Source organism: Bradyrhizobium sp. SZCCHNRI20481, from assembly GCF_032485055.1.
GTDB lineage: Bacteria > Pseudomonadota > Alphaproteobacteria > Rhizobiales > Xanthobacteraceae > Bradyrhizobium.
The window spans coordinates 230,687-286,986 of sequence record NZ_JAUEUE010000003.1; the positions used below are offsets into that span (position 1 = coordinate 230,687).

The 56,300-nt window shown below is 66.4% G+C and carries 54 protein-coding genes (2 of these 54 running past the window's edge); 34 read left to right on the top strand and 20 right to left on the bottom strand.

Annotated elements, in window-relative coordinates:
* On the bottom strand, positions 1–1,258 hold the 5' end (the start) of the coding sequence (locus QX132_RS05740) for a flavin-containing monooxygenase (RefSeq protein ID WP_316160354.1). The gene continues 1,397 nt to the left of window position 1, outside the view; 1,258 of the gene's 2,655 nt are visible here — the first part of the coding sequence; it begins with the start codon at positions 1,256–1,258; the stop codon falls past the left edge of the window.
* A gap of 289 nt (positions 1,259–1,547) precedes the next feature.
* Between QX132_RS05740 and serA the strand changes: the two genes are divergently transcribed.
* Both serA and QX132_RS05750 read left to right on the top strand, forming a co-directional pair.
* Positions 1,548–2,795 (top strand): phosphoglycerate dehydrogenase, encoded by a 1,248-nt coding sequence (serA, locus tag QX132_RS05745; RefSeq protein WP_315738525.1) that lies wholly within the window; start codon positions 1,548–1,550, stop codon positions 2,793–2,795.
* 21 nt (positions 2,796–2,816) lie between these two features.
* Positions 2,817–3,296, top strand: a complete 480-nt coding sequence (locus QX132_RS05750) for a TOBE domain-containing protein (protein WP_315738524.1) — start codon at positions 2,817–2,819, stop codon at positions 3,294–3,296.
* Here the strand turns inward: QX132_RS05750 and QX132_RS05755 are convergent.
* The 8 genes from QX132_RS05755 to QX132_RS05790 form a co-directional block, all read right to left on the bottom strand.
* Entirely contained in the window at positions 3,205–3,627 is a 423-nt protein-coding gene (locus tag QX132_RS05755; protein ID WP_315738523.1) for a LysR family transcriptional regulator, read from the bottom strand. The genes QX132_RS05750 and QX132_RS05755 overlap by 92 nt on opposite strands.
* Positions 3,624–4,214, bottom strand: a complete 591-nt coding sequence (locus tag QX132_RS05760; RefSeq protein WP_315772023.1) for a DUF2478 domain-containing protein — start codon at positions 4,212–4,214, stop codon at positions 3,624–3,626. Before QX132_RS05760 ends, QX132_RS05755 begins: the two co-directional genes overlap by 4 nt.
* An 11-nt stretch (positions 4,215–4,225) precedes the next feature.
* Positions 4,226–5,086, bottom strand: coding sequence for a xanthine dehydrogenase (locus tag QX132_RS05765; RefSeq protein WP_315772025.1), 861 nt, complete (start codon positions 5,084–5,086; stop codon positions 4,226–4,228).
* A 205-nt stretch (positions 5,087–5,291) separates the two neighbouring features.
* Positions 5,292–6,389 carry a molybdenum ABC transporter ATP-binding protein gene (gene modC / locus QX132_RS05770; RefSeq protein WP_315738520.1) on the bottom strand — a complete coding sequence of 366 codons (1,098 nt, stop codon included), beginning with the start codon at positions 6,387–6,389 and terminating at the stop codon, positions 5,292–5,294.
* Positions 6,386–7,075, bottom strand: a complete 690-nt coding sequence (gene modB, locus QX132_RS05775; protein ID WP_315738519.1) for a molybdate ABC transporter permease subunit — start codon at positions 7,073–7,075, stop codon at positions 6,386–6,388. The genes modC and modB overlap by 4 nt, the downstream gene beginning before the upstream one ends.
* A gap of 12 nt (positions 7,076–7,087) precedes the next feature.
* Complete coding sequence (gene modA, locus QX132_RS05780) at positions 7,088–7,855, bottom strand: molybdate ABC transporter substrate-binding protein (RefSeq protein WP_315772031.1); 768 nt, start codon at positions 7,853–7,855, stop codon at positions 7,088–7,090.
* A gap of 258 nt (positions 7,856–8,113) precedes the next feature.
* Entirely contained in the window at positions 8,114–9,679 is a 1,566-nt protein-coding gene (locus tag QX132_RS05785) for an amidase family protein (RefSeq protein WP_315796738.1), read from the bottom strand.
* Positions 9,680–9,707: 28 nt separating this feature from the next.
* Positions 9,708–11,126, bottom strand: coding sequence for a M20 family metallopeptidase (locus QX132_RS05790; protein ID WP_315776021.1), 1,419 nt, complete (start codon positions 11,124–11,126; stop codon positions 9,708–9,710).
* A gap of 302 nt (positions 11,127–11,428) precedes the next feature.
* Between QX132_RS05790 and QX132_RS05795 the strand changes: the two genes are divergently transcribed.
* Positions 11,429–11,674 (top strand): hypothetical protein, encoded by a 246-nt coding sequence (locus QX132_RS05795; protein ID WP_315755395.1) that lies wholly within the window; start codon positions 11,429–11,431, stop codon positions 11,672–11,674.
* A 6-nt stretch (positions 11,675–11,680) separates the two neighbouring features.
* Here QX132_RS05795 and QX132_RS05800 read toward each other — a convergent pair whose 3' ends face one another.
* On the bottom strand, positions 11,681–11,869 hold the full coding sequence (locus QX132_RS05800; RefSeq protein WP_315776022.1) for a hypothetical protein: 189 nt from the start codon (positions 11,867–11,869) through the stop codon (positions 11,681–11,683).
* 52 nt (positions 11,870–11,921) lie between these two features.
* Complete coding sequence (locus QX132_RS05805) at positions 11,922–12,077, bottom strand: hypothetical protein (protein WP_315738513.1); 156 nt, start codon at positions 12,075–12,077, stop codon at positions 11,922–11,924.
* A gap of 119 nt (positions 12,078–12,196) precedes the next feature.
* Here QX132_RS05805 and QX132_RS05810 point away from each other — a divergent pair, with 119 nt between their 5' ends.
* The 6 genes from QX132_RS05810 (at position 12,197) to QX132_RS05835 (ending at position 17,767) form a co-directional block, all read left to right on the top strand.
* On the top strand, positions 12,197–12,775 hold the full coding sequence (locus QX132_RS05810; protein WP_315776023.1) for a cytochrome c oxidase subunit 3 family protein: 579 nt from the start codon (positions 12,197–12,199) through the stop codon (positions 12,773–12,775).
* A gap of 3 nt (positions 12,776–12,778) precedes the next feature.
* Complete coding sequence (locus tag QX132_RS05815; protein ID WP_315755398.1) at positions 12,779–13,042, top strand: cytochrome C oxidase subunit IV family protein; 264 nt, start codon at positions 12,779–12,781, stop codon at positions 13,040–13,042.
* A gap of 102 nt (positions 13,043–13,144) precedes the next feature.
* Entirely contained in the window at positions 13,145–13,597 is a 453-nt protein-coding gene (locus QX132_RS05820; RefSeq protein WP_315738510.1) for a cytochrome c, read from the top strand.
* A 37-nt stretch (positions 13,598–13,634) separates the two neighbouring features.
* Entirely contained in the window at positions 13,635–14,981 is a 1,347-nt protein-coding gene (locus QX132_RS05825; RefSeq protein ID WP_316160358.1) for a cbb3-type cytochrome c oxidase subunit I, read from the top strand.
* Positions 14,982–15,040: 59 nt separating this feature from the next.
* On the top strand, positions 15,041–15,850 hold the full coding sequence (locus tag QX132_RS05830; RefSeq protein ID WP_316160360.1) for a CbbQ/NirQ/NorQ/GpvN family protein: 810 nt from the start codon (positions 15,041–15,043) through the stop codon (positions 15,848–15,850).
* Between the two features lie 3 nt (positions 15,851–15,853).
* Positions 15,854–17,767 (top strand): nitric oxide reductase activation protein NorD, encoded by a 1,914-nt coding sequence (locus tag QX132_RS05835; protein ID WP_316160362.1) that lies wholly within the window; start codon positions 15,854–15,856, stop codon positions 17,765–17,767.
* Positions 17,768–17,826: 59 nt separating this feature from the next.
* On the opposite strand, the gene QX132_RS05840 is transcribed toward QX132_RS05835, so the two are convergent.
* Positions 17,827–18,261, bottom strand: coding sequence for a DUF2267 domain-containing protein (locus QX132_RS05840; RefSeq protein WP_315738506.1), 435 nt, complete (start codon positions 18,259–18,261; stop codon positions 17,827–17,829).
* 1,224 nt (positions 18,262–19,485) lie between these two features.
* Between QX132_RS05840 and QX132_RS05845 the strand changes: the two genes are divergently transcribed.
* Together QX132_RS05845 and QX132_RS05850 are read left to right on the top strand one after the other, a co-directional pair.
* A complete protein-coding gene (locus QX132_RS05845; RefSeq protein WP_315811728.1) occupies positions 19,486–19,728 on the top strand; it encodes a hypothetical protein in 243 nt (80 codons plus the stop codon).
* 295 nt (positions 19,729–20,023) lie between these two features.
* Positions 20,024–20,812, top strand: coding sequence for a creatininase family protein (locus tag QX132_RS05850; protein ID WP_316160366.1), 789 nt, complete (start codon positions 20,024–20,026; stop codon positions 20,810–20,812).
* 115 nt (positions 20,813–20,927) lie between these two features.
* On the opposite strand, the gene QX132_RS05855 is transcribed toward QX132_RS05850, so the two are convergent.
* Positions 20,928–21,866 carry a LysR family transcriptional regulator gene (locus QX132_RS05855; RefSeq protein ID WP_316160368.1) on the bottom strand — a complete coding sequence of 313 codons (939 nt, stop codon included), beginning with the start codon at positions 21,864–21,866 and terminating at the stop codon, positions 20,928–20,930.
* Between the two features lie 153 nt (positions 21,867–22,019).
* Here QX132_RS05855 and QX132_RS05860 point away from each other — a divergent pair, with 153 nt between their 5' ends.
* Genes QX132_RS05860 through QX132_RS05890 form a run of 7 tightly spaced genes read left to right on the top strand, consistent with a single transcriptional unit; the run spans position 22,020 to position 28,530 of the window.
* Positions 22,020–22,994 (top strand): N-carbamoyl-D-amino-acid hydrolase, encoded by a 975-nt coding sequence (locus QX132_RS05860; RefSeq protein WP_316160370.1) that lies wholly within the window; start codon positions 22,020–22,022, stop codon positions 22,992–22,994.
* Positions 22,995–23,020: 26 nt separating this feature from the next.
* The gene (locus QX132_RS05865; RefSeq protein WP_316160372.1) at positions 23,021–23,842 is read left to right on the top strand and encodes an ABC transporter substrate-binding protein; all 822 of its coding nucleotides are present in this window, start codon (positions 23,021–23,023) and stop codon (positions 23,840–23,842) included.
* Entirely contained in the window at positions 23,839–24,693 is an 855-nt protein-coding gene (locus tag QX132_RS05870) for an amino acid ABC transporter permease (protein ID WP_316160374.1), read from the top strand. Before QX132_RS05865 ends, QX132_RS05870 begins: the two co-directional genes overlap by 4 nt.
* Positions 24,690–25,457 carry an amino acid ABC transporter ATP-binding protein gene (locus tag QX132_RS05875; RefSeq protein ID WP_315755500.1) on the top strand — a complete coding sequence of 256 codons (768 nt, stop codon included), beginning with the start codon at positions 24,690–24,692 and terminating at the stop codon, positions 25,455–25,457. Before QX132_RS05870 ends, QX132_RS05875 begins: the two co-directional genes overlap by 4 nt.
* 4 nt (positions 25,458–25,461) lie before the next feature.
* Positions 25,462–26,280 (top strand): ABC transporter substrate-binding protein, encoded by an 819-nt coding sequence (locus QX132_RS05880; protein WP_316160376.1) that lies wholly within the window; start codon positions 25,462–25,464, stop codon positions 26,278–26,280.
* Positions 26,267–27,160: a polysaccharide deacetylase gene (locus QX132_RS05885; RefSeq protein ID WP_316160378.1), complete on the top strand. Its 894-nt coding sequence runs from the start codon at positions 26,267–26,269 to the stop codon at positions 27,158–27,160. Before QX132_RS05880 ends, QX132_RS05885 begins: the two co-directional genes overlap by 14 nt.
* Positions 27,157–28,530 (top strand): amidohydrolase family protein, encoded by a 1,374-nt coding sequence (locus QX132_RS05890; protein ID WP_316160380.1) that lies wholly within the window; start codon positions 27,157–27,159, stop codon positions 28,528–28,530. The genes QX132_RS05885 and QX132_RS05890 overlap by 4 nt, the downstream gene beginning before the upstream one ends.
* 6 nt (positions 28,531–28,536) lie before the next feature.
* Here QX132_RS05890 and upp read toward each other — a convergent pair whose 3' ends face one another.
* The 3 genes from upp to QX132_RS05905 form a co-directional block, all read right to left on the bottom strand.
* Positions 28,537–29,166 (bottom strand): uracil phosphoribosyltransferase, encoded by a 630-nt coding sequence (gene upp / locus QX132_RS05895; RefSeq protein WP_315738496.1) that lies wholly within the window; start codon positions 29,164–29,166, stop codon positions 28,537–28,539.
* Between the two features lie 294 nt (positions 29,167–29,460).
* Positions 29,461–30,690 carry a URC4/urg3 family protein gene (locus QX132_RS05900; RefSeq protein ID WP_316160382.1) on the bottom strand — a complete coding sequence of 410 codons (1,230 nt, stop codon included), beginning with the start codon at positions 30,688–30,690 and terminating at the stop codon, positions 29,461–29,463.
* Between the two features lie 15 nt (positions 30,691–30,705).
* On the bottom strand, positions 30,706–31,962 hold the full coding sequence (locus QX132_RS05905) for a GTP cyclohydrolase II (RefSeq protein ID WP_315738494.1): 1,257 nt from the start codon (positions 31,960–31,962) through the stop codon (positions 30,706–30,708).
* A 249-nt stretch (positions 31,963–32,211) separates the two neighbouring features.
* Here QX132_RS05905 and QX132_RS05910 point away from each other — a divergent pair, with 249 nt between their 5' ends.
* Together QX132_RS05910 and QX132_RS05915 are read left to right on the top strand one after the other, a co-directional pair.
* Positions 32,212–33,441, top strand: coding sequence for an amidohydrolase family protein (locus QX132_RS05910; protein ID WP_316160385.1), 1,230 nt, complete (start codon positions 32,212–32,214; stop codon positions 33,439–33,441).
* 27 nt (positions 33,442–33,468) lie between these two features.
* Positions 33,469–34,395 (top strand): N-carbamoyl-D-amino-acid hydrolase, encoded by a 927-nt coding sequence (locus QX132_RS05915; RefSeq protein WP_315796751.1) that lies wholly within the window; start codon positions 33,469–33,471, stop codon positions 34,393–34,395.
* 250 nt (positions 34,396–34,645) lie between these two features.
* Here QX132_RS05915 and QX132_RS05920 read toward each other — a convergent pair whose 3' ends face one another.
* Complete coding sequence (locus tag QX132_RS05920; protein ID WP_315772054.1) at positions 34,646–35,305, bottom strand: aspartate/glutamate racemase family protein; 660 nt, start codon at positions 35,303–35,305, stop codon at positions 34,646–34,648.
* Between the two features lie 128 nt (positions 35,306–35,433).
* On the opposite strand from QX132_RS05920, the gene hydA reads away from it, so the two are divergent.
* The 3 genes from hydA to QX132_RS05935 all read left to right on the top strand — a co-directional run bounded on the left by hydA (position 35,434) and on the right by QX132_RS05935 (position 38,836).
* Positions 35,434–36,903: a dihydropyrimidinase gene (hydA, locus tag QX132_RS05925; protein ID WP_316160387.1), complete on the top strand. Its 1,470-nt coding sequence runs from the start codon at positions 35,434–35,436 to the stop codon at positions 36,901–36,903.
* A gap of 198 nt (positions 36,904–37,101) precedes the next feature.
* A complete protein-coding gene (locus QX132_RS05930; RefSeq protein ID WP_316160389.1) occupies positions 37,102–38,073 on the top strand; it encodes an NAD(P)-dependent oxidoreductase in 972 nt (323 codons plus the stop codon).
* 1 nt (position 38,074) lies between these two features.
* Positions 38,075–38,836 carry an SDR family oxidoreductase gene (locus QX132_RS05935; protein ID WP_315781826.1) on the top strand — a complete coding sequence of 254 codons (762 nt, stop codon included), beginning with the start codon at positions 38,075–38,077 and terminating at the stop codon, positions 38,834–38,836.
* Position 38,837: 1 nt separating this feature from the next.
* Here QX132_RS05935 and QX132_RS05940 read toward each other — a convergent pair whose 3' ends face one another.
* The gene (locus tag QX132_RS05940; RefSeq protein WP_315772059.1) at positions 38,838–39,734 is read right to left on the bottom strand and encodes a LysR substrate-binding domain-containing protein; all 897 of its coding nucleotides are present in this window, start codon (positions 39,732–39,734) and stop codon (positions 38,838–38,840) included.
* A gap of 210 nt (positions 39,735–39,944) precedes the next feature.
* On the opposite strand from QX132_RS05940, the gene QX132_RS05945 reads away from it, so the two are divergent.
* The 6 genes from QX132_RS05945 (at position 39,945) to QX132_RS05970 (ending at position 48,250) form a co-directional block, all read left to right on the top strand.
* Positions 39,945–41,360 (top strand): NAD(P)/FAD-dependent oxidoreductase, encoded by a 1,416-nt coding sequence (locus QX132_RS05945; protein ID WP_315772062.1) that lies wholly within the window; start codon positions 39,945–39,947, stop codon positions 41,358–41,360.
* A 113-nt stretch (positions 41,361–41,473) separates the two neighbouring features.
* Positions 41,474–43,093, top strand: a complete 1,620-nt coding sequence (locus QX132_RS05950) for an ABC transporter substrate-binding protein (protein ID WP_315772063.1) — start codon at positions 41,474–41,476, stop codon at positions 43,091–43,093.
* Positions 43,094–43,111: 18 nt separating this feature from the next.
* On the top strand, positions 43,112–44,143 hold the full coding sequence (locus QX132_RS05955) for an ABC transporter permease (RefSeq protein ID WP_315796754.1): 1,032 nt from the start codon (positions 43,112–43,114) through the stop codon (positions 44,141–44,143).
* Between the two features lie 2 nt (positions 44,144–44,145).
* Positions 44,146–45,006, top strand: a complete 861-nt coding sequence (locus QX132_RS05960; protein WP_315796755.1) for an ABC transporter permease — start codon at positions 44,146–44,148, stop codon at positions 45,004–45,006.
* Positions 45,007–45,053: 47 nt separating this feature from the next.
* Positions 45,054–46,715 (top strand): ABC transporter ATP-binding protein, encoded by a 1,662-nt coding sequence (nikE, locus tag QX132_RS05965; RefSeq protein WP_316160391.1) that lies wholly within the window; start codon positions 45,054–45,056, stop codon positions 46,713–46,715.
* A 119-nt stretch (positions 46,716–46,834) separates the two neighbouring features.
* Complete coding sequence (locus QX132_RS05970) at positions 46,835–48,250, top strand: FAD-binding oxidoreductase (RefSeq protein ID WP_316160393.1); 1,416 nt, start codon at positions 46,835–46,837, stop codon at positions 48,248–48,250.
* A 47-nt stretch (positions 48,251–48,297) separates the two neighbouring features.
* Here QX132_RS05970 and QX132_RS05975 read toward each other — a convergent pair whose 3' ends face one another.
* Positions 48,298–49,779: a mannitol dehydrogenase family protein gene (locus tag QX132_RS05975; protein WP_316160394.1), complete on the bottom strand. Its 1,482-nt coding sequence runs from the start codon at positions 49,777–49,779 to the stop codon at positions 48,298–48,300.
* A gap of 22 nt (positions 49,780–49,801) precedes the next feature.
* The gene (locus QX132_RS05980) at positions 49,802–50,812 is read right to left on the bottom strand and encodes a Zn-dependent oxidoreductase (protein WP_316160395.1); all 1,011 of its coding nucleotides are present in this window, start codon (positions 50,810–50,812) and stop codon (positions 49,802–49,804) included.
* A gap of 173 nt (positions 50,813–50,985) precedes the next feature.
* On the opposite strand from QX132_RS05980, the gene QX132_RS05985 reads away from it, so the two are divergent.
* From QX132_RS05985 to QX132_RS06005, 5 genes are all read left to right on the top strand, one after another.
* Positions 50,986–52,002 (top strand): TRAP transporter substrate-binding protein, encoded by a 1,017-nt coding sequence (locus QX132_RS05985; protein WP_316160396.1) that lies wholly within the window; start codon positions 50,986–50,988, stop codon positions 52,000–52,002.
* 200 nt (positions 52,003–52,202) lie between these two features.
* Complete coding sequence (locus tag QX132_RS05990) at positions 52,203–54,065, top strand: TRAP transporter large permease subunit (RefSeq protein ID WP_316160397.1); 1,863 nt, start codon at positions 52,203–52,205, stop codon at positions 54,063–54,065.
* Positions 54,066–54,083: 18 nt separating this feature from the next.
* On the top strand, positions 54,084–54,809 hold the full coding sequence (locus QX132_RS05995; RefSeq protein WP_315738476.1) for a GntR family transcriptional regulator: 726 nt from the start codon (positions 54,084–54,086) through the stop codon (positions 54,807–54,809).
* Positions 54,810–54,836: 27 nt separating this feature from the next.
* Positions 54,837–56,033, top strand: a complete 1,197-nt coding sequence (uxuA, locus tag QX132_RS06000) for a mannonate dehydratase (RefSeq protein ID WP_315755434.1) — start codon at positions 54,837–54,839, stop codon at positions 56,031–56,033.
* Between the two features lie 86 nt (positions 56,034–56,119).
* On the top strand, positions 56,120–56,300 hold the 5' portion of the coding sequence (locus QX132_RS06005) for an SDR family oxidoreductase (protein WP_316160399.1). 587 nt of this gene lie beyond the right edge of the window; 181 of the gene's 768 nt are visible here — the first part of the coding sequence; its start codon is at positions 56,120–56,122; its stop codon lies beyond the right edge, outside the window.

Here is a 56,300-nt window from a genome sequence, read left to right on the forward strand (position 1 = left end):
AGACATCCTCCAGTGATTTGCCGCCGCGCCCGGTGATCGGATGCACGGCGCGGATCGCACCGGTCATGGCGTCGAAGCCGGTCGCGAACACGATGACGTCGATGTCGAAGCTGCGCCTGTCGGTCTTGATGCCATCAGCGGTGATGGATGTGATCGGCTCCTGGCGCAGATTGACCAGCGTGACATTGGGGCGATTGAACGTCTGATAGTAGTTGGTGTCGAGGCAGGGGCGTTTGGCGCCGAACGGATGGTCATGGGGCGTGAGCGCAGCAGCGGTCTCGGGATCCTTGACGATCTCGTGGATCTTCTCGCGGATGAGATCGGCGAGCAGCGCGTTGCCGTCGGGGTCGACGCCCTGGTCGGCCCAGAGCTGCGTCAGCATGCCGACGAGGTCGCCAGAGGCCCACAGCTTCTCGAAGCGCTCGCGGCGCTCGGCCTCGCTCATCTGCCAGCTGAACTCGGTGGCCGGTGGAATCGGCACGCCGGTCATCGACCAGCGCGCCTGCTGGCGCAGCCCGTTGCGATCCTCTGCAAGCTGCGCGGCGCGATCGGCCGGGAGCGGACCATTGTGCGCAGGCAGTGCGAAGTTCGGCGTGCGCTGGAACACCGTGAGCTGCGCTGCCTGCTCGGCGATGATCGGGATCGACTGGATGCCGGAGGAGCCGGTGCCGATCACGGCCACGCGCTTGCCGCGGAGGTCGACGCCGTCATGCGGCCAGCGGCTGGTGAAGTAGATTTCGCCCTTGAAGTCGTGCACACCGTCGATTTCCGGCGGCTTCGGCTGCGACAGGCAGCCGGTCGCCATGATGTAGTGGCGGCAGGAGACGGCGGGGCCCTTGTCGGTCGTCAGCAGCCAGCGCTCCTTGGCATCATCCCAGGAGGCGCCGAGGACGCGGGTGCCGAAGCGGATGTCGCGGCGCAGATCGTAGCGGTCGGCGACGAAGCCGAGATAGCGCAGGATCTCCGGCTGGGTGGCGTATTTCTCCGACCATTGCCAGGCCTTCTCGAGCTCGGGATCGAAGGTGTAGCTGTAGTCGACGGTCTGGATGTCGCAGCGCGCGCCGGGATACCGGTTCCAGTACCAGGTGCCGCCGACGTCGTTTGCGGTGTCCAGCGTCACGGTCGAGAAGCCCGCCTTGCGCAGGCGGTGCAGCAGGTAAAGCCCCGCAAATCCGGCACCCACGACGGCGACATCGACCGTCTGCGTTTCACCGGCCGACACCTCCGACGCGCGTGTCTCGACAACCCCGTCTGACATGCTGACCTCCCGATGATTTTGTGATTGGAAGAAAGGCTAGCTCTGCTCGCATGGTTTGTCAGCAGCCAAAACAGCGATCTCCGGTTGTTGCAGTGCAGGCCGTGCGGTGCGGAAGGTATGCCAGGCGCTGATTTTGCATCGCAGGCCAAAATGCCGGTGCGGAGTGGACAAGACCCTGGGAAAGCGACAGAAAGCGTTCCTGCCGCGTCGCATTCACCAAGTTTCAACGCATCGCGACTGTAACAACCGCTACACTGCGACACACCCACGACTGAATCAGGCCAGGCCCATGCCGCTATCGCTGCCCAAGCAAAAGATCCGCGTTCTGCTCCTCGAGGGCGTGAACGACTCGGCCGTTCGCATGTTCGAGGCCAATGGCTATACGGAAATCGAACGGCTGCCGAAGGCGCTCGGTTCGGCGGAGTTGAAGCGTATGCTGTCGGGCGTGCACATGCTTGGCATTCGCTCGCGCACGCATCTCACCGCCGACGTGCTGCAGGCCGCCGACCGGCTGATGGTGGTCGGCTGCTTCTCCGTCGGCACCAACCAGGTCGATCTCGATGCCGCGAAGCGGCTCGGCATCCCCGTGTTCAATGCGCCCTATTCGAACACCCGCAGCGTCGCCGAGCTGACGATCGCCGAAGTCGTGATGCTGATGCGCCGAATCTTCCCGCGCTCGGTGTCGGCGCATGCCGGCGGCTGGGACAAGTCGGCCAATGGCAGCCGAGAGGTGCGCGGCAAGACGCTCGGCATCATCGGCTATGGCAACATCGGCTCGCAGCTGTCGAACCTCGCCGAGGCCATGGGCATGCGGGTGATCTTCTTCGATCTCACCGACAAGCTCCGCCACGGCAACACCGAGCCGGTCGAGAGCCTTGATGAGCTGCTGGCGATGAGCGACGTCGTGTCGCTGCACGTGCCGGAGACGCCGGCGACCGCCAACATGATCGGCGAGCGCCAGATCCGTCACATGAAGGACGGGGCCTATCTGATCAACAATTCGCGCGGCACCGTGGTCGACATCGAAGCGCTGGCCAGCGCGCTGCGCGAGGGCAAGCTCGCCGGCGCCGCGGTCGACGTGTTCCCGGCGGAGCCGGCATCGAACGCCGATCCGTTCGTCTCGCCGCTGCAGGGCCTGCCCAACGTGATCCTGACCCCGCATGTCGGCGGCTCCACCGAGGAGGCGCAGGACCGAATTGGTGGCGAGGTCGCGCGCAAGCTGATCGACTATTCCGACGTCGGTTCGACTTTTGGCGCCGTCAACTTCCCGCAGGTACAATTGCCGGCGCGCCCGACCGGCACGCGCTTCATCCATGTCCACCGCAACGTGCCGGGCGTACTGCGCCAGGTCAACGAGGCGGTGGCGCGGCACAACATCAACATCCTCGCGCAATATCTTCAGACCGATCCCGAGGTCGGCTATGTCGTGCTCGAAACCGACGTGGTCGGCGGCGAGGGCGAGGCGCTGCTGTCGGAGCTGCGCGCGGTGGAAGGCACGATCCGCGTTCGCGTCCTGTATGATCACGACCGGCCTTGAGGCCGTGGAGGCTGCTGCGCGATGACCGGCCAGTCTGCATCGTCTTCAGCCTCGTCCGTCGTTCTCAGCACGACGGTTCCCGCGCGCGTGCTGCGCCATGATCCGCAATATGGCATGTCGACGCTGTTCTTTGCCGATGGCGAGTTGCGCGTGCCGATGGTGGACGCGGCGATCGACGCCGGCGTCTCGGTGACCATCGAGGCCCGCGACGTCTCGATCGCGCTGTCGCGGCCGATGGACGTGTCGATCACCAACCGGCTGCCGGGCCGGATCGAGCAGATCCTGCCGCTCGAGCCGCCTTACGTGCGCGTCACCTTCGATCTCGGCGCGACCAGGCTGCATGCGCTGGTGACGCTGGAGTCGGTCGAGCGGTTGGCGCTGGAGCCGGATCTGTCCGCCTGGGCGATGATCAAGAGCGTCGCGATCGGACCCGGCGCGGTTCGGCCTTCGGAGCTGCCTCGGCCGCGCCGCTGGCCCGCTTCTGATAGCGGGGATCCGTAGCCTTCTGCAGCTCGCCGAGCGCGGCGGCCGTTGCGGTGCGCGTGCGCCGCTCCATCGAGCGGTACAGCGCGATCAGCCGCTCGCCGAACGGCGTGATCTCCGCGCCGCCGCCCCGGCGCCCCGGATGAGTCTCGAACACCGGCGTCTCGAAGGTGCGGTTGAGCGCATCGACCATCAGCCAGCATTTGCGGTAGGAGATGCCGCTCGCGCGCGCGGCGCCGAGGATCGAGCGCTCCCTCCGGATGATATCGATCAGCAGCAGATCCTCCGGGCACAGGCTGCCGCCATTGCCGAAGTTGATGGTCAATGCGATTTGAGCTTCGCGCTTCATCCCATTCCGATCCGCTCGCGTTGAGAGCCAACCATGTCACGGGTGGCTCGCGATGTCACCCAGCGGCCGTACCGCGCCTCGATCCAGCCCGGTCGGCGCGCGATATCGGCGTCAATGTGCTCGGCGAACGCGCCGGCAAAGCGCGTCCACGCGTCCATCATCGCCGGTGAGACCGCCGTGATGACCGGGAGGCCGGCTGCGATGGCGGAGCCGAAGGCATCGGCAAGGCCACCTCCTGCCGCTTCCTGCTTGCCGAACTTGCTGAGGATCACGATGTCGGTGCCCCGCGAGATCGACTGCTGCACGGCGGCGCAGGCGAGCACGAGGCCCTCCGGGTCGAGATTGCAGGCCTGCGACTCCGGGCCGAGATCCTGAGAGATCGCGAACACGCGGCCATCGTCGAGGCTGCGCAGCATCATGGCCTTGCACGGCCTGGCCTTGTCGGCGCTGCTCTCGATCACGCCGGAGACACGCAGGCCATTCTCCGAGAGCCGCTTGGCGAAATCGCCGAGCATCTCCTGGATCACGCTGGACGCTGCGCCCTGCAGCGCCACGATCTGACAAGTCCCGACGTCAGCGACACCCATGGCAGTCCTCCTCATACGTTGGCGGAGACGCGGCCCGCCTTCCGACCGGTTTGCATGATCTGGTGAAGGGCCGCGACGACGCTCGCCGCGATAGCCTGTCCGCGCTCGTCCATGCCGGTCCAGGCGGCTTGACGGCCGCGCGGATCGATCTCGAGCAGCTTGACGTTGGCCGGCACGCGTACGCCGTCGCGGGCGATGCCGCGCAGCGCGCCGTCGAGCGGTGCGAGCACCGGCGTGCCGCCGAGCGAGCCGAGCTGCAGGCCCTTGTAGACCCGGGTGCCGATGTCGAGCGGGGTGTGCCAGACGGCCTCCTGGTCCGAATAGACGAAACGCTCGCGGCCGGCGCCGCCGAGATCGCGTGCCTTGCCGTCCGCATCGCGCGTCGTGCCATGGGCCAAGATCGTGCCGGTCTCGCGGGGATGAGTCTCGATCGCGACGTCGCAATTGTGCCCGATCGCGAAACGCGGCCCGATGCCGACGGCGATACCGGCGACGCCGCGCAGATCCGGCGTCACCAGATGCTTTTGCATGCGGGCGTCGACGATGACGGCCGGATAGCGGAAGGCGATGATGTCGGTCAGATGCATCCCGGTCACGGCGGCCTGGTCTGGCTCACGGTGAATCCGCACGACATCGGTGATGCTCTCGGCGCGGGAGCCGATCACGCCGTCGAGGTCGCGCATCTCGCCGAACAGGACATCATGGAAGGCCATGCCGCGCCGGATCACCGGCGGAAAGGCGTCATGGCATAGTACGACCGCGAAGCGGGCATGATTGAGCTTGGCCGCGACGGCGGAGGCGATCTCGTTGGTGCCCAGCACCAGCGCAAGCGGCTTGGGCGCGTTCGGATGCCAGGTGACGGCGGCTTTCATGCTGATGACCTCTTGTTGCGAGATCCAGGTAGCAAGCACCGGGCCAGACGATGTCCTGCCGCTCAACTCGTTCATTGCATTGACGAAATCAAAGCGCCTGCCGCTTTGTCTCATCCGAAGTTGTATTGTTTACGATATAACATGAGGGGGGCTATTGTCACGTATGCAACATCGCGCGATGTTGCCGAAGGCCAGGTGTTTGGATTCAGGCGATAGGCTCTTCGCGGCGGACGAGCGCGACACCCTTGACCTGGGCATAGACCGCAAGCCCCGCCCGCAGGCCGAGCTCGTTCCACGAGCGCTGGGTGACACGCGTCAGCAGCCGCGCGCCGTGACCATCCTCGCCGAGTCCGAGCAAGGCCGTGACGCGGTGGTCCGACTGGCTGCGGATCTCGAGTATTCTGGCGCGGAGCACGTTGACGATGGTGCTGCGGCTCGGCGTTTCCAGCGCGAGACTGACGTCGTCAGCGAGCACGCGCAGGCGGCGTCGCGCCCCCGGCGTGAGGGGCTCGGCCGGGAGCAGGAACTGGCCGCCGGGGACTTCGAGTGTCGCCATGCCATCGGCCGTATCCTGGGCGGTGACGGTGGCGTCGAGGCTCACGGCGGCGTCGCGCGACAGCGCGAGCGGCAGCGACAGGTCGGCCTGCAGCACGGACAAGGGGCCCGAAGCCAGGACCGCGCCATTGCGCATCAGCACCAGCTGATCGGCAAGCCGCTCGACCTCAGCGAGGTCGTGGCTGATATAGAGGATCGGCAGGTCGAGGGCGGCGTGCAGCCGCTCCAGATACGGCAGGATCTCATCCTTGGTCATCTGGTCGAGCGCCGACAGCGGCTCGTCCATCAGCAGCAGCTTCGGTTGGCTGAGCAGCGCGCGGCCGATCGCGACGCGCTGCCGCTCGCCGCCGGACAGGTGGCGCGGCGAGCGGTCGAGCAGCCGTCCAAGGCCGAGCAGCGCGACGACCTCGTCGAAGCCGATCGCGGCTGCGCTGCTCGAGCCGGGATGGCCGTACATCAGGTTGCGGCGGACCGAGAGGTGCGGAAACAGATTGGCTTCCTGGAAGACGTAGCCGATCGGACGCTGATGCACGGGACGAAAATGCTTTTCGTCCTGCCAGACCTCGCCGGCGACGGAGCACAGCCCGCCGGCGAGATGGTTGAGGCCGGCAATGCAGCGCATGACCGCGGTCTTGCCGCAACCGGACGGACCGAAGATCGCGGTCACGCCGCGCGCCGGAACCTCGAAGCGCGCGTTCAGCTCGAAGCGACCGAGCGTGCCGTGGAAATTGACCCTGACCGTGCTCATGACGCGCTGCGCGTCATCTTCTTCTCGATCAGCATCATCGTCAGAATGACGCAGAACGAGAACACGACCATGCCAAGCGCCAGCACGGAGGCCTCGGTCCATTGCGAGGTCTCGACATAGTCGTAGATCGCAACCGAGAGCACCTTGGTCTTGCCGGGAATGTTGCCGCCGATCATCAGCACCACGCCGAACTCACCGACGGTATGGGCGAAGCCGAGGATGGCGCCGGTGAGAAATCCGGGGCTCGCCAGCGGCACCGCGATGGTCCAGAACACGCGCCAGGGTGAGGCGCGCAGAGTGGCGGCCGCTTCCAGCGGCTTTTCGCCCATGGCCTCGAAGGCGTTGCGGATCGGCTGGACGACGAACGGCATCGAGAACAGGACCGAGCCGATCACCAGGCCCGGAAAAGTGAAGGCCAGCGTGCGCGCCCCCCAGAGCGAAGCCAGAGCGCCGCCCGGACCGCTGGGGCCGAGCACGACCAGCAGGTAGAATCCGAGAACCGTCGGCGGCAGCACCAGTGGGATCGCCACCAGTGCCGCGACCGCCTCCTTCCACCACGCCCGCGACCGCGCCAGCCACCATGCGATCGGCGTGCCCACGATCATCAGGACGATCGTCGCGAGCGCTGCCAGTTCGAGCGTCAGCCGGATCGGTTGCCAGATATCGGCGGAGACGTGGAGGTTCATGAATCCTAATGCTCAGGTGCCCGACTTCGGATCCAGAGCATAGCCGAACTTTTCGATGACCGCACGGGCTGCCGGGGTCTTGAGGAAGGCCAGGAATGCGGTGGCGGCCTCGTTGCCGGCGGACGCCTTCAGCAGCACGGCATCCTGGCGGATCTCGCCGTAGAGATTCTGCGGCACCAGCCAGCGCGAGCCGCCGGCGTTCGGCATCAGCTGCGACAGCGCGACGAAGCCGAGCTCGGCATTGCCGGTGTCGACGAATTGGTACGCCTGCGAGATCGTGTTGCCCTGGACGATCTTGGGCTGGATCGTCTCATAGAGCTTCAGCGCCTTCAGCGTCTCGACCGCGGCGGCGCCATAGGGCGCCGCGGTGGGATTGGCGATCGACAGCTTGTTGAACGCGTTCGCCTTCAGCGTTTCCTCGCCTTTCACCGCGTTGGGGTCCTTGCTCCACAGCACGAGCTTGCCGATGGCGTAGGTGAAACGGCTCCCGGCGACGCCGAGGCCCTCGTCGACCAGCTTCTTCGGCCGTTCGTCGTCGGCGGAGAGCAGGATCGCGAACGGCGCGTTCTCCTTGATCTGGGTGTAGAACTGTCCGGACGCGCCGAAGCTCATCACCAGTTCGTGCCCGGTCTTGGCCTTGAACAGCGCCGCGATCTCCTTGGCGGGCTCGGTGAAGTTGGCGGCCACGGCGACGTTGGCGCTGCCGGCGAACGCAGTCGCGCAGGTCAGAAGAATGGCCGCCGCGCACAGAGCGGCGGTGAGGGAGCGTGTCGATCTCATCGCATTGTCCTTGTTCATATCCACCGAGGCGGGTTCGTTTCGGTGAATTGCAAGTCCCGTTCCGACGCATGGGCCGGTGCCGACGCCAAGCTATATCCATTCGTATACATCAAAATAGACAGGTCGGCCAGTTCCCGTCAACCCGAGGCGATCTCGAGCGAACGCGATGCGCGTCAGTGTTCGACTTTCGACAATCGATGCCGGGCAGTGTCGGAAACATGACGGCCCGAGGACCTCGATCCTCGGGCCGCAGCGGGACTAAACCATCCGTTCCCAGAGCTGCCGCACCAGCATTCCTGCACGCTTCTCGATTGCTGCGGCGGCATCGAGCGCGAGGTCCTCGCGATAGCGGCCGGCGATCAGCTGCACGCCGATGGGCTGGCCGTTGTGGACCGTGACCGGCACGACGGCGCCGGGCAGGCCGAGCACGTTGATCGCCGAGATGAAGCGGATCTCGTCGAAGAAGATCTCGCGCACACGCTCGGGGCTGATGGTGTCGTCGCGCGGACCGGGCGTCGGCTTGACCGTGGTCGGCGCCAGCACGATCGGGTAGTCCTCGAAGAACAGCTGCCAGGCACGGATATGCGTCGAGCGCTGCGCCGTCGCGTTCATCCAGCCGGCGAGGTCGAGCATCTCGGCCTTGGCGCGCATCCCGCCCCAGGCCTTGTGGAAATCCTCCGACGTCACGGCCAGCATCTTGGCTTCCTGCATCACCACCACCTCGTTGGTGATGATGTCGCACCAGGTTTGCCAGACGCCGGAGATGTCGGGGACCTCGACCTCGCTGACCCGGTAGCCCGACCGCTCCAGATGATCCGCTGCCTGCCGCAGCGCCGCGTGCACGGACGGATCGACGTCCATGTCGTCAGGGATCTTGGCGAGCGCGACCTTGACCGGCCGCTTGGGCTCCACGCCTTCCAGTGGCGCTGGCACCCACCACGGATCGCGCGGATCGCGCCGGCTCATCACCTCCAGCGCCAGCCGGACGTCGGCGACGCTCCGCGCCAGCGGCCCCTGCGACGACATGAGATGTGCGAGCATCGGCCGCTCGGCAGCAGCGCTCTCGTTGTAGGCGGGGATGCGGCCCTGCGTCGGCTTGATGGTCACGACGCCATTGCAATGCGCCGGCCAGCGCAGCGACCCACCGATGTCGTTGCCATGCGCGATGGTGCCGATGCCCGCCGCGACCGCGGCTCCGGCGCCGCCCGACGAGCCGCCGCAGGTGATCTCTGGATCCCACGGGTTCAAGGTCAGCCCGTGCAGCGGGTTGTCGGTGAAGCCGCGGAACGAGAATTCCGGCGTGTTGGTGAGGCCGAGCACGATCGCGCCGGCCTGCTTCAGGTTGCGCACGACCGGCGCGTCCGACGGCGCGATGATCCCCATCTGCGATGGAACGCCGTTGGGATTCGGCCGCCCCTCGTAGTCGACGTTCTCCTTGATCGTGACCGGCACGCCATGCAGCAGGCCGCTCTTGTCGCGCGCCTTGTCGGCCGCACGCGCAGCCTTCAGGGCGTCTTCGGAGAGATCGACGACGACGGCATTGAGCTTCGGATTGACCTCATGCATGCGCGCGAGATGCGCCTCGGTCACTTCGACCGAGGAGACCGCGCCGGCGCGGATCGCAGCTGCCGTGTCGACCGCCGACCACTGCCAGACCGGTCCTTTCGGCAGCCGCGGTCTTGGCGCGGCTGCCTTCGCTTGTGGCCTGTGCTGCGGCTTGGCCTCCACGGGCTTCTTGTTGGCCGTGGCGGTCACGGCCGCGCGCTTCGGAGCAGGCTTGGCGGTCTTCGCCGCCGGCTTCTTCTTTGTTGCCGTTTTCGCCATTGTGTTCCCCCCCCCCAAGGTTGACGTTTCAGGCGATCGACATCATCAGCGGCGGCTCCACTTCGGCAGGCAGCGGGCTGACATAAGGTGTGCGCATCGTCCGCTTTTTCAGGTCGGCCTTGGCAGCTGCAATCAAGGCGGGTTCGTTGAGCGCCTTGATGCCCAGGCCGGCCATGGCCTTGGCAGCCTGCACCATGGCCTTGTGCGCGGCTGGCGTCTTGCCTTGCGCGACGACCTGCCAGGTGTGGAACGGCGTGCCGATCGCTACCGTCGGTGCATGCACCTGCACCGTCGGCACCACCCAGCTGACGTCGCCGACGTCGGTCGAGCCGATCTGCGGATTGCGCTTGGCATTGAGCGGCACCAGGAAGTCGGCCAGCGGCTTGTCGGTCGGGTCCAAGCCGATGCTGTAGTAGACCGAGGCAATGTCCTTGTCGGTCAGGGTCGCCTGGATCTGTCCGGCGAAATCCTTGTCGGTCGCGTCGAAATGCGGCGGGCCGAGCTCCTCCATGATCCCATACAGCGCCTCTTCGAGCGGCGTGTTGGGCAGGATGTTGGAGACCGCGGAGATGATCTTCATCTCCACCTTGGTCTCGGTCATCAGCGCCGCACCTTGTGCGATCTTGTGCACACGCTCGACCAGCTCGTTCATGCCGGGCAGGTCTCGGGCACGGATCGAGTAGCGCACCCGTGCATGCGCCTGCACGACGTTGGGCGCGATGCCGCCGGTGTCCAGCAGCGCGTAGTGCACGCGGGCGTCGCTCGGCATGTGCTCGCGCATGTAGTTGACGCCGACATTCATCAGCTCGACCGCGTCCAGCGCGCTGCGGCCGAGATGGGGCGAGGCGGCCGCATGCGAGGTGCGTCCGGTGAAGATGAAGTCCGCGCGCGTGTTGGCGAGAGAGGGCGTCATCACCACTTCCCAGAAGCTCGACGGATGCCAGGTGATCGCGATGTCGGCATCCTCGAACGCGCCCGAGCGCACCATGAAGGCTTTTGCGGCGCCGCCTTCCTCGGCCGGGCAGCCATAGTAGCGCACGCGACCGGGAACCTTGTTGGCGGCGAGCCAGTCCTTCACGGCGGTGGCCGCGAGCAGCGCCGCCGAGCCCAGGAGATTGTGGCCGCAGCCGTGGCCATGGCCGCCGGTCTCGACCGGACGGTGCTCCGCAACGCCGGCCTCCTGGCTGAGGCCGGGCAGGGCGTCGTATTCGCCCATGAAGGCGATGATCGGGCCGCCTTCGCCCCATTCCCCCATCAGCGCGGTCGGGATTCCCGCGACCTTCTCGGTGATGCGAAAACCCTGGTGCTTCAACTCGGCGAGGTGTTCGGCGGACGAGCGGGCCTCAGTGTAGCAGACCTCGGGCATGCTCCACACCCGGTCGCTGAGCTCGATGAAACGGGTCTTGATCGCGTCGACGCCGCGCCAGATCTCGCTGCGGTTGTCCATCTCCGGTCCTTGTCCTTTGCTGCCGATGGGAAGCCGATAGAGGTATCAGCTAAGTTCCCGGGCGCCTAGCGATCCCGGGCGGGAGCAGCCATGCGGCATGCATCAGGCTGAGGGCGAGCGCGTCATCCTTTGAGCAGATGATGCCGCGATTGGATGCAGCGCGGTGATTGCGGCAGCGCAAGGTCAGGCGAAGCGGGACGACCCGTTCTCACATTTCGGAACTATCGCCGTGCGCCGTTACCGGGATTGCCGAGGAACGATCGCGGGCGGGTTTGGTTCTCGCTGCCAGGAGCACGATCGCCATGCGTGCTGGACCGATCACAATCATCGTCGCATTGCTGCTGATTCTCGCAGCCGCCATCGTCTTTGCCTATCAGGGGCTGACCCTGCCGGGCGATCCGATGCCGCGAGAAGGATGGATCGCGCTCACGCTCGGCGTGGTGTTTCCGCTCATCGTGGGAATTGGGCTGATGGTGCTGTTGTTCTACAGCAGCCGTAAGGGTTACGACGAGCCGTCACAGTTCCGGGCTGATGATCATCCCGACTGAGACCGCTCAAGCCGGACGCGGCGGATGTTGCGTACGCGGATGCCGGTCGTGAAGCAGCTTGGCGAGCTCGTGCCTCAGATCGTCGTGACCGCGCATCGCCGTCTCGAACAGCGCCTCCTGGATGTCGCGCGGCATGTCGCCCCAGACGCCGATGGCGGCGTTTCCGAGCAGCTCTGCAAATCGTGTGTCGTCCATGCGGCACCTCCGCACGAACTGACGTGCGAGGACGGCAAAGGTTCCAAGCGGGCTATTGCGTGGTGAACAGGACCAAGGCGATCGCGACGGAGAGCGCGACCGCGGACACCGTCCCCGTGGTCGAGAGCACGCCCATGCGCCACAGCGCGCCGGCAAAGACGATGATGATCGGCGTCGCGGTGAGGAGGCCGAGCTGCGCTTCGGTCATGGGATCTGCTCCTGACGATGCCGGCTCTTAGCGTGCCTCGCCGGTCCGCTGTTTGCGCGCCGACAAAGAGTCCAACTGACGGTCCGACTAGCCTCTCGACGTTCAACTCGGAGGCAGGGATGTCGGCGCTCGCTTGTGAGCCGGAGCAGGAGGAACGTTGGGGCGTGCTGGATGGTCTGCCCGGCGACGCCATGATGTGGGTGCTGATCCTCAGCGAGCTCGTCGCCTTCGGCCTCCTGCTGGGCGGTTTCGTGGTGGCGCGGGCCCTCAACCCCGTCGTGTTCGCGGTCGGGCAGGCGATGCTCGATAGCCGCCTGGCCGCTGTGAACACGGCCGTGCTGGTCACCAGCGGCTGGGCCGCCGCGCGAGCTGCTGCTTCTGTGCGGCACGCCTCGACCGGGAGCGCCCGGCGCTGGCTCGGGCTCGCCGTGTTGCTGGGTGCCGTTTTCATCGCCGTCAAGCTGACGGAATATGGCGGCGAGATCGCCGCTGGCGCGGGCATGGAGACATCACCGTTCTTCACGCTCTACTTCCTACTGACGGGCTTTCACCTCCTGCATGTTCTGCTCGGCATCGTCATCCTGGCCGTCGTCGGCCGCAGCGCCACCGCCAATGGCGTCGAGACCGGGACCGCCTTCTGGCACATGGTCGACCTGGTTTGGATCGTCATGTTTCCGGTCCTCTATCTGGTCGGTTGAGCCATGTTCCGTGACCGTCTCGATCGGGCCTGGCTTCAACTGCTGGCCCTTGCCATTGCGACGCTTGCGGCGTCGCTGCTGCTGCCGAGCCGATGGCTCGTCGATGCGGCCGCACTGCTGCTCGCATTGGCAAAGGGCAGGGTGATCGTGCTCGATTTTCTCGGCTTGCGCGATGCGCCCGCGCTGTGGCGCGGCCTGCTCACCACGTGGCTGGCGGCTCTCGTTGCGCTTGCCGGGCTCGCGGTCGCGATCCGCGCGCTCATCTGATCGGCCATCGCCGCGCTCGTTGCGCTCCGACAAAGAGCCCCTCGGCATTGCCGGTAGATTGCTTTCACACCATCGAACTTCACCAAACGGAAAGGACGTGTCATGGCGGAACGCCTGACCAAGTCGGCCGCGCGGAACGTCTTTTACGGCGGTTCGGCCTTCTTCTTTGCGATCTTCCTCGGGCTCACAGCGCACAGCCACTACTACATGGTCACGACCTCGACCAATGCGTCGACGCTGTCCGACGGCGTCGCACGCGGCAAGCACGTCTGGGAGAAGAACTCCTGCATCAATTGCCATACCCTGCTCGGCGAGGGCGCCTATTTCGCGCCCGAGGTCGGCAATGTCTGGGACCGCTGGGGCGGCAGACAGGACCCGGCCGCCGCGCGCGAGATGCTGAAATCCTGGATGCAGTCGCAGCCCTCGGGCGCTCCCGGCCGCCGGCAGATGCCGCAGTTCAATTTGTCCGACCAAGAGCTCAACGACCTCGCCGACTTCCTGCAATGGGCCGACACGATCAAGCGTCAGGACTGGCCGCCGAACAAGGCCGGCTGAGCCGGCATCCCGCCCCCCGTCATGAGAGAGATCCGCGATGAGATATGAGACCCAGAAGGTCGCGATGCTGTATTTCTACGGCGCGCTGACGCTCTTCCTCGCCCAGGTCATCTTCGGCCTGCTCGCCGGCACCATCTACGTGCTGCCGAACACGCTGTCGGTCCTGCTGCCCTTCAACATCGTCCGCATGATCCACACCAACGCGCTGATCGTGTGGTCGCTGATCGGCTTCATGGGGGCGACTTACTTTCTGCTGCCCGAGGAGACCGAGACCGAGCTCTACAGCCCGCTGCTCGCCAAGATCCAGTTCTGGTTGTTCTTCGGCGCCGCGGGGGCTGCCGTCGTCGGCTATATCTTCCACTACCATGAGGGCCGCGAGTTTCTCGAGCAGCCCTTCATCATCAAGGTCGGCATCGTCGTCGTCTGCCTGATGTTCCTGTTCAACGTCACCATGACGGCGCTCAAGGGTCGCAAGACGACGGTGACCAACATCCTGCTGTTCGGTCTGTGGGGCGTCGCGATCTTCTTCCTGTTCGCGTTCTACAACCCGGCCAATCTCGCCGTCGACAAGATGTACTGGTGGTACATCGTCCATCTCTGGGTGGAGGGCGTCTGGGAGCTGATCATGGCCTCGATCCTGGCCTTCCTGATGATCAAGCTCAACGGCATCGACCGCGAAGTGGTGGAGAAGTGGCTCTACGTCATCATTGGCCTGGCGCTGTTCTCTGGCATCCTCGGCACCGGCCATCATTTCTACTGGATCGGCGCGCCCGGCTATTGGCAGTGGATCGGCTCGCTGTTCTCAACGCTCGAGGTCGCGCCGTTCTTCACCATGGTGATCTTCACGGTGCAGATGACGCTCAAGGCGGGACGCAGGCACCCGAATCGCGCCGCGCTGCTGTGGTCGGTCGGCTGCTCCGTCATGGCGTTTCTCGGCGCCGGCGTGTGGGGCTTCCTGCACACGCTGTCCAGCGTGAACTACTACACCCACGGCACTCAGGTGACCGCCGCTCACGGCCACCTCGCCTTCTTCGGCGCCTATGTGATGCTCAACCTCGCCGTGATGGCCTATGCCGTGCCGCAACTGCGCCAGCGTGCGCCCTACAATCAGTGGCTCTCGATGGCGAGCTTCTGGATCATGTGCACGGCGATGATGACGATGACTTTCGCGCTGACCTTCGCCGGCGTCGTCCAGGTGCATCTGCAGCGGGTGCTTGGTCAGAGCTACATGGACGTCCAGGACCAGCTCGCGATGTTCTACTGGGTGCGGCTCGGCTCCGGTGTGTTCGTGGCGATCGCGGCGCTGATGTTCGTCTGGGCCGTGCTGGTGCCCGGCCGCGCCAAGGAGCCCGTGATCCCCGGCGCGCTGCAGCCGGCGGAGTGAAATCCCGCAGGCGGCGGCCTCGATGCCGCCGCCCGCATCCCCCGATTCGGAGAGTGATCATGAAGCCCGCGCTGCACGCGATCGATACCGCCCCGTCGTTTCCCTCGTACACGCCGACCGGCAATGAATGCGCGCTGTTCGAGCATGCGTTCCGGCATCGCCTGCCGGTGCTCCTGAAGGGCCCGACCGGCTGCGGCAAGACCCGCTTCGTCGCGCACATGGCGGCGCGGCTGGAACTGCCGCTGCACACGGTGGCCTGTCACGACGACCTCACCGCCGCCGATCTCACCGGACGCTATCTGCTCAAGGGCGGTGACACCGTCTGGACCGACGGCCCGCTGACCCGCGCGGTGCGCGAGGGCGGCATCTGCTATCTCGACGAGGTGGTCGAGGCCCGCAAGGATGTGACCGTGGTGCTGCATCCCCTCACCGACGACCGCCGGATCCTGCCCTTGGAGCGGACCGGCGAGGAGCTGATCGCGCCCGACGGTTTCATGCTCGTGGTGTCCTACAATCCTGGCTATCAGTCGCTGCACAAGGCGCTCAAGCCGTCGACACGGCAGCGCTTCATCGCCATCGAATTCGGCTTCCTGCCCGCCGAGCAGGAGATCGCGGTGGTTGCCGCCGAGAGCGGGCTGACGCCGGAGCGCGTACGGCCGCTGGTGGCGCTCGCGCATCGGCTGCGCGCGCTGCAGGGCCATGACCTGGAGGAGGGCGTCTCGACGCGGCTCCTGGTCTATTGCGCAACCCTGGTTGCGGCTGGCACGCCCGTCGCCGACGCCGTGCTCGCCGCGATGATCGAGCCGCTCACCGATGACGCCGACGTCAAGGCCGCTTTGCGCGAGGTCGCGCGTGCCGTGATCGGGTGAGCCATGCTCGACTTTCTCGAACTGGAGGAGACCGTCGGTCGCGCCTGGCACCGCATGGTCGGCACGACCTCGAGCTATCCGGTCCATCCGGATCAGGCCGTCGCGCTGAACGAGATCAGCGGCCGCATCGCCGTGATGTTCCGCGCGCTGGGCGGCGATAGCGGCGTGCAGGTCGCCGGAGCCAAGGCGCGCAAGTCGGGCCATCGGCTCGGCTGGCGCCAGCGCATTGGCCTCGGCGACGAATGCCTCGATCAGGCCGGGCGCGACGGCGCCACCGTGTTCTTGCCGGAGACCATCGCTTTGCTACCGGATCGCGCGCTCAATGCGCAGCTCTATCACTGGCTCGCGGCGTGGTTCGCGACCATGGCGGTCGAGCCGATCGCGGAGCGCGATCCGCTGCGGCATGATCTGCTGGCGCTGCGCCGGGCCTGTGAGACGACCTCGCTGGTGCTGGCGCGCTTTCCGGGACTGGCGCGCACGCATGCGCAACTCGCCGAAGCGCTGGCTGCGGCGCGGCCGCGGCGGCCGCTGCCTCGGCTCGAGCAGCAGGTCGAGCATATCGTCATGGCGCTGCTCGGCGTCGGCGCGCCGCCCAAGGGAGCGCTGTGGAATGCGGTCATCGCCGGCGGCGCGTTGCCGGAGGCCGCCCCGCCCGGCTATCGGCCGATGCTGCCGTGTCCGCTATGGGGCGATTGCTGGAGCCGCGATGCCGTTGCCGCGGCGCGCGAGGACGACGAGACGCAGACGCCCGCGGAGCAGGAGGGGGCACCCGACACCCGCAAGCGCTTCGCGCGGCGCGAGCGCGACGACACGGCCAAGCGCGATCCGTTCATTCTCAACCGCTTCGAGAAGATCCTGGCGATGGCGGAGATGGTCAATGTCGATCGCCCTTCCGACGATACCGACGATGACGATGCCCGCAAGGCCGCCGACGATCTCGATGAGCTCGCGATCGCCAGGCGCAAGGGGCGTCCGGCGAGCAAGCTGAAATTCGATCTCGACCTGCCGCCCGAGGCGGTGGACACGGCCCGTCTCGGCAGCGGCCGACTGTATCCCGAATGGAATTATCGCAGCGGCGCCTATCTGCCGGACCATTGCCGCGTCGTGACCGGCGACGCCGCTGAGGCGGGCGAGGCGTGGGCTCCGGACGATGCGATGCGCCGGCGCATCCGCAGCGTACGGCGCAGGTTCGAGACCTTGCGGCCGCGTCATGAGGTGATGCGCGCGCAGGCCGATGGCCACGACCTGGACATCGACGCGCTGGTGCGCGCGCGCAGCGATCTCAATGCCGGCCATGGCGGCATCGACCGCGTGCACTTGGCGATGCGCCCGCTCGCGCATGATCTTGCGGTGACCCTGCTGGTGGACGTCTCCCTGTCCACCGATGCGTGGATCGACGGCGTGCGCGTGCTCGACGTCGAGAAGGAGGCGCTGCTGGTGCTGGCGCATGGGCTGTCGGCCTGCGGCGACAGCCACAGCATTCTCACTTTCACCTCGCGGCGCAACTCATGGGTCCGCCTGGAGACCGTGAAGGCATTCGGCGAGCCGATGAGCGGGCGGGTCGAGCGCCGTATCGGTGCGCTCAGGCCCGGCTACTACACGCGCATCGGCACGGCGGTGCGTCACGCCGCCGGCGAGCTCGCCGAGCGACCCGAGCGCAAGCGTCTGCTGCTGGTGCTGACCGACGGCAAGCCGAACGACGTCGATCACTATGAGGGACGTTTCGCGATCGAGGACACGCGCAAGGCGGTACAGGAGGCGCGGCGCGGCGGCGTCGCCGTGTTCGGCGTGACCATCGACGCGTCGGCGCAGTCGTATTTTCCGACCCTGTTCGGCCGCGGCGGCTACGGCATCGTCGGCAACATCAGGCGACTGCCCGCAGCACTGCCCGCACTGTATCGGCAGATTGCCCATTGAGGTCGGACGTTGGTTGCGAGTTGCGAGCTGTTTCTCACCTTTCGGGAGCTTGCCCCCCTTCAGGTCGCCGGCTCGCGCAGATTTCGCAACGGCACCGGCAAATGACCCATCAGCTTGTCGAACTCGCCAGGGTCGAGCTTCTCCCAGAGAATCTCGAAGATGCCGCGTGCGGCCCTGAGCGGATCGACCGGGAATTGTGGCGGCAACTGACGGAAGATGTCATCGACGAAATATTCGAGATGGCGGTCCTTGGTCGGCGTCGCCGCGTGATGCCAGCCTTCGTAGTAGATGCCGCGAATGAGCAGCGGCAGCTGCGCGCCGAAGTTCACGGCGGTCGCCATCGGCAGGCGGTCGCGCAGCACATGCAGCACCGCGCGCAGCGCGTTGTAGGCCTGCTGTCGGCTCGAGAGCGCGAGGCGCTGCTCGATGGCCTTCAGCCAGATGTTGGTTTCCTGGACGGTGTGATCCAGAGCCGTCACGCCGATCTCGCTCATGTGATTCTCCATGAATGCTGCACAAGATGAATGCTGCACAAGGACCGTTCGCGGGACGCCGAACGAGGCAACAGCGACGACTGATTCGCTAGGGAGCCTTTTGAGTAGGCGGCGCGTTCTCAGCGAGGATGTTGATCTGCATCAACGCGAGTGTTGTGGCCGATCGTGAGGTAAATGGAGGGTCAACCGCGCCGGGCCGCCGTTGACGGTTCCCGCTCATCTGCGCCGAGCTGCCGACAGGGATACCGGGCGGCGGGCGCGGCATCCGTGATCTCACGGGGATCGGGGTTCACACTGACAAACAGCAGGACAGCACATCGCGATCTCGCGGCGCAGGTTACGCCCGAGGCTTGCATGACGTCACCCTCTTCAAGTGAGAGGGCGCAGGGAAGGCCGGGAGCTCGCCGCCCCCATGGCCCCCGTGCGGAAAGAATGCACGGGGCAGGAACCACAGGTTCGGCTGAGACATCCCGGCCTTCCCTGCGCGACGGTGTTACGGCTTATACGCATTCTCCCCGGTGAACGGGCTGTCTTGCCACCGTCACTCGTGCGAGGCTGAAACCTCGTCGCGAGCTTGACGCCAGCGTCGCGGCGCCAGGACCATGCGATTTCGCCGTCCGCGCCGTGCCGTTCGTCCGCAGGCATGACACCCGCTGCGACACGTCGCGTCCATCGCATCCCGCACTCCACGTCTCGTGACGTTCGCGACACGCCCCTCTTCATGAGGCGGGATGCGCGAAATGTCGTCCCGATTTGCCCGACGGTGCAAGCGGTTTATCTGCGGCAGACTGGCACGACGGGCAATTCGCGCATGGCGGTCATGCTGAGTCATTCATTCGATGCGGCGGGATTTTGCGTGAACTCGCTCAGTTGGAGCGCGCATCTCATGCTGGAATCGGGCTCCTGCCTTCGAGGCGGCGCGAGGTGAGCGCTGCGGGCACCGAGAGACATGCGACCACAGCGCTCGTCGTTCGCGGTGGCGAGCATGACTCCGAGCGTCCGGAAAGCTCGCAAATCTGGAACTCGCGCGACTCGTTCGCAGTGAACATCCCGAGATCATCGCGGGCCGGCGCTGCTCCGTCAGGTTGAACCGTAATCGTCCTGCTTGTTAAGAACACGTCTTCGCTTGCTCGTCGCGACAGACTCACCTTACATCGGAGTCGTCCGAGGCGGAGAGATCGCGTCTCGACACCCCTTCAACTCACGAATCGACGTCGGCTCGCAATGCTCAAGTCTGCCCAAGAGAAGTCTGTTCACAACAAGCCTGCTCAAGACAAATCCGGCAAAGACCTTCCGCTGACCGGCTATGCCGTCGTGGTCGATGGTCAGATCAAGACCGAGTTCAAGACAAAAGAGGGCGCGCACAACGGCGCGCATGACCTGAAGCGCCGGTTTCCGATGTTGCAGATCAGGGTGTACGACGCGGAGACGAAGCAGACCCACGACATCGAGTTGGCGCGGGTGTGAGTCGGCCTGCCGTGCGGGTCCTGGTGTCGTGAGGACGCAAGGCCGTTGCACCTTGTTGAGGTCATCGCAATCGTTGTCGATGTTTGAGTGTATGGAAAGCAGCTCCTGATCTAGCCGAGGGTGCGGTGCCCGTTACTGCGCCCTCGCCCGTTGTGGGAGAGGGCGCTGTAACTGCAGCCGCGTCGTGGCTGGGGTGCACGCAGGCGGCTGTCGCGGCCTGCGCGCAAGATGCGCCGTTGCGGTGTCGGGTGGTATGAGCCAATCTTCCTCATCTCCGACCATGCGAGCAGCCATCATGACAGAAACCGCCTGGAACAGACTTTCCGCCGCAGCGCTTCGCGCGCTCGCGGCGCGCGACGCGATCGTGTTGTTGCCGGTGGCCTCGACCGAGCAGCACGGCCCGCATCTGCCGACGGGAGTTGACGACTTTCTGTGCAGCGAGGTCTGCCGTCGCACCGCGCTGGAGCTGGCTCCAGACTATCCCATCGTGGTCGCGCCGACCGTCTGGTGCGGGCTCGCCGACCATCACGTTCCATTCGGCGGCACCTTCACCCTCGGTCTCTCCACCTACCACGCCGTGCTCAGGGACCTGTGTCGCTCGATCCTGAATGCCGGCTTCCGCCGCATCGTGATCGTCAACGGCCACGGCGGCAACATCCAGGCGCTGGCCACTCTCACCGGCGAATTGACGCGCGAGCTCAATGCGCCGATCGCGACGACGACCTATTTCATGGAAGGGCGCGAGGTGATGACCGAGGTCCTCGAGGATCAGGAGGGCGTGATGCATGCCTGCGAAGCCGAGACCTCGATGATGATGGTGGTTCATCCCAGCCTCGTCGATGCGGCGAGGCTCGACGCGGCCTTTGGGCCGAGCTTCGACATCATGGGCTCGCTGGTGCCGTCGCTGAAAATGTTCAGATCGTTCGCCGACATCACGGCCTCCGGCGTCGCGGGCGATGCGCGCAAGGCATCTGCTGCAAAGGGCGAGAAGCTGCTCGCCGGCTGCGCGGCGGCGCTGGCGGCGCGACTGCGGGCGGGCGAGCCATGGTCTACTGCAACAATTCCGCCGCCAGCCGCAAGATGACAGCGACGCAGAGCATCATCCCGGGAAGCCCGCCGCAGGCAGGCGTTTCGGATGATGGGCCGCAAACGATACGTCCACCGGTCTAATCATGGACGCACCGTGCCGATCGGCAAGCTCAGCCGCGTTCCGCGGAAGCGGCGAGACTCGGAGCCCCGATCGCGTCGACGCAACCGGCGAGACTCCGGCTCGCGTTGCGCACCTCGTTTCGAAACGTCTTCGCCAGATTCGATAGCGGCCTTGCCTCGGACCACAGCACATAGGCCGACACCGTGGTGCAGGGCGTGAACGGCCGTACCACGAGATCATGCCCGCCCTGACGCGGCGAGAACGGATCGACCACGGCGACACCGACGCCGGTCGAAGCTAGCACGCAGGCCGTGTTGCAGTAACGCACTTCGACGGTCGGCTGGAAGTCAGCATCGGCTTGCCGGAAGCTCTCGCGCACGGCTTCGCCGAGGCGCGTGCCGCGTTCGAGGCCGATCAGCGGGAACCCGACGAGATCCCGCGCGGAAATCACGTCGCATTCGGCAAGCGGATGCCGGGCCGGCATCACGCAGACCATCTCGCCGGTGTGCACGACCTCATGGGCGATCCCGGGATGGTCGGACAGTCCGAGCGCGAAACCGAGCTCGGCGACATTGCCGAGCACGCCCTCGATGATGCCCTCGTAGCGGCGCACGTCGAAGAACATTCGCGTCTGCGGCCGGCGCCGCAGGAAGCCCGACAAGGTCGGCGGGATGATGCTGTAGGCGAGCGGCGGCGTGGCGACGATCGACAGATGGCCCGTCTTCTGCTCGCGCAGGTCACGCACGCGGTTTTCCAGCCGGGCGTGCAAGGTGAAGATCGCCTCGCTCTCCTCATAGAGCGTCATTGCCTCCGGCGTCGGAAACAATCGGTTATTGACGCGCTCGAACAGGGTGAAGCCGGCCTGGGCCTCCATCGCCTTGAGCGCGTTGCTGATCGCGGGCTGCGACAGCGCCAGCTCTTCGGCAGCGGCGACGGTGGTGTGATGGCGAATGACGGCCCGCAGGATCTCCAGCTGGCGCAGGTTCATGGCATGGTCGTCCTATAAGCCCCGGTGATGGTCTCGGCCAAAATATCATAGCGCGCGGCCGTGTGGGCAGATTGCAAATCCCGCGCCGCTTTCGCCAAATGATCCCTTCTTCCAGTGCGCGCATCCAGGCGGCGTTCCGCCTGATCGTTCGGCATGGCGCACAGATCGGAGGCACTATTGAGCCGTATCTTCCGCGCCGCCGCCGCCCAGATGGGACCGACCCAGCGCGCCGACAGCCGGACGCACACGCTGTCCCGCATGATTGCGCTGCTGGATCAGGCCGCCAGCCAGGGCGCGAAGCTGGTGGTTTTCCCCGAGCTCGCCTTCACGACGTTCTTTCCGCGATGGATCCTCGAAGACGGGGCGCTCGACGACCATTTCGAGCGGTCGATGCCAAACCCGGCCGTCGCTGCGCTGTTCGACCGGGCGCGAGAGGTTCGTGTCGGCTTCTATGTCGGCTATGCCGAGCTGACGCCGGACGGACGCCGATTCAACAGCTCCATCCTGGTCGATCCCGACGGCGAGATCATCAGCAAATATCGCAAGGTGCACCTGCCGGGCTCGGTCGAGCCGCGGCCGGGCGCCAGGTATCAGCAGTTGGAGAAGCGCTATTTCGGCTACGGCGATCTCGGCTTTCCAGCGGTGCGCGCCGGCAGCGAATGGGGCGGCGCGATCATGGGGATGATGATCTGCAACGACCGGCGCTGGCCGGAATCGTGGCGCGTGCTCGGGCTCCAGGGCGTGGAGCTGGTCTGCGTCGGCTACAATTCCGCGGCCTACGATCCCAATGGCGGCAACACCGAGGATGCCTCGCTGCGCACCTTCCATTCGACGCTGGTGGCGCAGGCCAACGCTTACATGAACGCGACCTGGGCGATCGCGGTCGCCAAGGCCGGCGACGAGGACGGCAGCGGGCTGATCGGCGGCTCCTGCATCGTCGATCCCAATGGCTGCATCGTGGCGAAGGCGACGACGCTCGCCGATGAGGTCATCGTCGCCGACATCGACCTCGATCTGTGCCGCCAGGGCAAGGACAAGATGTTCAACTTCGCGGCGCATCGCCGGCCGGATCAGTACAAGGTCATCACCGAGCGCGCCGGCGTGGTCGAGCCGGTCGCGGTCGAATAGCCGTTCACATGGGGGAGTGTCGCAGGATGCGCCGTTCGTCGTTCGCAGGTTTCGTCATCCTCGCCTCGCTTGCTCCGGCGGGGGCCGCGGAGCTGCCCGCCGAGATCAAGCAGGCTGGCGTGCTCAAGCTCACGGTCAACTCGACCTACGCGCCGATGGAATATCACGACCCCGCCACCACCGAGCTGAAGGGGCTCGACATCGACCTAGCCAACGAGCTGGCGAAGCGGCTGGGCGTCAAGATCGTCTGGAGCGAGACGCCGTTCGCCGAGCTGATCCCATCGCTGCAGACCAGGCGCGCCGACTTCATCATCTCCGGCATCTCCGATCGCGCCTCGCGGCGCGAGACCGCTGACTTCGTCGACTATCTGGTCACAGGCCCGCAATTCTTCGTGCTGGCGGAGAGCGATGCCAAGGTCGCGACCGATCTGTGCGGCAGGAAGATCGGCACCACGCGCTCGACCAGCTTCCCGCAGGAGATCGAGAAATGGAGCAAGGCGGTCTGCGAGGCCGCCGGCAAGCCGGCGGCGCAATATGTGCCGGGGGAGAACTCGATCGATGTCCGCAACCAGCTGAAGCAGGGCCGCATCGAGGCCGCCGTGCAGGGCAGCGAAACCTTGCCCTATGCGCAGTCGCAGGAGACCGGCAAATATCGCATCGTCGGTGAGCCCATCGCCTTCGGCTACCAGGGCATCATGTTCCGCAAGGATGATGCGGGGCTTCGCGAAGTCGTGACCGAGCAGATCAAGGCGATGATCGCCGACGGCAGCTACAAGGTCATTCTCGACAAATGGGGTCTCGGCGCCAATGCGGTGCGCGAGCCGATGCTCAACGCGGCGCCGCAATGAGCCGCGCCGACGTGCTGGCCGATGGCTTTCCCGACCTGTCGGCGCACAGGATCGCGCGCAAGGCGCATTGGGGCCGCTGGCTCGCGGCTGCGGTCATCGTCGTCATCCTCGTCGCGATCGGCCGCGCCTTCGCCAGAGGCCAGATCGAATGGTCTTACGTCGAACGGTTCCTGACCGCGCCGGTGATCCTGCGCGGCATCGTCAACACCATGGTCATGGCTGTCGCGGCGATGGCGCTGGGCATCGCGCTCGGCGTGGTCGTCGCGATCATGCGGCTGTCGCCCAATCCGGTGCTGCGGTCGGTCGCCGCCGGCTACACCTGGCTGTTTCGCGGCACGCCGCTGATCCTGCAACTGCTGCTGTGGTTCAACCTCGCGCTGGTGTTTCCGACCATCGGCATTCCCGGTCTGTGGAGCGCGCGTGCCGTCGACGTGATGACGCCGTTCCTGGCCGCGCTGCTCGGGCTCGGCATCAACCAGGGCGCCTACACCTCGGAGGTGATGCGGGCCGGGCTGCTGTCGGTCGACATCGGCCAATACGAGGCGGCGCAGGCGATCGGCATGGGACGGCTGCAGGCGCTGCGCCGGATCATCCTGCCGCAGGCGATGCGGGTGGTGATCCCGCCGCTCGGCAACGAGTTCATTGGCCTGGTCAAGGCGACCTCGCTCGCCAGCGTGATCCAGTATCCGGAGGTGCTGCACTCGGCCGAGAATATCTACTACGCCAATTCGCGCGTCATTGAGCTCCTGATCGTCGCCGGCCTCTGGTATCTGCTCGTGGTCTCGGTCCTGACGCCGCTGCAGATGCTGCTCGAACGCCGTTTTGCCCGCGGCATCGCGCGGGGTCGCTGATGACGCCGCTCGTCGCCATCCGTCAGGTCAGCAAGCGCTTCGGCGAATTCCAGGCGCTCAAACAAGTCTCGCTCGATGTGTTCGAGGGCGAGGTGGTCTGCATGATCGGGCAATCCGGCTCCGGCAAGACCACCTTGCTCCGTTGCGTCAACCAGCTGACCACGGCCGACAGCGGCGGCATCTGGCTCGACGGCGCGCTGCTCGGTTTCCGCGAGCAGGATGGCCGGCTGCATCGGCTGTCGGAGCGCGAGATCGCGCGGCAGCGCCTCGCCTGCGGCATGGTGTTCCAGCGCTTCAATTTGTTTCCGCACATGACGGCGCTGGAGAACGTCATCGAGGGGCCGGTGCAGGTGCAGAAGCGTGGACCGGCCGAAGCGAAGGACGAGGCCATGGCGCTGCTGCGGCGGGTGGGCCTCGCCGACAAGGCGGGCTCCTATCCATCGCAATTGTCGGGCGGCCAGCAGCAGCGCGTCGCCATTGCGCGCGCGCTCGCCATGAAGCCGCGGCTGGTGCTGTTCGATGAGCCGACCTCGGCGCTCGATCCCGAGCTGGTCGGCGAGGTGCTCAGCGTGATGAAGGAACTCGCGACATCGGGCATGACCATGCTGGTGGTGACGCATGAGCTCGGCTTCGCGCGGGAGGTCGCCGACCGGGTGGTCTACATGGATCAGGGTGTGATCGTGGAGAGCGGCCCGGCCCGTGAGGTGCTGCGCGCGCCGCGCGAGGCGAGAACAAAGGCATTCCTGGCAGCTGAAGTGGGGTGAGGTGATGGGTTTGAAGTCGATCATGTTGGCTGGGTTCATGAGCGCGGCCGTGGCGGGCGCGGCTCTCGCCGCCGAGCTGCCGGCCGAGATCAAGCAGAGCGGCCTGCGCGTCGCGGTGGTGCCGAACTATCCGCCGATGGAGTTCAAGGATCCGGCCACCGCGACCCTGACCGGTTTCGATGTCGAGCTCGGCGAGGCCTTGGCCAAGAAGCTCGGCGTCAAGGCGGTGTGGCAGGAGACCAGCTTCGACCAGTTGATGCCGGGCCTCGCCACGCAACGCTTCGACATCATTCTGACCGGCATGACCGACTACAAGAGCCGGCAGGACGCCGCGACCTTCCTCGACTATCTGCGCAGCGGTCCGCGCTTCTTCGTCCAGGCGTCGCGCGCGGCCGAGCTCAAGGAGCCGGCCGCGCTGTGCGGCAAGAAGGTCGGCGCCAGCAGGCGTACGATGTTCCCCAAGGACATCGCCGCCTGGAGCGAGAAGAACTGCGGCGCGAGCCCGATTCAGTTCGTCGGCACGGAAGGCTCGGCCGATGCGCGGACACAGCTCAAGCAGGGCCGCATTGACGCCGCCGTGCAGGGCAACGAGACCTTGCCCTACATCATGGATCTCGAGCCGAACACCTATGTGCCGGTCGGCGCGCCGATCGCCTACCAGTATACGGGGCTGGCGACGCCGGTGAAGGCGGAGGAGCTGCGCGAGGCCTTGCGCGACGCGCTGGAGGGCCTGATCGCCGACGGCAGCTACAAGGCGCTGCTGGCCAAGTGGAAGCTCAGCGACAATGGAATCGAGAAGGTGCTGATCAATGCTGGACAGTAAGGCGCTCGCAGGCATTCCGCTCATTCCCGCCAACACCGCGCCGCCGGCGCCGGACTATCCATGGCCTGCGCCGTATCGCGCGGCCATGTTCCTGTCGTTCGACATCGACGCCGAGAGCGCCTGGACCTCGAAGGATCCGGCGCATGCCGCGCGTCTGGTGACGATGAGCTTTGGCGGCTATGAGGCGCGCGTCGGCACGCCGAAGCTGCTCGAGCTGCTCGCCGAGCTCGATCTCAAGGCGACGTTCTTCATCACGGGCTGGTCGGTCGACGCGCATCCGGCGATGGCGGAAGCCGTGCTGAAGGCCGGGCACGAGATCGGCCATCACGGCTATCACCATCTGTTGCCAGATCCCGGCGATCCCTTCATCATCGAGGAAATCGAGCGCGGCTTCGAGGCGATCCAGCGCCGGCTCGGCGTCCGTCCGATCGGCTACCGCGCGCCGTTCGGCGAGTTCTGCGGGGAGCTGCTGACAGCGCTGGTGCGGCAGGGCATCATCTACACCTCGTCGTTCCGCGATGACGTCAGGCCGTATCGCCATCGCCTCGCGGACGGCAAGCCGGGCACGATCGAGATCCCGGTGACCGCGAGCTATGACGACTGGATGCACGGCCTGTCGGCGCGGTTCTCGCCGCGCTCGATCTTTCCGAAAGAGCATGTGCTGTCGATGTGGAAGGACGAGCTGGACGAAGTCCGCGACTGGGGCGCGATGGTGACGACCGTGCTGCATCCGCAGGTCTCGGGGCGGCCGATGCGTTTCCGCCTGTTGCGCGAGTTCCTGACCTACGCGAAGTCGTGCCAGGACGTCTGGATCACCACCGGCGCCGAGATCGCCGCCAACTATCAGCGCCACGAAGCGGCCGAAGCGAAGGGCGCATGAGCACGACCGCGATCTTCGGCAGCTACGTGCTGGCGCGCAAGGACGGCGTCCAGGACGTGCTGCGCGATCACTGGGTGCTGGTCGAGGGCAGGCGCATCGCGGCCGTGACGCGCGATCGGCCGGCGGCGGACGAGGTGTTCGATCGTCCGGGCCGCTTCGTGCTGCCGGGCCTGTTGAACCTGCACAACCACATCTTCAGCGAGGCGATCGCACGCACGCTCACCGAGGACGGCAACGGCCGGCGCAACAACAAGAGCATCGTCTACACCGTGCTGCTGCCGCTGTCCAAGCGCGGGGCCGAGATCCTTTCGGTGGAGGAGCGGCTGGCGATCGGCCGCATGGGGGTGCTGCAGCTCCTGAAGGGCGGCGCCACCACGGTCATGGAGCCGTTCCGCAACACGATCCCGGAGCTGTTCGATGCGGCTCTCGAGATGGGCCTGCGCTTCTATGGCGCGCCCTATCTGTTCTCGACATCAGATGCCAAGGCGGATGCCTCCGGCGTCGTGACTTACGCGGGCAATGACGGCGAAGCCGACATGGCGATCTGGAATGCGCTGTATCGGCGCTGGCACGGTCAGGGCGACGGCCGTATTCGTCTCGCGATGAGCCCGCACGCGACCGATACTTGCGGACCGGATCTGTTGCGCGCGGCTGCGAGCCGGGCGCGCGAGCTCGACATTCCCATCACGACGCACATGGCGCAGAGCGCAGGCGAGGTCGCGACCATCGCGCAGCGCTACGACGGCCGCACCCCGGCCGAATATCTCGATTGGCTCGGCCTGCTTGGTCCCGATCTGCTGGCCGCGCATTGCCACGCCTCGACCGATGCGGACCTTGCGCTGATGGCGGCGCGTGGTGCCGGCGTGCTGAACTGCCCGCGCGTGTTCGCACGCGCCGGCGTCACCGCCGCCTTCGGCCGCTTCGCCGCGCATGGCGTACGCACGGCGGTCGGCACCGACGGCTACAACATGGACCTGCTCGGCGAGCTCAACGCGGCATCGATGATCTCGAAGATCGCGCTGGGAAGCGCCGAGACCGCGAGCGCGCCGGAACTGATCGACGCGGTCACGGCGACCGCCGCCGCGATGATCAAGCGGCCTGATCTGGGCGCAATAGCACAGGGTGCGACCGCCGATCTCACCGTCGTCGACATGACCCATCCGCATCTCCAGCCGCTGCACGATCCCCGCCGCGGCCTGATCGCCCTCGCCAACCGCGCCAACATCGGCCAGGTGATGGTCGACGGCCGGCTGCTGATCCACGACGGTCGCTATCTCCACGGCAACGAGGCGGCCATCATGGCCGCAGGTGCTGCTGCGATCGAGAGGATCTGGGCGCTGCCGGAGGCGCAGGCCGCGTTCGCCGGCTGACCGCTGCTACCTCGTGCCGTAGGCGCGGTCGCCGGCATCGCCCAGACCCGGCACGATGAAGGCGTCGTCGTCGAGGCCCTCGTCGATCGCGGCGGTCCACAGCGCAACATCAGGATGCAGGCCGCGCACGCGCTCGACGCCTTCGGGGGCGGCGATCATGCAGACCATGCGGATGTCCTTGGCGCCGCGCTCCTTGAGCCGATCGACCGCGGCGACCGCGCTGTTGCCGGTCGCGAGCACCGGTGTGACGACGACGGCGAGGCGCTCCTGCAGGTCGGACGGCGCCTTGAAGAAATACTCGACGGCGGTGAAGGTCTGCGGCTCGCGGTAGAGGCCGATATGGGCAACGCGCGCGGTCGGCACCAGGTCGAGCATGCCGTCGACGAAGGTGACGCCGGCGCGCAGCACCGGCACGAACACCAGCTTCTTGCCGGCGATCTTGGCCGACTGCATTCGCGCCAGCGGCGTCTCGATCTCGACCTCCGTGAGCGGTAGGTCGCGCGTGACCTCGTAGCACAGGAGCATGCCGATCTCCTTGAGCAGCTCGCGGAACGACTTGGTCGAGATCGACTTGTCGCGGATCAAGGTCAGCTTGTGCTGCACCAGGGGATGATCGACGACCGTGACGCCTTCCATGGCTTTCATCTCCGAAGCGTAGGGTGGGCAGAGGCGCGAAGCGCCGTGCCCACCTGATATTAGCTCAGCTTGGAATGGTGGGCACGCTGCGCTTTGCCCACCCTACAGGCACTTCATCAGTTTCGTCATTGCGAGGAGCGGAGCGACGAAGCAATCCAGACTTCCTTCCTGGCCCTGGATTGCTTCCGCCGTCGCCCTTCGGGCTATGGCGGACAAGTCCGGGCTATGGCGGACAAGTCGCTTCGCTCGCAATGACGGAGGCGCAAGATCGATGAGTTTAGCCTCAAACCCCCCTTAAAACACCGTGCCGTCGCTGATGATGGTCAGCGGCGGCGAGCCGTCCGGGCGGCGAGCGAAGGCGAGCTTGCGGCCGGCGCCCCAGCTGCCGCCTTCGAGGATTCGCGCCAGCGGCAGCTGCTCCGCGGTCTGGCCGGTGCGCTGACGGATCAGCAAGGCCAGACGGTCGAGCAGGGCGACGGTCAACGCACGCCATTCCACCACCAGCGGCGAGTCGACTGCATGGGCGCGCGCCGCATCGGCGGGATCGCGCAGCACCAGCACGCCGCCATCGACGAACAGGCCGCCATTGCGGTATTCGGCAAGGCCAGTGAGGCCGTCGATGTTCTCGACCACCAGGCCCGCGCGCTGCAGCGGTTCGATCAGCGAATAGCTCAGCCATTGCGACAGCTTGTGCAGCGGGACGAGGTTGCTGATGCCATCGTCAGTCGGCAGTGACGGATGACGCCAGCAGTCCCCGAGGCTGGTGCCGTTCAGCAGGATGCGCGAGGGCCAGATCCGGCCGAACTGACGCAACACCGATTGCAGGATCGCGTCCGCCTGAATGCGGCCGTCCTCAGCACGCGCGGCGAGGTCATCGAACAAGCCGCCAGGTCTTGGCGTATCACGATTTGGGAAGCTGCTCCGATCGGAATGGGGATTGACGGCGGCGCCCAGCCTTCGCAGCAATTCGACCCGGCCTTCGAGCCCGACCAGTGGATTGTCGGCACCGACCTGAAAGCCGCGTTCGAGATCGCCGACGGTGAGCTGCTTCAGCTTCGCTGCATCGGCCCGCAGCGGATCGCTCGCGTCGGCCGAAAACGCACCGCGTGCGAACATGTCGAGGCTCGCCAGCGCCAGTCCTTCGGAGCGGCCGATACGCGTGTCGCTTATGACATCATGGTAACGCCACGCCGCGCCGGCGCCCGCGTCGAGCAGCACGCTGGTGATGGCGAGATCGAACTCGGCGCGCGCCCGTGAGGCCGCATCATTCCACTGAATCTTGTCTGCGACAGCGGCCCAGCGATCGACGCCGCCGACCACGAAATGCCGCCAGCGCGAGTGGAACGGCACCTCGCCATCGGGATAGGCCTTGCTGGTGACGTCCAGCACGAGGTCGGCGATCGCATCGAGCTTGCCGATCTCGACCCGAAAATGCGACAGCTTGTCGGCAAGACCGAGCGCCAGCATCTGATGCGCGCGCTCGCGCACTGCGCGGGCCGAGAGGAGGTAGGAGACGTCGTCCATGAGCTCAGGCTTCGCTCAGTATTTCTCGAGCGGCCGGCCGACGGTGTCGCCGAGCGCCTCGGGCTTCTGCGGCTCCAGCGAGAAATAGCCGGCCGCCTTCTTCGCCGCGATCTCGACATGGGCATCCGCCGGAATCAGCTCGTCCGGGATCGGCACGCGCTCGACGATGTCGACGCCTTGGCCCACCAGTGCGTCATGCTTCATGTCACTCATCGAGATGAAGCGGTCGATGCGTTTGATGCCGAGCCAGTGGATGACGTCAGGCATCAACTGCTGGAAGCGCGCATCCTGCACGCCGGCGACGCATTCGGTGCGCTCGAAATAGGCCGCCGCGGCGTCGCCGTCCTCCTGGCGCTTGCGCGCATTGTAGACCAGGAACTTCGTCACCTCGCCGAGGGCGCGGCCCTCCTTGCGGTTGTAGACGATGATGCCGAGGCCGCCGTTCTGCCCGGCCGCGACACATTCCTCGATGCCATGGATCAGATAGGGGCGGCAGGTGCAGATGTCGGAGCCGAACACGTCGGAGCCGTTGCACTCGTCATGCACGCGACATGTAATCTTCGTCCGGCTGTCATTGAGCTTGTCGACGTCGCCGAACAGATAGACCGTGGTGCCGCCGATCGGCGGCAGGAACACCTGCAGGTCGGGCCGGGTCACCAGCTCCGGATACATGCCGCCGGTCTGCTCGAACAGGCCGCGGCGCAGATTGGTCTCGCTGGTGCCGAACCGCGCGGCCACGCCGGGCAGGTACCACACCGGATCGATCGCGATCTTGACCACCGACACGCTGCCGTTGGCGTGCACGACATCGCCATCATGAACGAGGCGCTTGGCCGCGAGCGCCGCATGCAGCTCCGGCAGCTCGATGCGCGCCTTGGTCACGGCGATCGTCGGCCGGATATCGATTCCTTCCGCGATCTCGCCGCCGAAATTCTCGGCGACCAGATGGCCCCAGGGATCGAGCGCGACGATCTTCGCCGGATCGCGCCACTGCGCGAACGGGCCGATGGTAGCGGCGGGATGGGTGTTGGTGAGATCCGGACGGCGGATCGGATCGAGCGCACCAGATGATACCGCGAGCGCGCGGTAGACCGTGTAGGAGCCGCCATGGCTGCCGATCACGTTGCGGTCCTGCGGACGCGACACCGTGCCGATGATCGGGCCGCGCTCGCGCGCGCTCTCGGCGCCCCAGTGGAGCGGGAAATTGTGCTTGGCGCCTGGCACCGGGTGCGAGGTCAGGCGAATGTGATCCGTACGGTTGGAGCGAGTCATCGGACAGCTACCCCCAAAACGGCAACGGCCCGCCTTGACGACGGGCCTGAGCAGAACGAGTTCACGTTTTCCATGCATCAATATAGCAGTTTTTCCCCGGCAAACAAGTGGTTCCCGGCGGCCGTCTATTTGTAAACGAATGGTATCGACCGCTGGCCGCGCGTTGCGGCGGACGGGCCTTGGCATGGCGCTTGCCTTTTCGCAGCCGGGCCGCCAGCTTGGCGCGCGTATGGAATCCCTGGCGGCAGCATGGACCTGATCATTCGCAACGCGATGCTGGCGCAGCAGGGCGAACTGCGCCGCGCCGATATCGGAATTTCCGATGGTGTCATCGCGGCGATCGCGCCGTCGCTGCCAGCCGACGGCGCGGAGCGCGACGCGGAGAATTGCCTCGTCGTTCCCGGCTTCATCGAGACGCACATCCATCTCGACAAGACTTGCATCCTCGACCGCTGCACCATCCGCGACGGGACAGTCGCCGAGGCGGTGCGCGAGACCGCGGCCGCGAAGCGCAACTTCACCGCTGATGATGTCTACGCGCGAGCGAAGCAGACGGTGGAGCGCTGCGTCAGCCATGGCACGATGCGCATGCGCACCCATGTCGAGCTCGATCCCGGCATCGGCTTCATCGGTTTCGAGGCGATCCGGCGGCTCGCAAAGGACTATGCCTGGGCGCTCGATCTCGAGATCTGCGTATTTCCGCAGGAAGGTCTCACCAATTATCCCGGCACCGAGGAGCTGCTGATCGAAGGCCTGCGCCGCGGCGCGCGAACCATCGGCGCCGCCCCGTATTTCGACACCGACCCGCCGGCGCAGATCGACCGCATCTTCGCGATCGCGCGTGAGCACGACGTCGACATCGACATGCATCTCGATCTCGCCGAGACGCTCGATCACATGCAGATCGAATATGTCTGCCGCAAGACCGAGGAATATGGCTGGGGCGGCCGCGTCGCCGTCGGTCACGTCACGCAGCTGTCGCTGCTGCCGCCGCAGCGCTTCAAAGCCATCGCTGCGCAATTGGCCAATGCCGGGGTCGCCGTCACCGTGCTGCCCTCGACCGACCTGCATCTGATGGGTCGCCGGCAGGATCATGCTATCCCACGCGGCGTGGTCCCCCTGGAGCCGCTACGCGCTGCGGGCGTGACCTGCTCGCTTTCGACCAACAACGTGCTCAACCCGTTCACGCCCTATGGCGACGGCTCGCTGATCCGCATGGCCAATCTCTATGCCAATGTCTGTCACGTCTCGCGTCCCGATCATTTGGCCGGCTGCCTCGACATGGTGACGCATGATGCGGCGAAGCTGATGCGTCTCGCCGACTACGGCATCAGGGTCGGCGCGCCGGCCGATCTGGTCTGCATCGATGCGTCGACGCCGACCGAGACGGTGGCGACCCTGGCGCAGCCGCTATGGGGCCTCAAGCGCGGCCGCCCATCGTTCTCGCGGACGCGGCCCGTGCTGTATCGGCCGGGGTGACGCCAGAGTTAGAATAGGAGACCAACCATGCGCGTGATCAACGTTGCCGCCGCCCAGATGGGGCCGATTCAGCGCGCCGACAGCCGCGAGGCGGTGGTGGCGCGCATGATCGCGCTGCTGGACGAGGCCAAGCGCCGGGGGGCCGATCTCATCGTCTATCCAGAGCTGGCGCTGACGACGTTCTTTCCACGCTGGTACATGGAGAATCAGGCGGAGGTCGATAGCTGGTTCGAGCTGATGATGCCGAACGCCGCCGTGCAGCCGCTGTTCGATCGCGCTGCGCAGCATGGTATGGCGATGTATCTCGGCTATGCCGAGCTGACGCCGGATGGGCACCACTACAACACCGCCATCCTCACGGATCGCAGCAGCACCATCGTCGGTAAGTACCGCAAGGTGCATCTGCCGGGCCACGAGGAGTTCGAACCGGAGCGCAGCCACCAGCATCTGGAGAAGCGCTATTTCGAGCCGGGTGATCTCGGCTTTCCGGTGTGGCGCAATCTCGGCGGCATCTTCGGCATGGCGATCTGCAACGACCGCCGCTGGCCGGAGACCTATCGCGTGATGGGGCTGCAGGACGTCGAGCTGGTGCTGATCGGCTACAACACGCCGTCGGTGAACTCATTGAAGAGCGCGGAGGGCCTGCAGCAGCGCCTGTTTCACAATCGCCTCTCGGCGCAGGCCGGCGCCTACCAGAACTCGTGCTGGGTGGTGGCGGTCGCCAAGGCCGGCGTCGAGGACGGCCATCACCTGATCGGCGGCAGCCTGATCGTCAATCCCGACGGCGAGATCGTCGCGGAGGCCGCGACGGAAGGGGACGAGGTGCTGGTCGTGCCGTGCGATCTCGATGCGACGCGGTTCGGCAAGCAGACGATCTTCGACTTCGCCAGGCATCGGCGGATCGAGCATTACGGGCTGATCACCAGCCGCACGGGCGCGGTGCCGCCGGAGTGAACAACGAGTTTTTTAGCTGCCGGAGCTAAGCAGATCGCAGTTATTGTGCTCGACTCCAGCGACGACAATGGTGTCGTCCCGGCGAACGCCGGGACCCATACCGCGGAAGCTATCGAGGAACGTGACTGTTAGTTGCCTGCCTCACCGCAGCCGGTGGTTATGGGTCTCGGCTCAAGGCCGGGACGACAGCCGTGTGTGAGGCGACCGGTCGGGCAGATCAGCGAATGCAGAGCGCAAGGCTCAGCGCCACTCACCCAGCAAACGCCACCGCGCCGAGCGCCATCGTCACCGCAGCCTGGGTCGGATCGATCACCGGAATCCCCAGCGCCTCCTCTAAGCTCTTCCGGTGCCGCGCCATGCCGGCGCAACCCATCACGATGGCGCCGGCGCCGTCCTCCTCCTTCAGCGCGCGGCCGACCGCGATCATCTTCGCCAAGGTGCCTTCGCCTGACGCCGTCTCCGCCACGGTCATGTCCAACGGCCGTTCCGCGGCCAACCGATCCATCAAGCCCATCTGGCGGAGATAGCGGATGTGGCGGCGGATCGAGCGCTGCGCGATGGCGAGAACGCCGAACGTGTCGGCGCGGGTCAGCGCGGTGAGCACGCCGCATTCGGCGATGCCGAGCACCGGCCGTGCCGTGGCCTCGCGGCAGACATGCAGGCCAGGGTCGCTGTAGCAGGCGATCACGAACGCGCTGGACGCGTTGTCGCCCTCGACGAGACGCCGCAGCGGCAGGGTGACGCTGTCGGCGTCCTTCTGGCTCTCGATGCCGTATGGACCTTCCTTCAAGGTCTCGCAGACGATCTCCGGCCCGTCGGCGAACATCAGCGGCTTGAGCGCCGCCGCCAAGCCGTCGGTGACCACCTGGTTGGAGTTCGGATTGATCACGGTGATGCGCGGGCGGGACATGGGAGCTACCTGCTTCTTCAGTGTTGACGGCGCGTGACAGGCAACCACTATGCCATGGCTGACGCAATGGGGCCGATGCGGTTGCCTCGCGTCCACGGCGTTCCATCTGGCAGAACTAGGAGATCGCGATGACCGAGCCGGCCTATGACCTGATCATCCGGAGAGGGCGCGTCGCCACCACCACCGACACGTTCGAGGCCGACGTCGCCATATCAGGCGAAGCCATCGCGGCGATCGGCCGCGGGCTCGGCCCGGCCAAGCGCGAGATCGATGCGCGCGGCAAGTATGTGCTGCCCGGCGGCGTCGACAGCCATTGCCATATCGAGCAGCTCTCGGCGGCAGGGATCGTCAATGCCGACACGTTCGAGAGCGCCACCACGTCGGCCGCGTTCGGTGGCACCACGTCCGTGATCTCCTTCGCAGCCCAGCATGTCGGCATGCAGTTGCCGCAGGTGGTCGAGGACTATCACGCGCTGGCGCGCAAGGGGGCCGTGATCGACTACGCGTTCCACATGATCGTCGCCGATCCGACCAGGGAGACGCTGGAGCGCGATCTGCCGGCGCTGATCCGCCAGGGCCACGGCTCGATCAAGATCTTCATGACCTACGACCGGCTCAAGATCGACGACGAGCCGCTGCTCGACATTCTCGTCGCCGCGCGCGAAGGCGGCGCCATGCTGTGCGCGCACGCCGAGAACCATGGCATCATCTCCTGGATGGTGAAGCGGCTGCTGTCGCGCGGCTACACCGCGCCGAAATATCACGCTATCAGCCACGCCCGCTTCTCCGAGGCCGAGGCGTTCAACCGGCTGATCGGCATGGCCGCCCTCGTCGATCAGCCGATCATGATCTTCCACGTCTCGACCGCGGAAGGCGCCAAGGTGATCCGGGATGCGCGCGGGCAGGGGCTGAAGGTGTTTGCTGAGACGTGCCCGCAATATCTGTTCATGACGGCCGATGATCTCGACAAGCCCGGCATCGAGGGTGCGAAGTGGATGTGCAGTCCGCCGCCGCGCCGCGCGCCCGATCAGGAGGCGCTGTGGCAGGCGCTGTCGCTCGGCGACCTGCAGACGATCTCTTCCGATCACGCGCCGTATCGGTTCGACGAAACCGGCAAGCTGCGCGCCGGCCCCAACCCCAACTTCAAGCAGATCGCCAACGGCCTGCCGGGCCTGGAGCTGCGGCTGCCGCTCTTGTTCGACGCGATGGTGTCTAACGGGCGGCTGGGCCTCAACAAGTTCGTCGAGCTGACAGCGACGGCGCCGGCCAAGATCTACAATCTGCATCCGAGAAAGGGCGCGATCGCGATCGGCGCCGATGCCGACATCGCGCTGTGGGATCCGGACAAGCACGTCACGATCAGCGATGCCGCCATGCACGACCTCGCCGGCTACACGCCATTTGCCGGGCGCAGCGTGCAGGGTTGGCCGGTGACCGTGCTGTCGCGCGGCCGCGTCATCGTTGACGGCGGCAGACTGTCGGCCCAGCCCGGCTCCGGCCAGTTCCTCGCCCGCAGCGGTGGCGAGGCTGCGAAGCCGACGGGGCGCCTGGTCGCGGATATGGACCCGGAGCAGAATTTTGGGGCGAAGCTGCTCTAGGCGCGAAGAGCTGTTGGAGTAGCTGATCATGTCGACGCGGTCGCTCCGCTGTCCGCCGTCCTGCCCGGGCTCGACCCGGGCATCCACGTGCTTCCCAGGATGCTGCCGGACGTGGATGGCCGGGACGGCGCTAGGCCATGACGTGGGGAGAGAGCTGAATGCCCTTCGTCGATCGCTGTCCACGCGAGGAACTCTTTGATGCATGTCCTGATCTTCGGCGGCGCCGGCTTCGTCGGGCTCAACATTGCGCAAGGCCTGCTGGAGCGCGGCCATGCCGCGACGATCTTTGACGCAGCAGGTTTGCCGGCGGCAGCGCAGCGCGCCCTCGCGCCGTATCGCGAGCGTCTGCACCTGGTGCAGGGCGACGTCACCGATGCGAGCGCCGTCGCGGCCGCCGTCGCCAGCGGCTGCGATGCCGTCGTGCTCGGCGCCGCGATCACTGCCGGGCCCGAGCGCGATGCGGCTGACCCGGAGCGCATCCTCGCGGTCAATCTGCTTGCGCAGGTGCCGATCCTGCAGGCGGCGCGCGGCAGCGGCATCCGCCGCGTCATCAACCTGTCCTCGGCGGCGTCCTATGGCGACAGCGGTCAGCGCTTTGCCGTGCTGGAGGAGACCATGCCGTGCGAGCCGGTATCGCTCTATGCGATCACCAAGTTCGCCTCCGAGCGCGTCGCCGCGCGGCTGTCGGATCTGTGGCAAACCGACGTGATCAGCGTGCGCCTGTCGGCGGTCTTCGGCCCTTTCGAGCGCGCCGGCGGCGTGCGCGACACGCCATCGCCGCAGGCGCTGATCGCGGCCTGTTGCGCGCGCAATGCGCCGGCGCTGCTGAACGAGCCGGGCGACAAGGACTGGGTCTATGCGGTCGACGTCGCCGACGCCGTCTGCCGGTTGCTGGAAGCCGAGAGGCCGCAGCACAGGCTCTACAACATCTCCAACGCAGCCATGTTTACCGCCGAGGCCTGGGGCCGCGCCTTCGCGCAAGGCCGCTCCGGTTTCGTCTGCCGGCTCGCGGAGCAGGGCGAGGCGCCGACGGTGCCGGTGTTTGCTCCGAACCGCGGCCGGCTGTCGACGACGCGACTGGCCGAGGAGTTCGGCTGGCGCGCGCGCTTCGACTGCGCGGCATCGGCGGAGCATTTCGGCCGCTGGTTCGATCAGCACGGGAGAGATTGAGATGAGGCTTGCAGGCAAGGTCGCGATCGTCACCGGCGGCGGCTCCGGCATTGGGCGCGCCAGCGCCGTGATGTTCGCGCGCGAGGGGGCGCATCTCGCCCTGGTCGATCGCGACGCTGCGGGCGCGGATGAGACGCTGGCGCTTGTGCGGAGCGCGGGCGGGGATGGCAGCGTCCATGTCGGCGATGTCGGTGATGCCGACTTTGCCAAGGCGACCATCGAGGGCGTGGCCGGGGCACGGTGCCGGCTCGACGTGCTGATGACCGCGGCCGGCTTCTCCTGTGGCGGCACCGTCGTCACCACCGATCCCGCCGACTGGGACGCGGTGTTCCGCGCCAATGTCGGCGGCACCTGGCTGTGGGCCAAGATCGCGGTGCCGATCATGCAGAAGCAGAAGGCCGGATCGATCATCACCGTGGCGTCGCAGCTTGCGGTCGCCGGCGGCAAAGGCAACAGCGCCTATATCGCCGCCAAGGGCGCGATCATCAGCCTGACCCGCACCATGGCGGTCGACTTCGCCGCCGATGGCATCCGCGTCAATGCGCTGGCGCCGGGCGCGATCGACACGCCGCTGCTGCGCCGGAGCTTTGCGCGCCACGCCGATCCCGAGCCGGTGCGCGAGGCCTCACGCCAGCGCCACGCCATGAAGCGCTTTGGCGCGGCAGACGAGGTCGCGGCCGCCGCGCTGTTCCTCGCCAGCGACGAGGCGTCGTTCACGACCGGCATCGTGCTGCCGGTCGATGGCGGCTGGCTGGCGGCGTAGCTCAACGCCTCGCAGTGCCGGATTTCCGATCGCGCCCGCGCAAAATGTCCGCAAGCGCGGCCGCGTTGCGTGATAGCGGCTCGAAGCGTGGCGTCAGCAGATGCGCGCGCATCGGAATTTTCGGTGCGAGTGGCCGTGCCGCGAGGTCGGGCCAGGCGCGGCCGCGCAGCACGAATTCGTCGACCACGGCAAGGCCCGCGCCGGCGCGGGCCATGGCGCAGGCGTCGGGCGTGTAGCGCACGATGGTGGTCGGCTCCGGGCCGCCGGCGAGGGCCGATGTGACGATGTGGCCATAAGGCGTCTGCCGGCCGAAGCCGACCAGCGGATAGGGCAGCATGTCCTTCGGCCTGATGCTGCGCAGCTTCGCCAGGGCATGATCGGCCGGCATGATCACGTGCAGCGCGCCCTCCGCGATCGTCTCGACCGCGACTGTCGGCTCGTCGACCGGCAGCACGGTGATGCCGAGATCGGCGCGGGCTGTGCCGACGCGGCTGACGATCTCCAGCAGGGTCAGCGACTCGAACTCGACACGCAGGTCGGGAAAGCGGCCGCGCAGCCGCGCCAGCGCCTCCGGCACCATGCTGTGTCCCGCGCTCGGGCTCGCCACCACGCGGATCGTCCCGGTGCCGCCCGCGCGCAACTCGTCGGCGAGATCGTTGATGCGCGCGACGCCGCGATGGACGTGCTCGACCTCGGCGAACAGCCGCCTGGCCTCCGGCGTCGGCTGCACCCGGCCGCTGATGCGCTCGAACAGCTTGAGCTTGAGGCCATCCTCGGTATAGGCCAGCAGCCGGCTGATCGCGGGCTGCGACACGGACAGCAGCCGCGCAGCGCCGCTGATCGAGCCTGTCATCATGATGGCGCGGAACACCTCGATCTGGCGCAGATTGAGCGGCATGCGACCTCTTGTCTCGCTGCGGATGGCTGTCGATTCTAGCTGCCGCTGCCGTCCCATAACAAGCTGTTATGGGCGGCGGACAAATCGGTATGGTCGGCTCCAGGCTCGCTTTGCTAAGCTTCGCTCGCCGGGTGACATGACTGATGGAGAGAGCGTGAGCGACAGCGAGCGTGTCGATCGCGATTGCGCGTGTTTCATCCGGTGGCCGGCATGAGCGCCGGTCTCGCCGCGCTGACGGCCCAGGTCCGCAGCGATCTTGCCAGGATCGCGCATCCCAGCATGCCATGGCTGACGCCTATCATCGGTCCCGATGGCCGACCTGCGCGCGATGTGTTGATCGTCGGCGGCGGCCAATCGGGTCTTGCCACCGCCTTCGCCCTGCTGCGCTCACGCGTCAGCAATATTCTCGTGCTCGACAAGGCCGAAGCTGGCCGCGAAGGACCGTGGCTCAGCTATGCGCGCATGCCGACCCTGCGCAGCCCGAAAGATTTCACCGGACCGGATCTCGACATACCCTGTCTGACCTATCAGGCGTGGCACGAGGCGAAGTTCGGCGGCGAGAGCTGGCGCAATCTTGACCTGATTCCGCGCGAATATTGGGCAGACTATCTCGCCTGGTATCGCGAGGAGCTCGACCTTCCCGTGCGCAACGGCTGCGAGGTCGTCGATATCGCGCCGGCCGCTGATGGACTGCTGCAGGCGACCGTGCGCAGCAAGGATGGTGAGGCGACGATCTACGCCCGCAAGATCGTGCTGGCGACCGGGCAGGAGGGGATGGGCGACTGGAGCATTCCGGAGCCGCTGCGCCATTTGCCCGCAACGCGCGGCGCCCATTCCGGCGCCGAGATCGATTTCGACAGCTTGCGCGGCCGCCGCGTCGCCGTGATCGGCGCCGGTGCCTCGGCGTTCGACAATGCGGCGGCTGCGCTCGAAGCCGGTGCGGCGCGCGTCGATCTGCTATGCCGCCGAGCGGAAATCCAGCTGATCCAGCCCTATCGCTGGCTGACGTTCCGCGGTTTCCTGCGGCATTTCTCCGAGCTCGACGACGTCTGGCGCTGGCGTTTCATGCGCGCGGTCCTCGAGTTGCGCGAGGGCTTTCCGCAGCACACCTATGATCGCTGCGCCCGTCATGCCGCGTTCCATCTACACGAGGGCGCGCCGATCGTGGCCGCGTGCGAAACGTCCGACGGAGTCGTGCTGCGGACACCGCAAGACGAAGTCACAGTCGATTTCGTAGTCAGCGCGACGGGCATCTCGATGGACTTCGCAAAGCGTCCGGAGCTGCAGAGCTTTGCCGCCAACATCGCACGCTGGTGCGATCGCTACACGCCCGACGCCAGCGAGCGCAACGACCGGCTCGGCGCCTTTCCCTATCTCGCCGACGACTATGCGCTGTGCGAGCGTGTGGCTGGCGCAACGCCGTGGATCCGCGACGTCCATGTGTTTGCCATTGCCTCGACGATGAGCTTCGGCGCGTCGGGTTCTTCCATCAATGCAATGACCACAGCGGTGCCGAAGCTCGTGCATGGGCTGACGCGCGGGTTGTTCAAGGCCGACATCGACAAGCATTGGGCCAGCTTCCAGGCCTACGATGTGAAGCAGGCCGAGGTGCGCCGTGGCACGTGAATTGCTGCTGCGATCTCATCTGATGCGCTCCCATCTGATGCGCTTGCGCCGCCGGTGACCGCTGGCAGGGTATTTCAGTCCCGGATTTTGAGACCAATGAGGGAACAAGGGCGATGAGTTTCGAGATGTCCAAACGTTCGTTGTTCGCTGCGACCGCCTTGCTCGCGGTGATGCTGGTTGCGCCATCGGCGCATGCGCAGAGCCGCGCCGAGACTCTGCGCTATGTCACCGGTGCCACCGTCAACACGCTCGATCCGAACATTCCGGGCTCGACGCGCGAGGCCTTCGCGCTGTCGATGTCGAGCTACGACCGGCTGGTGTCGTTCGGTCGCAAGCAGCTCAATGGTAAGTGGGTGTTCGATCTCGACACGATCACCGGCGAGCTCGCTGAATCCTATCAGGTCAGCGCTGACGGTTTGAAGATCACCTTCAAGCTGCGCCCCGACGCCAAGTTCCAGGACGGCTCGCCGGTGACGGCCGAGGACGTCAAATGGTCGCTCGACCGCTGCGTCAGCGCGCCGATCCTCGGCAAGGCGCAACTGCTGACGGGCTCGCTGACGTCGGCCGATCAGTTCAAGGTCATTGATCCCCTGACGTTCGAAGTGACCTTGCCGAAGCCGGACAAGCTGGCGCTGCCGAATCTCGCGACCGTCTATCCGATCATCATCAACTCCAAGCTGGCCAAGGCGCATGCGACGGCTGAAGATCCCTGGGCGCTGAACTGGACCAAGGAGAACGCGGCCGGCAGCGGCGCCTACATCGTCGAGACCTTCAAGCCCGGCGAGCAAGTGATCGCCAAGCGCAACGAGGCCTGGAACCGCGGCACGCCGGACAAGCCGGCGGCGTTCAAGCGCCTGATCATCCAGTCGGTGCCGGAGCCGGCGACGCGCGCCAACCTCGTCGAGCGCGGTGATGCCGATCTGGTCATCGATCTGCAGGCGAGCGACGTGCAGTCGCTCGAAGGCAAGGGCAAGCTGAAGGTGATCTCGACGCCGCAATACAATGCGGTGACCTTCATCTCGATGAACAACACCATTCCGCCGTTCGACAACGTCAATGTGCGTCGCGCCATCGCCTCTGCGCTGCCCTATGACGACATGTTCAAGGCGGCCTTGTTCGGCCGCGGCGCGGCGCTCTACGGCGCGACGTGGGCTGACGGCAAGCCGCCGAGCGGCGGCTATCCGATCCCGCAGCCGATCAAGCTCGATCTGGAGAAGGCCAAGGCCTATCTGAAGGACGCCGGCATGGCGGACGGCTTCTCCACCACCTTCAGCTTCAATGTCGGCCAGGCGGCGACCGCCGAGCCGATGGCCGCATTGGTCAAGGAATCGCTCGCCAAGATCGGCATCAAGGTGGACATCCAGAAGCTGCCGGATGCGCAGATGTCGACCGCGATCAACGAGAAGAAGCTGCCGTTCTTCACCGAGGGCATCGTCGCCTGGCTGCCCTCGACCGACTACTTCTATCGCAACTTCTACACCGGCAAGCAGCGCTGGAACTACTCCTCGACCGACAATGCCGAGCTGGAGAAGATCGCGCAGGAGGCGCGCTTCGAGGCCGACAAGGCGAAATATGAGGAGCAGGGGAAGGCGCTCAACGCCGTCCATTTCGACCAGATGTTCCAGATCCCGATCTGGCAGGCGGCGCAGGACGCGGTGATGCAGCCGACGGTGGATGGCTATGTCTACCAGTTCACGCGGCAGGTCGATTATCGTAACCTGAGCCGCAAGTAACGGGGACGGCTGATAACCATGGGCACGATCGGCGCAACCTTGGCTCGGGCGGGACGGCGCTTCGTCTCGTCGCTGCCGGCGCTGTTCGGCGTCCTGGTGTTCACCTTTCTCTTGATGCGCGTGCTGCCGGGGGACCCGGCCGTGTTCTTTGCCTCCGGTCCCAATGCCGGCCAGGAGGAGATCGAGGTGATCCGCCGGCAGCTCGGGCTCGACAAGCCGCTGCCGAACCAGCTCGCGATCTATCTGTACGACGTCGGCCGCGGCAATCTCGGCCGTTCGATGATGACCGGGCAGGCCGTTGCCAAGGACCTCAAGGAGCGGCTGCCGGCCTCGCTGGAGCTGACGTTGACCGCGTTGCTGATCGCGCTGGTCTCGGCGGTGCCGCTTGGCGTGCTCGCAGCGCTCCGGCCAGGGTCGCTGGTCGATCACGGCGTGCGGCTGTTCTGCTCGCTCGGCGTCTGCGTGCCGACCTTCGTCTCCGGTCTGCTGCTGATCTACGTGTTCTATTATCTGCTCGGCTTCGCGCCGGACCCAACGGGCCGCATCGACATCTTCGCCACGCTGCCGCCGCAGCGCACCGGTTTCCTGATCATCGATTTCCTGCTCGCCGGCGATCTCGACGGCTGGTGGGCGGCGGCGCGGCAATTGATGCTGCCGGCGCTGACGATGGCGCTGTTCGTGATCGCGCCGCTGGCGCGGATCACCCGCGCCTCGATGCTGGTGTCGCTCGGCAGCGACTTCGTGCGCACCGCGCGCTCGGTCGGGCTGTCGTGGTGGCGCATCGTCGTCACCTATGCGCTGCGCAACGCGATCCTTCCGGTGATCACCATCGCAGGCATCGTATTCTCGACCATGCTCGGCGCCAACGTGCTGGTGGAGAAGGTGTTCTCCTGGCCGGGCGTCGCCTCCTACGCGCTCGATGCGCTGCTGGTGTCGGACTACGCGCCGGTGCAGGGCTTCGTGCTGCTGATGGCGACGATCTTCGTGATCGTCAATCTGCTGGTCGATGTGCTCTACGGCATCGCCGATCCCAGGGCGACAGTGGCGTGAGCATGAGCACGATCGAGACCGCGTCGACCCTGCGCCATACCGCGTTCGTGCTACGCGGCAATCCGGTCACCGCCGTCGCGGCCGGCGGCGCGCTGCTGCTGGCACTGATCGCGATCGTTGCGCCGTGGCTCGCGCCTTACGATCCTGTCGCGTCCGAGGTTTCCGCCGCGCTGCAGCCGCCGAGCGCGGCGCACTGGTTCGGCACCGACCAGCTCGGCCGCGACGTGCTGAGCCGCCTGATCGTCGCGAGCCGGCTCGATCTTACCATCGCGGTGACGGCGGTCGCCGTGTCCTTCGCGCTCGGGTCGGTCGTCGGCGCGCTGTGCGGCTATGCCGGCGGCCGGCTCGACAAGGCGGTCGGCCGCTTCGTCGACGTCCTGATGGCGTTCCCGCTGTTCGTGCTGGCGATGGCGATGGTCGCCGCGCTCGGCAACCGCGTCGAGAACATCGTGATCGCGACCGCGATCATCAATCTGCCGTTCTACATCCGCTTCGCCCGCGCCGAAGTGAACATCCGCCGTAATCTCGGCTGGGTCGAGGCCGCGCGGGCCTGCGGCGAGAGCCACATCGCCGTGGTGCTGCGCTTCCTGCTGCCGAACGTGCTGCCGGCGATGGCGGTGCAGATCTCGCTCAATCTCGGCTGGGCCATTCTCAATGCCGCGGGCCTCTCCTTCATCGGCCTCGGCGTCAAGCCGCCGACGCCGGAATGGGGCATCATGGTCGCCGAGGGCGCACGCTTCATCTCCACGGGGCGCTGGTGGCTGGTGGCGTTTCCCGGACTTGCGCTGATGAGCGCGGTGCTGTGCTTCAATCTGCTCGGCGACGGCCTGCGCGACATCCTGGATCCCCGGATGCGCACGTGATGTCTCGTCAAAACCAAGCAGAGCCGGGCGCATCCGAGGATGCGCACGTGACGGCGCCGCTGCTCGAGGTCGAGAACCTCAAGGTGACCTTCTCGACTCGTCGCGGCCTCGTCGAGGCGGTGCGCGGCGTGTCGCTGTCGCTGCAGCCCGGCGAGATGCTGGGCCTTGTCGGCGAGAGCGGCTCCGGCAAATCGGTGACCGGCTTTGCCATCACCCATCTGCTCGACAAGGCCGGCCGCATCACCGATGGCTGCATCCGCTTCAAGGGGCAGGACATCACCCGCGCCGACGGCGCCGATCTGCGCAGCCTGCATGGCGCAGCCATGGCGATGATCTTCCAGAACCCGCGCGCCGCGCTCAACCCGATCCGCACCGTCGGCCAGCAGATTGCGGATGCGATCCTCGCCCATCGCCGTCTGTCGCGGCAGGAGGCGCAGGCCGAGGCTCTGAGCTTGCTCAAGGCGGTGCAGATCCGCGATCCCGAGCGGCGCATGGGCGCCTATCCGCATGAGCTGTCCGGCGGCATGTGCCAGCGCGTGATGATCGCGATCGCGATCTCCTGCAGTCCGCAGCTCCTGGTCGCCGACGAGCCGACCACCGGCCTCGACGTCACCACGCAAAAGGTGGTGATGGACCTGCTCGCTCATATCGCCGCCGACCGCGGCATGGCGACGATCCTGATCACGCATGATCTCGGGCTCGCCGCGCGCTACTGCGCGCGCGTCGTGGTGATGGAGCAGGGCAGGCTGGTCGAGCAGGCCGAGCCGCTGACGCTGTTCCATCGCCCGCAGCACCCCTACACCAAGCGTCTGGTCGCGGCATCGCCGACGGCGACCTCGCGCATCGAGGATCTGGTGCCCGATGGCGAGAGGATTCCGTTGGTCGAGATAGGCGAGCTGCCGCCTCCGCCGCACGGCACGCCGCTGCTGCTCGACGTCAAGAACATCGTCAAGCGCTTCGACGACGGCACCGTTGGGGTGGCCGACTTCTCGATGACGATGCGCGGCGGCGAGAGCGTCGGCCTGGTCGGCGAGAGCGGCTCCGGCAAGAGCACGACCTCGCGCATGATCTGCCGCCTGATCGACCCCAGCGAGGGCGAGATCCTGTTCGACGGGCGGCCGATCGGCCAGATCCTGGCACGCGACTTCCACGCGAGCGAGCTGCGCAAGGACATTCAGATCGTCTTCCAGGATCCGAACGACAGCCTCAATCCGCGCTATACGGCGTTCGACTGCATCGCTCATCCGTTGTTTCGGCTGATGAACATGCGCAACGGCGACAAGCTGCGCCAGCGCGTGGAGGAATGCGCAGACCGCGTCGGGCTGCCGCGCGAGCTGTTGTCGCGCTTCCCGCATCAGCTCTCCGGCGGGCAGAAGGCGCGCGTCGGCATTGCGCGGGCCATCGCCTGCCGGCCGCGGCTGCTGGTGCTGGACGAGCCGACCGCGGCGCTCGACGTCTCCGTGCAGGCCGTGGTGCTGCAGCTCCTGAACCGTCTTCGGCGCGAGGACAATCTCGCCTTCCTGTTCGTCAGCCACGATCTCAACGTCGTGCGCATGATGTGCGACCGCACCATCGTGCTGCGTACCGGCCTGATCGTCGAGCAGGGCGAGAGCCGGGCGCTGTTCGCCAACCCGCAGACCGACTACACCCGCGAGCTGGTCGAAGCCGTGCCGCACATCGCGCCGCCAGTGGCGCTGGCGCCGGCCTGAACGCACCCATAACAATCGATTATGGACGCCGGACAACTTGGTATTGGGATCGCGATCGGCTGGCCTGTTAGTTTGCGGGCATCGGCCTCTCAAGCCATCAAAGGGTCAAAGCGCTGATCATGACGGAGCTGATCGAAAGGCTGCAGGGCGCCATCGGCGCGGCGCATGTTCTCGTCGCGGCCGAGGATCAGGCGCCATATCTGCGCGACTGGCTCGGCAAGTATCATGGCACCGCGATTGCGGTGGTGCGCCCCGGCTCGACCGCGGAGGTTGCGGCCGTGATGGTGGCCTGCGCCGAGGCGCGCTCCGCCGTGGTGCCGCAGGGCGGCCACACCAGCCTGTCCGGCGGCGCGACGCCGGATGCGGGCGGAAGGGCGGTCGTGCTGTCGCTGGCGCGGATGAACCGTATCCGCGCGGTCGATGCCATCGGCCAGACCATCGTGGTCGATGCCGGCGTCGTACTGGCCAAGGTGCAGGACGCCGCGCGCGCGGCCGGCTTGCTGTTTCCGCTCAGCCTGGGCTCCGAGGGCAGTTGCACCGTCGGCGGCAATCTCGCGGCGAATGCCGGCGGCGTCGCCGTGCTGCGTTATGGCGTGATGCGCGAGCTGACGCTCGGCCTCGAAGTGGTGCTGCCGGACGGCCGCATCTGGGATGGACTCCGGGCCTTGCGCAAGGACAACACCGGCTACGCGCTGCGCGATCTGTTCATCGGTTCGGAGGGAACGCTCGGCATCATCACCGGCGCCGTGCTCAAGCTGTTTCCGCAGCCGACCGCGCGTGCGACCGCCTTCGTCGCCGTGGCCGATGCAGCCGCCGCACTCGCGCTGCTGCGGCTGTCTCGTGCGCATTGCGGCGACCGGCTCACCGCGTTCGAGTTCCTGACCGCGGCGACGCTGGAGATGATCCTGCGCCAGATGCCGGACACGCGGCTGCCATTCGCGGCGCTTCCCGGCGCAGCAGTGCTGATCGAACTGAGCGACATTGGTGACGAGAGCGCGCTGACCGTGCGGCTCGAAACTGCGCTGGCCGAGGCGATGGCGAACGGGATCGCCTCAGATGCCGTGGTTGCTCAGGACGGCACGCAGGCGAAGGCTTTCTGGCGCATGCGCGAAAGCGTGTCGGAGGCGCTGGTGCGCGAGGGCAAGGCGCTCAAGCACGACATCGCCGTCCCCGTTGCCGAGATCGCCGATTTCGTTGATGTGATGGATGCAGCAGTCCGTGCGGCGCTGCCGGGCATCCGGCCCATGGTGTTCGGTCATCTCGGCGACGGCAACTTGCACTACAATCTGATGCGCCCGCTCGCCATGACCGAAGCCGAGTTCTACGCGCAGGGTCCGCGGATCACCCGCCTCGTCCATGACGAGATCACCCGCCGCCGCGGCTCGATCAGCGCCGAGCACGGCATCGGTCAGCTCCGCACCGCCGAGATGCCGCTGTGCAAGGCGCCGCTCGAGTTGGAACTGATGCGACAGCTCAAGGCTACGCTCGATCCGCATGGGCTGATGAATCCGGGCAAGCTGTTGCCGAACGTTTAGTTCGATGCTGATGTCGCCCGTTCGTCCTGGCCAGAGCCGGTGTGACGTCAGCCTACGTCTTGCCGGATCCGCGCGACAGTCGCACGGGTTCCATTCAGGAAGAGACTACCGAGTGCTGTCTCAACCGCACGCGCGAAACGAGGATCGTTCGGCAACTCGTGGCCGAAGACTGACGTAACCGACAACAACGCCGGCGCGAGCCGGCTCGCGACCGGGCCGGCCTCATCCGCCAGTGCGCGCAGCTTTGCCGCCAGCGGGTCGCGCAGCGCGATCGGCTGGCCGTGCTCGTCAGTGCCGCTGACGTAGCGCATCCATCCCGCAACGGCGAGCGCGAGCCGGGTGATCGGCACGCCGCGCGCCAGCCGGTCACGGATCGTGCCGAGCAGGCGCTGCGGCAGCTTCTGCGAGCCGTCCATCGCGATCTGCGCCGTGCGATGCTTGAGCGCCGGATTGCGGAAGCGGTTGAGCAGCGCGGCGCGATAGGCGATCACGTCGAAGCCGCCGAGCGCGGGCAGGGTCGGGGTGACCTCGTCGCGCATCATGTCCTCGACGAGGCCGGCGAGATCGGGCTCGGCCATGGCTGCGGCCACCGTCTCGCATCCCATGAGGTAGCCGAGATAGGCGAGCGTCGAATGCGCGCCGTTGAGCAGCCGGAGCTTCATCAGCTCGAACGGCGCGACGTCGCGGACGAACTGCGCGCCGCTGGCGTCCCAGGCCGGACGGTCGCCGCCGAAATCATCCGCGATGACCCATTGGCTGAACGGCTCGGTCACGACGGGCCAGGCATCGTCGAGGCCGAGCGCGGCGCTGACATCACTGCGGTCGGCGTCGGTGGTGGCCGGCACGATGCGGTCGACCATGGTCGAGGGAAAGCGGACATTGTCCGCGATCCATTCGGCGAGGTCGCGGTCGGTCAGCTCGGCGAAGGCGATGGCAAGGCCGCGCAAGGCGTGGCCATTGGCGGGAAGGTTGTCGCAGGCGAGCACGGTGTAGGGCGGCAGGCCCCGCTGCCGCCGCAGCCGCAGGCCGCCGACGATGAAGCCGAGCGTGCTTCGCGGATGCGTGAGATTGAGAGCGTCGTGACGGATGTCGGGGTCATCGGCGCGCAACGCGCCGGTGGCCGGATCGTGGCTGTAGCCCTTCTCGGTCACCGTCGTCGAGACGATACGCACCGCGGGATCGGCCAGCCGTGCGATCAGGCCCGCAGGATCTTCCGGCGCGACCGCAACGCCGGTGAGCGCGCCGATGACGCGCCGCGCATGGCCGGCGCCATCGCTGGCCGTCACGCTGTAGAGGCCGCCTTGCGGTTCGAGCGCATCGCGGGTGTCGGGTGAGCGTAAGGAGACGCCGAGGATGCCCCAGCGCGGATCGTCCTTGAGCAGCGCGTCGGTGTAGACGGCCTGGTGGCCGCGATGGAACGCGCCCAGTCCGAGATGGACGATCCCGGTCGCGACCGTCGTACGGTCGTAGTCCGGCCTGACGATGCCGGCGGGCAGGCGGTGGAGCGTGGCGGTGCCGAGGCGGTCCATGTTTTGGATCAGATGGTTTGCATCAGAAGATCAGCTGCACTTTGCAGCATTCGGTCTGGTTGTGCTCGAACGTCTCGAACGCGGTGGCGTAGGCGTCGAGCCTGAAGCGGTGGGTGATGAGGCGCTCCGGCTGCAAGGTGCCGCTGGCGAACCAGTCGATCACCTTGGCGAACTTGCCGCTGTTCAGCCGCGAGGCGTGGATCGAAAGCTCCTTCGCCGTGACCTTCTGCTGCACGATCGTGGACGGCTCGGCCGAGAAGCCGAGCAGGCCGATCCGCGCGGCGGGCGAGGCGATCTCGATCGCTTCAGTGAGAATGGCGGGGTGGCAGGCGGCATCGATGATCAGTGTCGGCTTGATGCCGGCGTCGGCGAGCGCTGCGGGCAGGGCGGTCTGTGCGGTGTTGATGACGCGATCGGCGCCATTGTGCCGCGCCGCGTCGAGGCGTTGGTCGATGCGGTCGGTGACGATCAGCTCCTTGATGCCATAGACGCGCTTGAGCACCTGGATCACCGTCAAGCCAATGGGCCCGGCGCCATAGACCAGCGCGATGTCGGAGGCGAAGACGCTTGTGTGGTCGGTGATGTTGGCGGCGATCGAAAACGGCTCGACCAGCGGCGCCTTGTCGTCGTCGACGCTGTCCGGCAGCAGATGCGCGTTCGCAGCCGGCACGCAGGCATATTCGGAAAAGCCGCCGTCGCGGTGGACGCCGAGCACGGCGAGTTCAGCGCAGACATTGGGACGGCCGACCGAGCAGGGATAGCAGTGGCCGCAGGCGACGACCGGATCGACCACGACGCGAGCGCCGAGCCGTGCGTCGACACCGTCGCCGAGCTTGTCGATGCGGCCGAAGAATTCATGGCCGATGACGCGCGGATAGCGCGCAAACGGGTTGCTGCCGTGAAGGATGTGGATGTCGGAGCCGCAGATGCCGGCGCGCTCGACCTTGATTCGGATCTCGCCGGCGGCGGGCTCGGGGATGGCGCGGGTTTCAATCGACAGGCGGCCGGGCCGCTCCACCACGAGGCTCTTCACGCGTTCCTCCATCCCCTCAGTGCTCATCTCGAAAGTGAGCCGCCGTCATATACCAACCTCGATACTTGGATACAAGTTATCTATTAAAAGCAGATTTGGTATCCATTATAGGCTGACGTTATAGGAATGACATACAAAAGGCCCCCAAGCGGGCCGGCAGGGGAGGTTTGCCAATGTCTTTGCCCACATCCATGTCCCGTCGCTGCTTCGTCGGCACCGCACTCGCGGGGGCGTCTGCCCTGGCGTTCGGGCCAGCCCACGCACAATCGGCCAAGTATCGCCTGCGTTACGGCACGGCGTTTCCCGCCACCCATCCCGGCGTCATCAGAATCATCGAGGCGTCGGAGGTCATCAAGAAGCAGACCAGTGGTCTGGTCGACCTGCAGGTCTATCCGAACAGCCAGCTCGGCAGCGAGCCCGACATGTTCTCGCAGGTGCGCAGCGGCGCGCTCGACTTCATGTCGACGTCAGGTGTGAACCAGACGGTGGTGCCGATCGGCGGCATCAATGCGGTGGCGTTCGCGTTCGAGAGTTACGACCAGGTGTGGTCGGCGATGGACGGCGATCTCGGCAACCATGTGCGCGGCGAGTTCGCCAAGGTCGGCCTGCACGTGCTCCCGAAATGCCTCGACAATGGCTATCGCAACATCACCTCCGGCGCCAAGCCGATCGCCTCGCCCGACGATCTCAAGGGCTTCAAGATCCGCGTGCCCGGCAATCCGCTGTGGGTGACGCTGTTCAAGACGCTCGGTGCTGCGCCGACGCCGATCAATTTCGGCGAGCTTTATGCGGCGCTGCAGACGCACATCGTCGACGGCCAGGAGAATCCGCTGGCGCTGATCCAGAGCGCCAAGCTCTACGAGGTGCAGAAATACATCGCGCTATCCGGCCATATCTGGGACGGTCACCACATCTTCGCCAATGCGACGCGCTGGAACGGTCTGCCCGCCGACGTGCGCGACGCCATCACCGCGGCGCTGTCGGAGGCCGCCGTGAAGGAGCGGCAGGACATCCAGAGCTTCAACGAAAAGGCGCAAGCGGAGATGCAAGGCGCCGGAATCACCTTCAACAAGGTTGATACCAAGCCGTTCCGCGATGCGCTGCGCTCCGCGGGCTTCTACACCGAGTGGAAGACCAAATTCGGCGCTGAGGCCTGGGGCCTGCTCGAGAAGTCGGTCGGCCAGCTCTGAGCGGGTCGTACGACCGCGTAATAGACAGCGCGCCCGCGGCCGTCCTTCGAGACGCCTGCCTCCGGCAGGCTCCTCAGGACGAGGAGTGACTACGTGGCACGACTTAGACCCTCATGGTGAGGAGCGTCGCATTTGCGACGCGTCTCGAACCATGAGGCCGAACTCATATCAATGCGCCCGAGTTGACTGGGGAGAGTGCAATGGCCGTTGAATTGACAGCGACGACCTCTGTGCCGTCGCATGGGGCGTTCGCACGTTTCGATCATTTGCTCGGCCGCACCGTCGAGGCGCTGGCCGCGGCGCTCGTCGTGGCAGAATTGGTCCTGCTCGGCGCCGCGACGGCCGCGCGCTACGTCTTCAATGCGCCCTTGATCTGGTCCGACGAACTCGCGACCGTGCTGTTCGTGTGGCTGGCGATGCTCGGTGCGGTCGTCGCGCTGCGCCGCGCCGAGCACATGCGGCTCACCGCCTTTGTGCGCAACCTCTCGCCTGCATGGCGGGCACGCACCGATGCGCTTGGACTGATGCTGGTCTGCACCGTGCTCGTCGCGCTGGTGATGCCGTCCTGGCATCATCTCGAAAGCCATATGATCAGCCGAATGCCGGTGCTCGAGATCAGCGAAGGTTTTCGCGAGGCCGCGATGCTCGTCGGCGTGCTCCTGATGCTGCTCACCGCCGTCGACCGGCTGATCCAGCAGGGGAGCCTGCTCCAGATCGTTGGCGCATTGGCGCTGGTGCTGGCGGGAGCAGGCGTGCTCTATGCCGCCGCGCCCGTGCTGGAGGATCTCGGCAACTACAATCTCGTGATCTTCTTCTTCGTCCTCGTCGCGGCTGCGATGGTGATCGGCACGCCGATCGCCTTCGCCTTCCTGCTCGCGACCGTCGCCTACCTGCATTTCAGCACCACCGTGCCGGTCTCGATCGTACCCGGGCGGGTCAGCGAGGGCATGTCGCACATGGTGCTGCTGGCGGTTCCGATGTTCGTGCTGCTGGGCGCGCTGATCGAGATCGCCGGGCTGGCCCGGGCGATGATCGCGTTCCTGATCTCGCTGATCGGCCATCTGCGCGGCGGCCTGCAATATGTGCTGCTCGGCGCGATGTACCTGGTCTCCGGCATCTCCGGCGCCAAGGCGGCCGACATGGCCGCCGTCGCGCCGGCACTGTTTCCCGAGATGAAGCAGCGCGGCAGCTCCGAAGGTGATCTGGTGTCGCTGCTGTCGGCCTCGGCCGTGATGTCGGAGACGATCCCACCCTCGATCGTGCTGATCACGGTCGGATCCGTCACGGGCGTATCGATCGCCGCGCTGTTCACCGGCGGGCTGCTGCCGGCGGTCGTTGGCCTGATCGCGCTCTCCGTCGTGGTCTTCATGCAGACCCGCAAGGAGGACATGGGTGGCGCGCAACGATTTGATGCCAAGACGCGGCTGAAGCTGTTCGCGATCTCGATCCCCGGCCTCGGCCTGCCGATCGTCATCCGTTCGGCGGTGGTCGAGGGCGTCGCCACCGCGACCGAGGTCGCTGCCATCGGGGTCATCTACACGGTGCTGGTCGGCATCTTCGTCTATCGCCAGTTCGACTGGAAGCGGGTCTATCCGATCCTGGTCGATACCGCCTCGCTGTCCGGCGCGATCCTGCTGGTGGTGGGTGCGGCCACCGGCATGGCCTGGGCGCTGACCCAGTCCGGCTTCTCGCAACAGCTCGTCGATCTCATGGTCGCCGTACCCGGCGGCCGCTGGGGCTTCCTCTTGATCTCGGCCCTCGCCTTCGTCGTGCTCGGCAGCGTGCTGGAAGGCGTGCCGGCCGTGGTTCTGTTCGGGCCGCTGCTGTTCCCGATCGCGCGGATGATGGGCGTGCACGAGGTGCACTACGCCATCATCGCGGTGTTCGCGATGGGGCTCGGCCTGTTCACGCCGCCGTTCGGCGTCGGCTTCTATCTCGCCTGCGCCATCGGCCGTGCCTCGCCCGACGAGGTCATCCGCCATGTCTGGCCGCATCTCGCCGCGCTCGTGGTTGCGCTGCTGCTGATCGTGTTCCTGCCATGGATCTCGATCGGCTTCCTGTGAATCGGATAGACTGCCGTCATGGATGACGATCTGACACCGCTGACGCGAATGGACGGCAAGGCCGGGCGGCGGCTCGCCGACCAGGTCTATGAGCGGCTGCTCGAGGACATCGTCTCCGGCGCGCTGCCGCCGGGGACGCCGATGGCCGAGCTCGATCTGTGCGAGCGACTCGGCGTCAGCCGCACGCCGGTGCGCGAGGCGCTGATCAAGCTCGCCGATGTCGATCTGGTTCGAATCTATCCGCAGAGCGGCAGCGTCGTCGCGCCGGTGTCGCGCGAGGCGTTCGGAGAAGCGCAGTTCATCCGCGAGCATCTCGAATGCGCGCTGGTCGCCGAGGCCGTGCGCTACATCGATGCGACCTCGCTGCGTGAATTGAACGAACTGATCGACAAGCAGAAGGCGGCCGCGACTCCCGCGGAGTTCTACGCCCATGACGAGGCGTTCCACCAGACCATCGCCCGCACCAGCCGGCATCCGCATGTCTGGCAGGTGATCCGCCAGACCAAGATCCATTTCGACCGCGTCCGGCATCTGACCTTGATCGAGGATGCCGGCCACATTCCGCTCCTGATCGCGCAGCATCAGGAGATCCTGGACGGGCTCGCGGCCTGCAACGAGGCCCAGGCGGTGGCAGCGATGCGCCGTCATTTGCGCGAGGTGTTCCGCCGCGCTGACGGCATTTTTGCACGGCAGGAAGAGTTGGCGCAGGCCGAGCCGCGCACAAGGACACGGCGGCGGCGCTGACCGCACGCGTTTTGGAAGGTGGACGACATGGAACAGACGTGGCGCTGGTTCGGACCGGATGATCCCATCACTTTGCCGCAGGTCCGCCAGACCGGCGCGACCGGCATCGTGACCGCGCTGCACCACATTCCCTATGGCGTGGTGTGGAGCACGGATGAGATCGTCAAGCGCATCGGCATGATCGAGGGTGATTCATCGCTGCGGCTGCGCTGGAGCGTGGTCGAGAGCCTGCCCGTGTCGGAGGCGATCAAGCTCGGCGAGGGCGACCTCACTGACCTGTTCGACAATTACCGGCAGTCGCTGCGCAACCTCGCGGCCTGCGGCGTCACCACCGTCTGCTACAATTTCATGGCCGTGCTGGACTGGACCCGCACCGAGCTCGCCTTCCGCCTGCCTGGCGGCGCCACCGCGCTGCGCTTCGATCAGGATCGCTTCGCCGCGTTCGACTGCTACATCCTGCAGCGCCCCGGCGCCGAGGCGGAGTTCTCCTCCGACGTGCTCGACCGTGCCCGCGCGTGGGTGGCGCAGGCATCGGAATCCGACAAGGACCGTCTGCTCGCGACCATCATGGCCGGGTTGCCCGGAGCCTATGATCGCTATGACGTGCCCGGCCTGCGCCGCATGCTGGAGAAATATCGCGGCATCGGCCATGCCGAGCTGCGCGCCAACTACGCGCGCTTCCTGCGCGAGGTGGTACCCACGGCGGAGGAGTGCGGCGTCAGCCTGTGCGTCCATCCGGACGATCCGCCGCGGGACCTGTTCGGCCTGCCGCGCGTGGTGTCGTCAGCCGACGATCTGCAGTTCATCGTCGATGCCGCCCCGTCCAAGGCCAATGGCATCACGTTCTGCACCGGCGCGCTCGGCGCCGGCGGACAGAACAACGTGCCGGCGCTCGCCGAGCGCTTCGCTCCGCACATCCGCTTCGTGCATCTGCGCAACGTCACCAAGATGCTCGACGGCTCGTTCATGGAGGCGGAGCATCTGCGCGGCGACGTGGACATGGTTGCGGTCGTGACGACCTTGCTGAAGGAGCAGGCTCGCCGCAAGGCCGAGGGTGAGCCGGACTGGCGGATTCCGTTCCGGCCCGACCACGGCCACGAGCTGGCGGACGACATCGGTCGCGGCACCCATCCAGGCTATCCGCTGGTCGGCCGGCTCAAAGGTCTTGCCGAGATCCGCGGCGTCATGACCGCGGTAGCGGCCATTAACCGCTTGCCCGTCTGATCCAGGCCGCGCCGGACAACGCGCTTGTCAGCGCGCGTGCCGTGGCCGAGGATGCCGGCCCGAATTCGTCCATTCGAGTTGAACCGATGTCGACCTCGCTCTTCGATCTCTCCGGCAAGACCGCGCTGGTGACCGGGTCCTCGCGTGGCCTCGGCCGCGCCATCGCCGAAGGCTTCGCCAAGGCTGGCGCGCGGCTCGTCATCAACGGCACCGACCCGGCGCGCACGCTGGCAGCCGTGGAGGAATTCCGCGCCGTGGGCCATCAGG

Bases quoted from the DNA above. Each gene is read 5' to 3' on its own strand.
- QX132_RS05885 (WP_316160378.1), top strand. From the start codon at position 26,267: ATGCTGGACAGTAAGGCGCTCGCAGGCATTCCGCTCATTCCCGCCAAC.
- QX132_RS05870 (WP_316160374.1), top strand. From the start codon at position 23,839: ATGAGCCGCGCCGACGTGCTGGCCGATGGCTTTCCCGACCTGTCGGCG.
- serA (WP_315738525.1), top strand. From the start codon at position 1,548: ATGCCGCTATCGCTGCCCAAGCAAAAGATCCGCGTTCTGCTCCTCGAG.
- QX132_RS05795 (WP_315755395.1), top strand. From the start codon at position 11,429: ATGCGTGCTGGACCGATCACAATCATCGTCGCATTGCTGCTGATTCTC.
- QX132_RS05950 (WP_315772063.1), top strand. From the start codon at position 41,474: ATGAGTTTCGAGATGTCCAAACGTTCGTTGTTCGCTGCGACCGCCTTG.
- QX132_RS05900 (WP_316160382.1), bottom strand. From the start codon at position 30,690: ATGGACGACGTCTCCTACCTCCTCTCGGCCCGCGCAGTGCGCGAGCGC.
- QX132_RS05990 (WP_316160397.1), top strand. From the start codon at position 52,203: ATGGCCGTTGAATTGACAGCGACGACCTCTGTGCCGTCGCATGGGGCG.
- QX132_RS05920 (WP_315772054.1), bottom strand. From the start codon at position 35,305: ATGTCCCGCCCGCGCATCACCGTGATCAATCCGAACTCCAACCAGGTG.
- modA (WP_315772031.1), bottom strand. From the start codon at position 7,855: ATGAGATCGACACGCTCCCTCACCGCCGCTCTGTGCGCGGCGGCCATT.
- QX132_RS05835 (WP_316160362.1), top strand. From the start codon at position 15,854: ATGCTCGACTTTCTCGAACTGGAGGAGACCGTCGGTCGCGCCTGGCAC.
- QX132_RS05985 (WP_316160396.1), top strand. From the start codon at position 50,986: ATGTCTTTGCCCACATCCATGTCCCGTCGCTGCTTCGTCGGCACCGCA.
- QX132_RS05830 (WP_316160360.1), top strand. From the start codon at position 15,041: ATGAAGCCCGCGCTGCACGCGATCGATACCGCCCCGTCGTTTCCCTCG.
- QX132_RS05890 (WP_316160380.1), top strand. From the start codon at position 27,157: ATGAGCACGACCGCGATCTTCGGCAGCTACGTGCTGGCGCGCAAGGAC.
- QX132_RS05785 (WP_315796738.1), bottom strand. From the start codon at position 9,679: ATGGCGAAAACGGCAACAAAGAAGAAGCCGGCGGCGAAGACCGCCAAG.
- QX132_RS05940 (WP_315772059.1), bottom strand. From the start codon at position 39,734: ATGCCGCTCAATCTGCGCCAGATCGAGGTGTTCCGCGCCATCATGATG.
- modC (WP_315738520.1), bottom strand. From the start codon at position 6,389: ATGAGCACGGTCAGGGTCAATTTCCACGGCACGCTCGGTCGCTTCGAG.
- QX132_RS05840 (WP_315738506.1), bottom strand. From the start codon at position 18,261: ATGAGCGAGATCGGCGTGACGGCTCTGGATCACACCGTCCAGGAAACC.
- uxuA (WP_315755434.1), top strand. From the start codon at position 54,837: ATGGAACAGACGTGGCGCTGGTTCGGACCGGATGATCCCATCACTTTG.
- QX132_RS05915 (WP_315796751.1), top strand. From the start codon at position 33,469: ATGCGCGTGATCAACGTTGCCGCCGCCCAGATGGGGCCGATTCAGCGC.
- upp (WP_315738496.1), bottom strand. From the start codon at position 29,166: ATGGAAGGCGTCACGGTCGTCGATCATCCCCTGGTGCAGCACAAGCTG.
- modB (WP_315738519.1), bottom strand. From the start codon at position 7,075: ATGAACCTCCACGTCTCCGCCGATATCTGGCAACCGATCCGGCTGACG.
- QX132_RS05865 (WP_316160372.1), top strand. From the start codon at position 23,021: ATGCGCCGTTCGTCGTTCGCAGGTTTCGTCATCCTCGCCTCGCTTGCT.
- QX132_RS05910 (WP_316160385.1), top strand. From the start codon at position 32,212: ATGGACCTGATCATTCGCAACGCGATGCTGGCGCAGCAGGGCGAACTG.
- hydA (WP_316160387.1), top strand. From the start codon at position 35,434: ATGACCGAGCCGGCCTATGACCTGATCATCCGGAGAGGGCGCGTCGCC.
- QX132_RS05845 (WP_315811728.1), top strand. From the start codon at position 19,486: ATGCTCAAGTCTGCCCAAGAGAAGTCTGTTCACAACAAGCCTGCTCAA.
- QX132_RS05880 (WP_316160376.1), top strand. From the start codon at position 25,462: ATGGGTTTGAAGTCGATCATGTTGGCTGGGTTCATGAGCGCGGCCGTG.
- QX132_RS05815 (WP_315755398.1), top strand. From the start codon at position 12,779: ATGTTCCGTGACCGTCTCGATCGGGCCTGGCTTCAACTGCTGGCCCTT.
- QX132_RS05850 (WP_316160366.1), top strand. From the start codon at position 20,024: ATGACAGAAACCGCCTGGAACAGACTTTCCGCCGCAGCGCTTCGCGCG.
- QX132_RS05820 (WP_315738510.1), top strand. From the start codon at position 13,145: ATGGCGGAACGCCTGACCAAGTCGGCCGCGCGGAACGTCTTTTACGGC.
- QX132_RS05755 (WP_315738523.1), bottom strand. From the start codon at position 3,627: ATGAAGCGCGAAGCTCAAATCGCATTGACCATCAACTTCGGCAATGGC.
- QX132_RS05765 (WP_315772025.1), bottom strand. From the start codon at position 5,086: ATGAAAGCCGCCGTCACCTGGCATCCGAACGCGCCCAAGCCGCTTGCG.
- QX132_RS05805 (WP_315738513.1), bottom strand. From the start codon at position 12,077: ATGACCGAAGCGCAGCTCGGCCTCCTCACCGCGACGCCGATCATCATC.
- QX132_RS05960 (WP_315796755.1), top strand. From the start codon at position 44,146: ATGAGCACGATCGAGACCGCGTCGACCCTGCGCCATACCGCGTTCGTG.
- QX132_RS05810 (WP_315776023.1), top strand. From the start codon at position 12,197: ATGTCGGCGCTCGCTTGTGAGCCGGAGCAGGAGGAACGTTGGGGCGTG.
- QX132_RS05860 (WP_316160370.1), top strand. From the start codon at position 22,020: ATGGCGCACAGATCGGAGGCACTATTGAGCCGTATCTTCCGCGCCGCC.
- QX132_RS05825 (WP_316160358.1), top strand. From the start codon at position 13,635: ATGAGATATGAGACCCAGAAGGTCGCGATGCTGTATTTCTACGGCGCG.
- QX132_RS05790 (WP_315776021.1), bottom strand. From the start codon at position 11,126: ATGGACAACCGCAGCGAGATCTGGCGCGGCGTCGACGCGATCAAGACC.
- QX132_RS05935 (WP_315781826.1), top strand. From the start codon at position 38,075: ATGAGGCTTGCAGGCAAGGTCGCGATCGTCACCGGCGGCGGCTCCGGC.
- QX132_RS05750 (WP_315738524.1), top strand. From the start codon at position 2,817: ATGACCGGCCAGTCTGCATCGTCTTCAGCCTCGTCCGTCGTTCTCAGC.
- QX132_RS05905 (WP_315738494.1), bottom strand. From the start codon at position 31,962: ATGACTCGCTCCAACCGTACGGATCACATTCGCCTGACCTCGCACCCG.
- QX132_RS05975 (WP_316160394.1), bottom strand. From the start codon at position 49,779: ATGGACCGCCTCGGCACCGCCACGCTCCACCGCCTGCCCGCCGGCATC.
- QX132_RS05955 (WP_315796754.1), top strand. From the start codon at position 43,112: ATGGGCACGATCGGCGCAACCTTGGCTCGGGCGGGACGGCGCTTCGTC.
- QX132_RS05855 (WP_316160368.1), bottom strand. From the start codon at position 21,866: ATGAACCTGCGCCAGCTGGAGATCCTGCGGGCCGTCATTCGCCATCAC.
- QX132_RS05760 (WP_315772023.1), bottom strand. From the start codon at position 4,214: ATGGGTGTCGCTGACGTCGGGACTTGTCAGATCGTGGCGCTGCAGGGC.
- QX132_RS05800 (WP_315776022.1), bottom strand. From the start codon at position 11,869: ATGGACGACACACGATTTGCAGAGCTGCTCGGAAACGCCGCCATCGGC.
- QX132_RS05995 (WP_315738476.1), top strand. From the start codon at position 54,084: ATGGATGACGATCTGACACCGCTGACGCGAATGGACGGCAAGGCCGGG.
- QX132_RS05970 (WP_316160393.1), top strand. From the start codon at position 46,835: ATGACGGAGCTGATCGAAAGGCTGCAGGGCGCCATCGGCGCGGCGCAT.
- QX132_RS05930 (WP_316160389.1), top strand. From the start codon at position 37,102: ATGCATGTCCTGATCTTCGGCGGCGCCGGCTTCGTCGGGCTCAACATT.
- QX132_RS05945 (WP_315772062.1), top strand. From the start codon at position 39,945: ATGAGCGCCGGTCTCGCCGCGCTGACGGCCCAGGTCCGCAGCGATCTT.